Source organism: Desulforapulum autotrophicum HRM2 (assembly GCF_000020365.1).
Lineage (GTDB): Bacteria > Desulfobacterota > Desulfobacteria > Desulfobacterales > Desulfobacteraceae > Desulforapulum > Desulforapulum autotrophicum.
Genome location: NC_012108.1, coordinates 2,940,397 through 2,998,067, shown reverse-complemented (window position 1 = coordinate 2,998,067; position 57,671 = coordinate 2,940,397). Strand labels below are relative to the sequence as shown.

The 57,671-nt window shown below is 46.8% G+C and carries 44 protein-coding genes and 4 pseudogenes (1 of these 48 running past the window's edge); 21 read left to right on the top strand and 27 right to left on the bottom strand.

The annotated features are described in order from the left end of the window. Positions 1-490: 490 nt before the first annotated feature. The 5 genes and pseudogenes from HRM2_RS25285 to HRM2_RS13005 form a co-directional block, all read right to left on the bottom strand. Positions 491-1,063: a PEP-CTERM sorting domain-containing protein gene (locus tag HRM2_RS25285; RefSeq protein WP_015904485.1), complete on the bottom strand. Its 573-nt coding sequence runs from the start codon at positions 1,061-1,063 to the stop codon at positions 491-493. 1,332 nt (positions 1,064-2,395) lie between these two features. Continuing rightward, positions 2,396-4,391: pseudogene (gene uvrB, locus HRM2_RS28345) on the bottom strand (excinuclease ABC subunit UvrB). Positions 4,392-4,616: 225 nt separating this feature from the next. Further along, positions 4,617-5,108, bottom strand: coding sequence for a transposase (locus HRM2_RS25280; protein WP_187149248.1), 492 nt, complete (start codon positions 5,106-5,108; stop codon positions 4,617-4,619). Then, positions 5,105-5,410, bottom strand: a complete 306-nt coding sequence (locus HRM2_RS25275; RefSeq protein ID WP_015904479.1) for a hypothetical protein — start codon at positions 5,408-5,410, stop codon at positions 5,105-5,107. The genes HRM2_RS25280 and HRM2_RS25275 overlap by 4 nt, the downstream gene beginning before the upstream one ends. A gap of 614 nt (positions 5,411-6,024) precedes the next feature. Continuing rightward, the gene (locus HRM2_RS13005; protein ID WP_015904476.1) at positions 6,025-6,855 is read right to left on the bottom strand and encodes an MBL fold metallo-hydrolase; all 831 of its coding nucleotides are present in this window, start codon (positions 6,853-6,855) and stop codon (positions 6,025-6,027) included. Between the two features lie 208 nt (positions 6,856-7,063). Here HRM2_RS13005 and HRM2_RS28340 point away from each other — a divergent pair. Beyond that, positions 7,064-8,410, top strand: a pseudogene (locus HRM2_RS28340) (adenylate/guanylate cyclase domain-containing protein); the annotation flags it as partial. 117 nt (positions 8,411-8,527) lie between these two features. Here HRM2_RS28340 and HRM2_RS27680 read toward each other — a convergent pair. Further along, on the bottom strand, positions 8,528-8,875 hold the full coding sequence (locus tag HRM2_RS27680) for a hypothetical protein (protein ID WP_232364020.1): 348 nt from the start codon (positions 8,873-8,875) through the stop codon (positions 8,528-8,530). Between HRM2_RS27680 and HRM2_RS27675 the strand changes: the two genes are divergently transcribed. The 10 genes from HRM2_RS27675 to HRM2_RS12945 all read left to right on the top strand — a co-directional run bounded on the left by HRM2_RS27675 (position 8,849) and on the right by HRM2_RS12945 (position 21,239). After that, positions 8,849-10,615 (top strand): tetratricopeptide repeat protein, encoded by a 1,767-nt coding sequence (locus tag HRM2_RS27675; protein ID WP_232364019.1) that lies wholly within the window; start codon positions 8,849-8,851, stop codon positions 10,613-10,615. The genes HRM2_RS27680 and HRM2_RS27675 overlap by 27 nt on opposite strands. Positions 10,616-11,112: 497 nt before the next feature. After that, positions 11,113-11,511, top strand: a complete 399-nt coding sequence (locus HRM2_RS12985; protein ID WP_012663014.1) for a hypothetical protein — start codon at positions 11,113-11,115, stop codon at positions 11,509-11,511. 300 nt (positions 11,512-11,811) lie between these two features. Beyond that, positions 11,812-12,183, top strand: coding sequence for a CHC2 zinc finger domain-containing protein (locus HRM2_RS12980; RefSeq protein WP_015904473.1), 372 nt, complete (start codon positions 11,812-11,814; stop codon positions 12,181-12,183). Next, positions 12,183-12,764, top strand: a complete 582-nt coding sequence (locus HRM2_RS12975) for a hypothetical protein (RefSeq protein ID WP_015904472.1) — start codon at positions 12,183-12,185, stop codon at positions 12,762-12,764. Before HRM2_RS12980 ends, HRM2_RS12975 begins: the two co-directional genes overlap by 1 nt. Further along, positions 12,751-14,439: an integrase gene (locus HRM2_RS12970; RefSeq protein WP_015904471.1), complete on the top strand. Its 1,689-nt coding sequence runs from the start codon at positions 12,751-12,753 to the stop codon at positions 14,437-14,439. The genes HRM2_RS12975 and HRM2_RS12970 overlap by 14 nt, the downstream gene beginning before the upstream one ends. A gap of 1 nt (position 14,440) precedes the next feature. Continuing rightward, entirely contained in the window at positions 14,441-15,109 is a 669-nt protein-coding gene (locus HRM2_RS12965) for an ATP-binding protein (protein WP_041273257.1), read from the top strand. Positions 15,110-15,595: 486 nt separating this feature from the next. Then, positions 15,596-15,850, top strand: a complete 255-nt coding sequence (locus HRM2_RS12960; RefSeq protein WP_015904469.1) for an LbetaH domain-containing protein — start codon at positions 15,596-15,598, stop codon at positions 15,848-15,850. A gap of 345 nt (positions 15,851-16,195) precedes the next feature. After that, positions 16,196-17,632, top strand: a complete 1,437-nt coding sequence (locus HRM2_RS12955) for a protein kinase domain-containing protein (protein ID WP_232364018.1) — start codon at positions 16,196-16,198, stop codon at positions 17,630-17,632. A 215-nt stretch (positions 17,633-17,847) separates the two neighbouring features. Then, complete coding sequence (locus tag HRM2_RS12950) at positions 17,848-18,087, top strand: hypothetical protein (protein WP_015904467.1); 240 nt, start codon at positions 17,848-17,850, stop codon at positions 18,085-18,087. Between the two features lie 419 nt (positions 18,088-18,506). Then, complete coding sequence (locus tag HRM2_RS12945; RefSeq protein ID WP_015904466.1) at positions 18,507-21,239, top strand: penicillin acylase family protein; 2,733 nt, start codon at positions 18,507-18,509, stop codon at positions 21,237-21,239. Positions 21,240-21,405: 166 nt separating this feature from the next. Here HRM2_RS12945 and HRM2_RS12940 read toward each other — a convergent pair whose 3' ends face one another. Together HRM2_RS12940 and HRM2_RS26060 are read right to left on the bottom strand one after the other, a co-directional pair. After that, the gene (locus tag HRM2_RS12940) at positions 21,406-22,392 is read right to left on the bottom strand and encodes a ribonuclease T2 family protein (RefSeq protein WP_015904465.1); all 987 of its coding nucleotides are present in this window, start codon (positions 22,390-22,392) and stop codon (positions 21,406-21,408) included. A 152-nt stretch (positions 22,393-22,544) separates the two neighbouring features. Further along, positions 22,545-23,160, bottom strand: a pseudogene (locus HRM2_RS26060) (IS1380 family transposase); the annotation flags it as partial. Positions 23,161-23,272: 112 nt separating this feature from the next. Between HRM2_RS26060 and HRM2_RS26055 the strand changes: the two are divergent. Together HRM2_RS26055 and HRM2_RS26620 are read left to right on the top strand one after the other, a co-directional pair. Further along, positions 23,273-23,557 (top strand): annotated as a pseudogene (locus HRM2_RS26055) (IS66 family transposase); the annotation flags it as partial. A 334-nt stretch (positions 23,558-23,891) separates the two neighbouring features. Continuing rightward, positions 23,892-24,311: a hypothetical protein gene (locus HRM2_RS26620; RefSeq protein ID WP_015904460.1), complete on the top strand. Its 420-nt coding sequence runs from the start codon at positions 23,892-23,894 to the stop codon at positions 24,309-24,311. Between the two features lie 418 nt (positions 24,312-24,729). Here HRM2_RS26620 and HRM2_RS12920 read toward each other — a convergent pair whose 3' ends face one another. Both HRM2_RS12920 and HRM2_RS12915 read right to left on the bottom strand, forming a co-directional pair. After that, positions 24,730-24,921: a hypothetical protein gene (locus HRM2_RS12920; protein ID WP_041273254.1), complete on the bottom strand. Its 192-nt coding sequence runs from the start codon at positions 24,919-24,921 to the stop codon at positions 24,730-24,732. A 655-nt stretch (positions 24,922-25,576) separates the two neighbouring features. Continuing rightward, positions 25,577-25,888, bottom strand: coding sequence for a hypothetical protein (locus HRM2_RS12915; protein ID WP_015904458.1), 312 nt, complete (start codon positions 25,886-25,888; stop codon positions 25,577-25,579). Between the two features lie 144 nt (positions 25,889-26,032). Here HRM2_RS12915 and HRM2_RS12910 point away from each other — a divergent pair, with 144 nt between their 5' ends. Beyond that, positions 26,033-28,822 (top strand): DUF1638 domain-containing protein, encoded by a 2,790-nt coding sequence (locus tag HRM2_RS12910; protein WP_015904457.1) that lies wholly within the window; start codon positions 26,033-26,035, stop codon positions 28,820-28,822. A gap of 237 nt (positions 28,823-29,059) precedes the next feature. Here HRM2_RS12910 and HRM2_RS12905 read toward each other — a convergent pair whose 3' ends face one another. After that, on the bottom strand, positions 29,060-29,485 hold the full coding sequence (locus tag HRM2_RS12905; protein ID WP_015904456.1) for an acyl-CoA thioesterase: 426 nt from the start codon (positions 29,483-29,485) through the stop codon (positions 29,060-29,062). Positions 29,486-29,638: 153 nt separating this feature from the next. Here HRM2_RS12905 and HRM2_RS12900 point away from each other — a divergent pair, with 153 nt between their 5' ends. The 3 genes from HRM2_RS12900 (at position 29,639) to mtgA (ending at position 34,170) form a co-directional block, all read left to right on the top strand. Beyond that, a complete protein-coding gene (locus HRM2_RS12900; protein WP_232364017.1) occupies positions 29,639-31,996 on the top strand; it encodes a cysteine peptidase family C39 domain-containing protein in 2,358 nt (785 codons plus the stop codon). A gap of 413 nt (positions 31,997-32,409) precedes the next feature. Beyond that, positions 32,410-33,168 (top strand): DUF547 domain-containing protein, encoded by a 759-nt coding sequence (locus HRM2_RS12895; RefSeq protein ID WP_015904454.1) that lies wholly within the window; start codon positions 32,410-32,412, stop codon positions 33,166-33,168. A 306-nt stretch (positions 33,169-33,474) separates the two neighbouring features. Then, complete coding sequence (gene mtgA, locus HRM2_RS12890) at positions 33,475-34,170, top strand: monofunctional biosynthetic peptidoglycan transglycosylase (RefSeq protein ID WP_041273945.1); 696 nt, start codon at positions 33,475-33,477, stop codon at positions 34,168-34,170. Between the two features lie 320 nt (positions 34,171-34,490). Here mtgA and HRM2_RS12885 read toward each other — a convergent pair whose 3' ends face one another. Both HRM2_RS12885 and HRM2_RS28335 read right to left on the bottom strand, forming a co-directional pair. Beyond that, on the bottom strand, positions 34,491-35,282 hold the full coding sequence (locus tag HRM2_RS12885; protein ID WP_015904452.1) for an SDR family oxidoreductase: 792 nt from the start codon (positions 35,280-35,282) through the stop codon (positions 34,491-34,493). A gap of 12 nt (positions 35,283-35,294) precedes the next feature. Next, positions 35,295-35,507: a TrmO family methyltransferase domain-containing protein gene (locus tag HRM2_RS28335; RefSeq protein WP_015904451.1), complete on the bottom strand. Its 213-nt coding sequence runs from the start codon at positions 35,505-35,507 to the stop codon at positions 35,295-35,297. Between the two features lie 47 nt (positions 35,508-35,554). Here HRM2_RS28335 and HRM2_RS27670 point away from each other — a divergent pair, with 47 nt between their 5' ends. The 3 genes from HRM2_RS27670 (at position 35,555) to topB (ending at position 38,751) form a co-directional block, all read left to right on the top strand. Then, entirely contained in the window at positions 35,555-35,761 is a 207-nt protein-coding gene (locus tag HRM2_RS27670) for a hypothetical protein (protein WP_232364016.1), read from the top strand. Continuing rightward, positions 35,719-35,934 carry a hypothetical protein gene (locus HRM2_RS27095; RefSeq protein ID WP_015904449.1) on the top strand — a complete coding sequence of 72 codons (216 nt, stop codon included), beginning with the start codon at positions 35,719-35,721 and terminating at the stop codon, positions 35,932-35,934. Before HRM2_RS27670 ends, HRM2_RS27095 begins: the two co-directional genes overlap by 43 nt. 249 nt (positions 35,935-36,183) lie before the next feature. Next, positions 36,184-38,751 (top strand): type IA DNA topoisomerase, encoded by a 2,568-nt coding sequence (gene topB, locus HRM2_RS12880; RefSeq protein WP_015904448.1) that lies wholly within the window; start codon positions 36,184-36,186, stop codon positions 38,749-38,751. 46 nt (positions 38,752-38,797) lie between these two features. Here topB and HRM2_RS12875 read toward each other — a convergent pair whose 3' ends face one another. The 12 genes from HRM2_RS12875 to tmcD form a co-directional block, all read right to left on the bottom strand. Beyond that, complete coding sequence (locus HRM2_RS12875) at positions 38,798-39,823, bottom strand: ChaN family lipoprotein (RefSeq protein ID WP_015904447.1); 1,026 nt, start codon at positions 39,821-39,823, stop codon at positions 38,798-38,800. 232 nt (positions 39,824-40,055) lie between these two features. Then, positions 40,056-40,223 (bottom strand): hypothetical protein, encoded by a 168-nt coding sequence (locus HRM2_RS27090; protein WP_015904446.1) that lies wholly within the window; start codon positions 40,221-40,223, stop codon positions 40,056-40,058. A gap of 86 nt (positions 40,224-40,309) precedes the next feature. Next, positions 40,310-42,649: a POTRA domain-containing protein gene (locus HRM2_RS12870; protein WP_015904445.1), complete on the bottom strand. Its 2,340-nt coding sequence runs from the start codon at positions 42,647-42,649 to the stop codon at positions 40,310-40,312. Then, entirely contained in the window at positions 42,646-46,437 is a 3,792-nt protein-coding gene (locus HRM2_RS12865) for a translocation/assembly module TamB domain-containing protein (protein ID WP_015904444.1), read from the bottom strand. Before HRM2_RS12865 ends, HRM2_RS12870 begins: the two co-directional genes overlap by 4 nt. Further along, positions 46,421-46,915, bottom strand: coding sequence for a GNAT family N-acetyltransferase (locus tag HRM2_RS12860; RefSeq protein ID WP_015904443.1), 495 nt, complete (start codon positions 46,913-46,915; stop codon positions 46,421-46,423). Before HRM2_RS12860 ends, HRM2_RS12865 begins: the two co-directional genes overlap by 17 nt. Before the next feature lie 16 nt (positions 46,916-46,931). Continuing rightward, positions 46,932-48,506: a response regulator gene (locus tag HRM2_RS12855; protein WP_015904442.1), complete on the bottom strand. Its 1,575-nt coding sequence runs from the start codon at positions 48,504-48,506 to the stop codon at positions 46,932-46,934. Then, positions 48,490-50,808, bottom strand: coding sequence for a HAMP domain-containing sensor histidine kinase (locus HRM2_RS12850; RefSeq protein WP_015904441.1), 2,319 nt, complete (start codon positions 50,806-50,808; stop codon positions 48,490-48,492). The genes HRM2_RS12855 and HRM2_RS12850 overlap by 17 nt, the downstream gene beginning before the upstream one ends. A 47-nt stretch (positions 50,809-50,855) precedes the next feature. Continuing rightward, on the bottom strand, positions 50,856-51,209 hold the full coding sequence (gene divK / locus HRM2_RS12845; protein ID WP_015904440.1) for a DVU0259 family response regulator domain-containing protein: 354 nt from the start codon (positions 51,207-51,209) through the stop codon (positions 50,856-50,858). A 59-nt stretch (positions 51,210-51,268) separates the two neighbouring features. Further along, positions 51,269-51,754 (bottom strand): acidic tetraheme cytochrome c3 TmcA, encoded by a 486-nt coding sequence (tmcA, locus tag HRM2_RS28330; protein WP_015904439.1) that lies wholly within the window; start codon positions 51,752-51,754, stop codon positions 51,269-51,271. A gap of 5 nt (positions 51,755-51,759) precedes the next feature. Continuing rightward, positions 51,760-53,094 carry an electron transfer complex ferredoxin TmcB gene (gene tmcB, locus HRM2_RS12835; protein WP_015904438.1) on the bottom strand — a complete coding sequence of 445 codons (1,335 nt, stop codon included), beginning with the start codon at positions 53,092-53,094 and terminating at the stop codon, positions 51,760-51,762. 60 nt (positions 53,095-53,154) lie between these two features. Beyond that, on the bottom strand, positions 53,155-53,814 hold the full coding sequence (tmcC, locus tag HRM2_RS12830; protein WP_015904437.1) for a TmcC family electron transfer complex membrane anchor subunit: 660 nt from the start codon (positions 53,812-53,814) through the stop codon (positions 53,155-53,157). 18 nt (positions 53,815-53,832) lie between these two features. Beyond that, positions 53,833-55,098 carry an electron transfer complex subunit TmcD gene (gene tmcD, locus HRM2_RS12825; RefSeq protein ID WP_015904436.1) on the bottom strand — a complete coding sequence of 422 codons (1,266 nt, stop codon included), beginning with the start codon at positions 55,096-55,098 and terminating at the stop codon, positions 53,833-53,835. A gap of 277 nt (positions 55,099-55,375) precedes the next feature. Between tmcD and HRM2_RS12820 the strand changes: the two genes are divergently transcribed. Continuing rightward, a complete protein-coding gene (locus tag HRM2_RS12820; RefSeq protein ID WP_015904435.1) occupies positions 55,376-56,263 on the top strand; it encodes a phosphoribosylaminoimidazolesuccinocarboxamide synthase in 888 nt (295 codons plus the stop codon). Positions 56,264-56,276: 13 nt separating this feature from the next. On the opposite strand, the gene HRM2_RS12815 is transcribed toward HRM2_RS12820, so the two are convergent. Beyond that, positions 56,277-56,945, bottom strand: coding sequence for a response regulator (locus HRM2_RS12815; RefSeq protein WP_015904434.1), 669 nt, complete (start codon positions 56,943-56,945; stop codon positions 56,277-56,279). Between the two features lie 9 nt (positions 56,946-56,954). Continuing rightward, positions 56,955-57,671, bottom strand: the 3' portion of a protein-coding gene (locus tag HRM2_RS25255; RefSeq protein WP_015904433.1) for a sensor histidine kinase. 1,137 nt of this gene lie beyond the right edge of the window; only the last 717 of its 1,854 coding nucleotides appear in the window; its start codon lies beyond the right edge, outside the window; it ends in the stop codon at positions 56,955-56,957.

Sequence of the window (57,671 nt, the reverse complement as noted above, 5' to 3'; positions counted from 1 at the left end):
GGCGGTCATATCTGGCTCCATACACTTGAAATGGTTGACAGGCCACCCATATTAAACGTCTTTCCCACTGAGTTATATTTTGCTGAAGAGAGTAATGATACTTGGGTTTTACCTCAGAAACTTACGATCACCAATTCCAGTGAAAGAGCTTTTTACCGGGTTGCAAGCTCTGATGTGACTTGGCTATTAATAGTACCTGATTCAGGGGCCATTCCTGTCGATGTTGACGTGCATATGGACCTTTCAGCTTTCTCGTGGAACCCATACTACGGAGATCACTATTGTGACATCAGGTGCATATATCGGCCCTGTTATAATATCAATAACCCTTGAAATTGAGGGATGCAGTAATGAAAGAGACGGAATGACTCATTATAGGAGAGTCCCCACTATTTGTGGAGACTCTCCTAACACTCTGAGGTAAGTTAGATAACCCTCTTTTTTTTAGGCAACAACAAAAGTAAAATTTGTTATGAATTGTGCACTATTTTCAGGACATTCTTTTGCGAGAGACACCTGCCACTCCCAGAAGACCTAAACCAAAAAGCATCATCGTTGCGGGCTCAGGAACCGGATCTCCCCCGCCACCGCCGCCTCCACCGCCGCCTCCAGAGTCAAAGCGAGTCACATGGCTGACTTGAATTTCGTTGATATTCATATCAAGAGAAAGATCGGCAATATCAAAAACACCCCAATTCATTTCAGCAAGATTCGCAAACAGTGCCCAGTATTGTGCATTCTTAACAAGAAAATATTCTGACTCGGGAGGAGTCGGCATATTGACTGCGTACACTGTCCCCTTAGGATCATCCGTTAAAAAAATCGATGCTGGTTCATCTTTCGCATAATAAGTTACAGTTTCGGATGTGAGGATGTCATTAACCCAGTCAGTTTCAGTTTTCTCACCACTGTTTTTTAGAGCATCTGTTATATCTATGAAAGTGTCTATATAGCCAACATAAGCACCATCAAAAGAACCACCCACAATAGTTAGAGAAAAACCACTGGTGGTCATAAAGAGACATAAAAACGCACTTGCCAGTAATATTTTTAGACTTTTCATAATTCACTCCTTTTTAACTTAGGGAATTGTTCACTTTAAAACTATTCATGATTCGTACCACAATAAACAAAAAAACGACAATAGAATAAAAAACTTTACATATCGAGTTGTTACATAGGCATTTAAAAAAACTTATACTCAACGTATGTAACTATCAAAAAAAATATGTAATTTATTTCATGGTAATTGTGTAATCTATTCCACAGTGTCCAAAAAATTTCATATCCCACTGAATGACAAAGATAAGAAAGAATTTTATATCGAGGAAGTTCGGGGAGACTTTATTTTATTATAAATAATAGGGGATAGACCGAAAGCGCCGGGATAAACCGGCATAGAGTAGGGGATGAAAGAGCCCTACATTGAAGGAGAAGCTGCTCCATCATGGTCCCGAGTCATGTGCGGGTGGTCGCGAGGCTGCACGTGAAGCGTTGACAGAGGGAAACGCAGGCCAACTATTAAGTTCCGAAATCACCCATCCGGGGTGGCGACCCAGTGGTCTGAAGGGGAAGGCAACACGTTGTGGCAACGGTAAACAGCGAGTCATACAACGGCCACGCGGAGTATAATAACCTGTGCATGCGTAGACACTCTATGCTTGAGAACCGGGAGATCTCAGCGGTATCCAGCAGCCAAAACAAGGGAGCTGGATCGGTCAGGGAAGGCCTATGGCCGCAATTCTGACATGAACGCCGTTGAGAAGTCAGACATCGACATAGTACCGAAGAATGTACCGAACAAGATTGGGTAAGCAATGGCGGAGGCACAGAAGGAAAGGACGATGACCAAGGGAAATTCTGAAAAGCCGCCTGCGACCTGCACCCAGAGGCAGGAACAAGCATTGAGTGTCCTGGACAGAATCCGCAAAGCAGCAACGACTTCGCATCAGCTACCCAAGGTAGGAGCCGTATGAACTAATCCTTCACGTACGGATCTGTGCGGGGGGTGCCGGGTAACCGGCATTCCTACCGCCATACGTTTTTTATCAATTTTTTGTCTTCGGTTTGCCAGATTTACCCGGAAAAGAACGCCTGCCAATCATTATGCTGATTTCATCCTGAAATCGTTTGGCCTCCAATGCAAAATTTCAATTCGTGACTTTTCTGATTTAACCTATTTCATCAGGTTCCAATTCATACCGGAATAATTTCCTATAAATTGATTTCAAAGGGGTCTCAAAGAGGGCAAGTCTGCTCTTGACTCATCATCTCTTTGATTATAAATCAAGGCTCATGTCGCGTTTTGGGGTCTTGTTTTTGATTAAGCCGCTATTTATTTGAAATATAAAATATTATTAATTATTTTCAAAGCCATGACTATTTTGATCACGGATCATGGCTGGGCTGTTTTGATCTTTTTCAATTCCCAGATCTTATCCCGATATTGTGCGGCCTGCTCGAATTCCAGGGTTTCTGCCGCTTCATTCATTTTTGCCTCAAGGTCTCTGATCACATCGTCCAGATTTAACTCATCCGTATCGTAGGCTTTGAGTTCCTTGTTTACGGACGTTTCAACCGAATTGCATTCATGTCGGCCATGGTGTAATCAAAAGCGCTTATTTTTTTATTGATGGTGGCAGGAGTAATGCCGTGGGTCTGGTTATACACCTCCTGGATCTTGCGGCGGCGGGTTTCTGTCAGGGCATGCTTCATGTAGCCGGTCTCTTTTTCCGCATACATGATAACCCGACCATTGACATTACGGGCTGCCTGGCCAAAAATCTGAATAAACGAGCGAAAGGAACGCAAAAAACCTTCCTTGTCCGCATCGAGAATGGCCACCAGGGTAACTTCCGGGATATCCAGGCCTTCGCGCAATAGATTAATGCCAATGAGCACATCAAACAGGCCCCGTCGAAGATCCTGAATAATATCAATACGCTCCACCGTGCCGATGTCCGAATGCAGGTATTTTACCTTGATACCCAGGTCTGAATTGTAATCGGTCAAATCCTCTGACATGCTTTTGGTCAGGGTTTTCACCAGCACCCGCTCCTGGGCCTCCACCCGTTTGAGTATCTCCTGGTACAGGTCATCAACCTGCATTCTGGCATTCCGGATCTCTACCGGGGGATCAAGCAGCCCCGTGGGCCAGACAATCTGATCGGCCACCCGGACCCCTGCCTTTTTCAGTTCATAATCCCCGGGGGTGGCAGACACAAAAATGGTCCGGGGCACCAAGCCCTTGAATTCTTCGAATTTCAACGGCTGGTTGTCCACGGCGGACGCAAACGGAACCCGTGCTTGACCAGGGTCTCCTTTCTGGACCGGTCGGCCTTGTATATGGCCCCAAGCTGGCTGACCGAGATATGGTTTTCGTCAAAAAAAAGCAGGAAATCCTGATCAATATAATCCAGAAGCGTGGGTGGTGGCTGGCCCGGCGCACGACCTGTCAGGTGCCGGGAATAGTTTTCGATGCCATTGCAATACCCGATCTCCTCCAGTATCTCAAGATCGTACCGAGTGTGTTCTTCCAGGCGCTGGGCCTCCACCAGGAGGTTATGGTCATTCAGAAAGGCCAGGCGTTCCTTAAGTTCTATCACAATACGTTCCACTGCCTGCTTCTGGGTCTTTTTATTGGTCACGTAATGGGAGGCCGGATAGATGGCCATCTGGTCAAATTGTTTGATCACCGTACCTTGCAGGGCATCAATTTCACTGATTTCTTCAATGGTGTCCCCGAAAAAATCAATGCGGATAGTCTTGTTCTCCTCGTAGGCCGGGAATATCTCCAACCGGTCACCCCGGACCCGGAAAGTGCCCCGGTGGAAATCCACGTCATTGCGAGTGTACTGGATATCCACAAATTTACGGTTCACATCCTCCCGTGAGATTTCCATATCCCTGTCCAGGGTCACCCGCAGATCCAGGTACTCTTCTGGCGCCCCCAGGCCGTAAATGCAGGAGACCGATGCCACCACGATCACATCTTTTCGGGCCAGAACGCTCCGGGTCGCCGAGTGCCGCATTTTATCGATCAGTTCATTGATGGAAGAATCTTTCTGAATATAGGTATCTGAAGACGGGATATAGGCTTCGGGCTGATAATAAGCATAATAGGAGACAAAATACTCGACACAATTATCAGGGAACAGCATTTTGAGCTCATTGTAAAGCTGGGCTGCCAGGGTCTTGTTAGGCGCAATGATCAGGTTTGGCTTTTCCATCTGGCTGATGATGTTGGCCATGGTCAAGGTTTAGCCCGACCTTGTCACCCCCAAAAGCACCTGGTATTTTTCATCCGCCTTTACTCCCCGGACCAGATAGTCAATGGCCTTTGGATGGTCACCGGCCGGGCCATAGGGAGACACAGGATTGAACAGTCCCATATATTTTTTCTGTACTTTCCTTTGGTCTGGATAGATAATTATTAATTACCCATCTTTTCGATTAAGGGTTAAAAATATCCATGATTACAGTCTATTCCATTTTTGAGATGTCCGTTATGGCTCTACTTTTGTTTATAACTCTCTTGGTTGTTGTACCAGGGAGTGAACAGATCTCCAAAGCAGAATAAATTTCCTGTTGTCTTGGCTCCGGCCAAGTGCTTTTTCTTACATGCACCATGTCACCATTTTTGCTGTGCATTGAAATAATGATTCGATTTTCCCTTTCAATTGCTCCCTCAAACCTGACCAGCTGGTGACAATATCAGCTTTTTTTAACCGGTATCGAATACTATGAACCAAATGATAGGCCAGGACACTTAGAAAGAGATGGCCTGTTACCCGTTCTGTGGTCTGATGAAAAACGGACCGCATTCCCAGCTCAGTTTTTAATGAACGAAAAACGGCTTCCAGGTCTGTCAACATGGTATAGGTGCGCCAGAGTGTCTCTTCATTCAGATCCTTGTGGCTCGTTCTAAGACAATACACTCCGGGAAACCCATCTTTTGTATCCGGCTCGGCATTGCGAGTCCACTTGATTTTAAAGGCATTACCACTTTTTTCATCTTTGGAAATATCTATTTGATAAAGCTTGGACGCTTTGAAGTTCTTTTGTTTTAATCGCCCAATTTTTTCAATAACATTATCGTATTTTTTCAACCGCCCCTTGATATGCAACCCTCGTCAAGGTATTTGAGGGCTTCCTCAAGGCGTACTGTGAATCTATGATTGATGTCTCGTTCTTTTTTTTCACACTGTATTGAGTTGCTATACAACAATACCTCATCGGTTTTCGAGTCAATCACTTTTTGTGCTTTTACCGTACAATCTTCATCTTGCTCGACCACAACAGTTTCATCGTCATTGAACTGTCGGTGCCGTTTACGGCTGACAACAATATAAGGATACTTATTTTCCTTGAGCCACTCAATATTATCTTCGGATGCAATCCCGGCATCCATCACAACGGTTGCTTTTTGTGGTTCAAAGATGTTGGCTTCTGACCCTTTTTTTCCAACCCATTGATCATTTCCTTCAATGTTTTCGGCTCACTTATATTTCCAGCAAAAATCTGGCTTGATTTTGGAAAGCCGCTGCTGTCAAGCATTAGGGCCAGCGTCACCAGGAGGCAATCAGACCGTTTTTCAGACATATTTTGATTTTTTCAGCCTGTTTGTAAAACAGCTACATTTTTTTACTTCTCAAAAGCAATCTTTATTTTTACCCCAAAAACGCTATACTTAACCCATTAAGAACACAACATGTTGTGTTCTTAATGGGTTAAGTTCACATTTCAGATTTATAAATTTTTCTTATATCTTTCTTGACAAAAAGCGAGTTTTTATCCTCATCCTTTCCAGTTTGTCCAGAAAATAGTCCATGACAATATTCACCAGTATTATGAAGCGTATCTTCCCATGAACCACGAAAAAACCCTGTAAAACCTGACCGATTTTGAAAAAATCATTGAGGCCATGAAAATCAGGGACGCTGAGGCTGCGGCCCACATTATCCGGGATCATGTGGAGCGGTTCAGTAAAAAAATGCAGCAAAAAATCAAGGGCCAGGACAAGGCCTAATTCTGTTTTCGGCAGGCCTCGTAGTGCCGGACAGCCGATCTTACCCCATTGATCAAGCTCACATTGCCACAGCAGAAATACTTGATAAAATAATCTTCTTTTAAGCCAAGGGTTTTAAAAATTTCTTTTTCCGGCACCCCTTTTTTCCACAATTCAATGGTGCTGCCGTAGAGGGTTTCCAAAAAATTCAGTTTGGTTTGAAGATGCTCCCGGCCCCTGCTTTCCCTGGGATTATGGCTGCATAAAAGCATATGAAAATCCAATGCCAGGACCTTTTTCAAGGAATCAATCTGGGTGCCCATATCCTCATCTGCCCTGAAATAGCGGATCCTGTCCCCCAGATACAGATCCCCGGAAAACACCACTCCCTTTTCCGGCAGATAATAGACCAGGTGGTCCAGGGAATGACCCGGGGTGTGAATGGGTATCATCCTGCCCAGGCTGGTTTCCAAGAATTCAGGCAAAGGGCTCACCTCCACAGGCGTGGTTGTCCCCCAGACATAGTGCTGGTAGGGCAGGATTTTATAGGGTTTTTTCAATTTTTCTCTGGTCAACCCATGGCCGAAAATTTCGGCGCCCAAGGCGTTGTGAATCAAGGCCCCATTGCCGGAATGGTCTTCGTGATGGTGGGTTAAAAAGACCCGGTCCACCCGATGTCGCCGGGCAATGGCAAGAGATTCCCCTGCCATGCGGGACTGGCCCGTGTCAATCATGACCCGGTCAAACACATAGAAAAAAACCGCCATCAGGGGAGGTCCTGCCAGAGACCAGCCCAGGGTGAATCCTTTGATGCCGTGGTCAAATTCATAGCGTTTGCAGACTCTCATGGGGGAGGTATCGTTCCTTTTCGATAGAAAAAAATCACATTTTCTGTTAAGTATTTCAAAAGGGCAAGGTATTTTTTTCTTTCGCTTTTAATTTGTCTTGAACCAGTGCATGAAGTATGCTAGCCTCAATTGAATTTCAAAAAAAATATCCAGACAAGAAATAAATTACTTTCTATTCACATGACGATTTAAATGGGAGCACCATCTTATGCACTGCCCCCAGTGTGGGTTTGAAAATATCGAGGGAATACACTTTTGTGGCAAATGTGGAGAAAAGCTGGGAATTGTTTGCCCTGACTGCCGCTTTTACAATTCTTTTGAATTCAAGTTCTGTGGCAATTGCGGTCTCAAAATTACGGATGGCGATGAGCTGAAAAAAGATCCAAAATCTACCAAAAGCCAGAGAAAGCATGTGACGGTTTTTTTTACCGACCTGTCCGGCTATACCGCCATGACTGAGCGCTTAGACCCGGAAGAGGTCAGAACCATTTTAAACCAGATTTTTAAAAAAATTTCAGTCATTATTGAAAAATTTGATGGGTTTATTGAAAGATATATTGGCGATTCAGTGATGGCTGTTTTTGGAATCCCCAAAGCCCACGAGGATGACCCTGTCAGGGCAATCAGTGCTGCCATGGAAATTCATCATGCCATAAAATCGATGAACCCTTGGATTCATGATAAAACAGGTCATCGAATTTTAATGCACACCGGCATCAATACAGGTCTTGTGGTCACCGGAGAAGTGAATTTAAAAAATGGCTCCCACGGGTTGACCGGACTCAACATCAATATCGCATCCCGCCTTGAAAGTCTTTCCCAGGATGATGAAATTCTGGTTGGGCCGAAAACCTACAAATTGACCAATCAATTTTTTAATTTTCAATCCCTTAAGCCGGTTCCTGTCAAAGGGAAAAAAGGATCTCTACCTGTTTACAAAATCCTGTCCAAAAAAGAAAAAAACCTGGAATTTCATAAAAAAACAGAAACTTCATTTTTAGGTAGAGATAAAGAAATTTCCATCTTAAATGCTCTATGGGATCAAATTGTCCGCCAGGGTATCGGCAATATCGTATCCATCGTGGGTGATCCGGGTATTGGCAAGTCGCGATTGGTTGAAGAATACAAAAAACAATTGGTCCGTGCCGATATATTATGGATAGAAAGCCGATCCTCCTACTATCTTCAGAAAACAAGCTATGGGACTTTTCTGGAAATATTAAAAAATTACGCAGACATTAAAGCTTCTGATGATGACATCAAAGGATGGAATAAGCTTGAAGAGAAATTAACCCTTTTGTTTCCCGACGAAGTTTCTGACACCTTACCTTACCTGGCAACCCTGTTGTCCTTAAAAATAAATGGAAATCTATCCAGCAAAATTCGATTCATTGATGGAGATGCACTAAAAACTCAGATATACAGAGCCTTTTATCTTTTTTTAATGAGACTTGCCCATGAGCAGCCATTGGTGCTTGAATTTGAAGATTTTCATTGGGCCGATCAATCATCCGTTAATCTTTTGGAACACCTTATCCCCCTTGTCCGTCAATCTCCCTTGTTAATAATGCTCATCAGCAGAAACACAAAAAGCAGTCCTGCATCAAAATTAAAAACAGGGATTCAAAAAGAGCATCATGATTATTTCACTGAAATTCTGCTGAGCCCCCTCTCAAAAGAGGATATCCTTGATCTGGCCTGTAAAAACATGAATCTTGATCCCATGTCTTCGGAATTGCGGGGATTGATCCATCGCAAGTGTGAAGGCAACCCATTGTATCTGGAAGAACTTGTACGGACCCTTAATACCAATGATTTCATCATCAAAAATGAGGCAACCGGACAGTACACCATACGACCCCTGGCGGGCAAAGTATTCATCCCGGATACCTTGAGGGGGATCGTAGAATCCAGTATTGACCGGCTGGATGAAGAGATGAAAGATCTCCTTAAAATCGCCTCTGTCATTGGCAGAAATTTTCTTTATTGTATCTTGGAAGCCATTGAAGAGAGCCGCCATCAATTGGATACCAATCTGTCCATACTTGTCGCTGAAAACATGATAAAGGAAAAAAGTGAAAATCCTGTGCGGGAGTATTTTTTTTACCATGATTTAATACGGGATGCTGCCTATGAAACCATCCTGTTAAAACATCGAGGGAACCTGCATCGCAAGGTTGGAGAAGCCATTGAAAACATTTTTTATGACCAGATAGAAAGATTTTACGGCCTGCTTTCCTACCATTTTGCAAAAGGGTCTCAATGGAATAAAGCCCAGGAATACCTGATAAAAGCCGGAGACCAGGCCAACCGCATTGCCGGAGATTCAGAAGCTTTGTCCCATTATAAAAAAGCCATGTCCGCCCATGAAAAAATAGTCGGAAGCAAACTTGATGATTTTGAAAAGGCGGTTTATCACCGCAGATTAGGAGAAATCTATTTTCGGCGCGGGGAGCATGACAAGGCCCTGGTATCCCTTAAGCATGCGTTCAAATTATTAGGCGTATCCTACCCCTTTGGCAAATGGGAAACAAGGATCGCAATTTTAAATCAGTTTGCAAAACAGGCCATAAAAAGGTTTTTTTTTATTTTCAATAAAAAATTTACCTATGCCAAATTAAAACCCATTGACCAAGAAATTATTAAAATTTTTGAAACCATGGCCTGGATTGATGTTTATATTAATCAAGAACGTCTTGCTTTTGATGTCGTCTCAGCCTTAAATCATGCTGAACAAATAAGTTCTCTTTCCGCAGCAGTCCAAGGTTACTCAGGAGTGGGATTCTTGTTCGATACAATGGGGTTTCCATTCATTGCTCAAAAATATCATGACTTAGCAATGAGGCTGATTAAAACTGTAGAGGAAGATTTGATTACCGCTACAGCCTATCATTGCTTGGGATACCATTTGGTTTTTCAGGGAAAATGGGAAGACGCATTGGCTTCCTATAAAAAATCAGCAGACCAATTTCAAAATATCGGCCATCTGAAAAAATGGGGCAATGCTAAAATGATGATGAGCGTTATACTTGCCAATCAAGGTCGATTTGCCCAGAGCCTTGAAATTTGTACGAAAATTGCCCAATTAGGTTTAGAAAGCGGAGATCACCAATTGAGAGGGCATGCACTTCATGGAGCTGGCTTTAATCAAATTTCTAAAGGCCCTTTGGACGAGGCTGTCATTAATCTCCAAGAAGCCATCAAGTTATTAAAATCTATTCCGGATTATTATGCATTAGCAGCCTCTTACACAGATCTTGCCAGATGTTATCTTTACGATGAAGATTTTGCGACCGCCTATTCCATGTTAAAAAAAACTGAAGCCATGATCGCCCAAAAAGGGATCCGTGGTTTCATGATCAGCCTGTTCTATAATGCTTTGGCAGAAACCTACTTGACTATCTTTGAAAAATCCATTGAAATCAGGGGGAAAGTTACGATTGGAGTAGTAAAAAAATACATTCTTAAAACAATTAAACAGGCAAAACATTTTAAATGCGGTCAACCCAAAGCATTAAGACTCAATGGGGCGTTTTTCTGGTTAAAAGGAAATCCTAAAAAGGCCCATCAATTTTGGAAAAAAGGTCTTGATCTTTGCCAGGAGTTGGGAAGCCGGAATGAAGAAGGGCTCATATATTCTGATATGGGCAAGCGACTCAATGATGTCCAATATCTGCAAAAGGCCCAGGAGATATTCATTGAAACAGGAGCCAGATTGGATTTGGCCCATGTAGAGAAGGCCATTGAGAACTTAAAATAATTTTGCTTTTCAAAATTACTGTCCTTTTCAATGTGAACTATGGAAAGATTTATGCCCAACTGACCGAATCTATAACCCCTTTGAATTATGTAAAGAATCCTGACCCTGAGGACCAGGGTTTCTACGTCAGGCTAAATATAAGGGACTCAGAAACAAATAATTCCTCAATCTTGCTTGTCTTTCAGCTCGTCTTCTGCGTTGCATCAAAGGGCACATATTTCAATATGCTCCCTTTGATACGCCTTGAATACGAGCTGAAATCCTGCACCATATTTGTGGAATTATTTACATCTGAGCCCCTATGTTAAGATGCGAATACTCTAACGCCTACCCCCCAAATCGTTCGCAAAATACTATAACGCTATGATTAGGGCAGCCCGCCGCAAATACCCCGCCAAATAGAAAATAAATCATACCCCGCTTACCCCGCCGCTTTTACGACAAAATCAATTTTTAGGACTATATTTTCATCCAGATTTAAATTTGGAGAAAATATAATGGCAAAAAGTTCAAGTGGAAAACGCCCCTGCTGTATTTGCCGCAAATGGTTTAAGCCGGATGTCCGCCAAAAAGGACGACAGACGACATGCGGAAGGTCTGCCTGCAAAACTGAACAGCACCGAAGAAACTGTCAAAAATGGAACAAAAAAAACGGTGAATATTTTAAAAATAACTATCTGGGTAAAAAATTAGAAAAGATTGAGGAAGAATCTTCTAAGGAATTTAAATCCAGCATACCTCCCCATGAACACCCCCCGCCCAACTGCCTGGCAAAGCCCGTATTGCCATATGAAATTTTAGAAAACGAGTATGGAACAAGAAATATGATCGTCATCCAATATGTAGCTTGGCAAATACTGAATCAGTCATACGATTCAAAAACTGCGTTCAGATAGGGGGGGGTGTTTATGGATAAAAACCTCGACTAATAGAATCGGAGTTTCAAGACGCATCATAGGCTTAACCAACTGTAATTCATTGATATCCCAACAAAGTAATCGACTTAGGGTTTTAAGACACATCATTAACCTAAACCTCTGAAAACAAAGGAGATACGAACGGACTAATACCTAAAGGCGTTTAAGACACAACAGACAAGGATGGGGCTATTATAGTAGTTTAAAAATAGGATTTTTTACACCTTGCCTTGAGTTTAAGGCAAAGTTCCTTGATAACCCCGACAAATGTGAGGACCCATGCCAAAAAAATTTTCATCCCAAGAGTTGTTTGAATTAAGAAATTTTATCCCTGTGGAAATGTTGATAAGGGAGCAACTGGAAATGCCGTCAAAAATCAGTGAAGGCTTTTTCCGTTTTCTATGCCCGATCTGTAATGAATTCCAGACAGCCATAAACCCAGCCACCAACCTGGCCCGGTGCTTTCGATGTGAAAGAAACTTCAACACCATTGATCTTGTGATGACAGTTCAAAGAATCGGTTTTAAAGAGAGCGTTCTGTTCTTAAAACGCCTGATGGGCAAAGTTCCGGATCAGAACAAAGATGCCAGACAGGGGTTGCAAAATCTTGTCGGAGGCATCGGCCAGACCATGCCGGGAGGATTAGGATAATGGAACAGGATCGGTTGACCCGTCTGGAGAATCTTATTGCCCGTAATCAGGGTCGTTTCCATGAAATAGGCAAAGCTCTGAAAGAGATAAAAGATACCCGGCTGTATAAACTCAATCTTTTCAGTAGCTTTGAAACTTATGCCAGAGTACGCTGGGATATGGGCAGAGCCCAAGCCTATCGCCTGATAGAATCCTATAAGGTTATCAGCAATTTGTCTCCAATTGGAGACATTCTCCCCAGCAATGAATCCCAGGTGCGCCCCCTGGCCCCATTGGGTCCCATCGAACAGCGTAAAATATGGAAGGCGTTTTTAAAAACCGCCATGGAGATAACCGCACCAAACATCAAACAGTTCATTGATTCCGCAAAAAAAAACGACACCGGCAGTAAAGACGAACCTGTGGATTTAACCGATCAGGTCAGCAAAGCCTATATGGATGCTGTTCAGGTAATGCTTGACCAGGTTCAACTGGCCCAACAGGATCACTGGCAAAAGACATCACGCCAGGCTGGGCTGCTGTGGAACCGGGTCATTCGGGAAAGAATCTTGTCAAAGGAGAACGACAATGGACACGGATAACCTGAAGGTCATACCTAATCTGACGCTTGATGACCGTTTCAATCTTCTGCTCCATAAAAAGATCATGAACAAAAAAGGCTCAGCCAAACGAGCAAGTAAAAAATATTACAAAGATCAATATCAAAAAACCGGCATTATTCCGGGGCCACTCCTACTTGTGGAAAAGAAAGTCATGGAAGGCCGCAAATGCAGTGGACGTCCCCGCTCTTTCTCCGAACAGGTCCGCAGACGTTTTATAGAAATGGTAAAAGAGTCGTGTGATCCATCAAGCCAACAGTTCATCTTTATTACCCATAAGGCAAGAACCATTAAAAATTATCACCACTGGCTTGAAAAAGAGTTCAAAAAAAAAATCTCCATCCATGCCCTCAGGCACTGTGTCTACCGTGAAAACCTCAAATCATATTTAAACAAACCAGATTTCGAGGACGATGTCCCGGTCCAAAACAGTTTTAAACCAGAGCCGGTGTTTGACCTGATTCAGATGGATGGCTGTGTTTTTAGATATTTTAAGATCAGAAACGACAAGGGTCATTGGCAAAAGCCCCAAGTCATAGAATTTTATGATACGGGCTCTCGTTATATGTTTATCCTGGATGCGTATTTTTCCGAAAGCAGTTGGAACTCCGTGAACCTGTTCACCAAATTTTTACTGGCCAGGCCATTTCCCCAAAAGAAGATTCGTATCCGGCCCGATAATGCCAAGGGTTTTTTGAATCTTAAGCGCCCCATCAACGACTTGAATTTGAAACATTCCACCCCGAACGGGTTTTATATGGAACCTGATTTCTCAAGGATACATGCTCCCAAGGATAAGGCCCACCTGGAATCATCCCACCGCAGCCTTCATAATTTTGAAATCCGAATCATCAAAGCGTTTGAAAAAAGGATCGTAAAGACAGAGCCCGGGTATATCTTCAAAAAAGGAAAACAAGAAAAAATCACCGTTACCCTCCTTGACATAAATTTGGATGAGTTAAAAACAAGCTCACTTATGGAGGAATATCGCCATGAACACAACTGCACACGCCACTATTTCTCTGAAAAAGGAAAAGTCAATGCCTGGGTGCCGGATAAAAAGCTTACAGACTTTTTTGAAACATTTACCAGCACACTGACCTTTTGTCCTGATCAGGTTAAGGAGCACATGAAATATGGATTTAGGAAAACAAAAGCCACGGTATCAAAGCAGAAGACCATCAGATTTGAAAATCAGGATTACTATGTGACCATGGGTGCAGACAAGTTCAGCTCCCATAAAAGTACACCCGTTCAGATATCCAGATACAATGACAAGCTTTTCCTTTTTGAGCCCAGGGAGGATGGTATTTTTTGGGGAGAAGCCCTTGCCCGGAAGCCCTTTGAAAAGCCGTTAAAAGTATTGACCATATTGCCGGAAAAAAATGAACTGGACCAGATCATCGACTTTTTGGAGCACAACAGCATGGTCGTCGATCGACCCCTCCTGATCAAAAATTATGAAAAAGGTCTTTCCATGCCCATGGCAAAGCAAATCCTTCAGCATAACCAGAAAAGATACACCACCTATATAAAAAAGATGCAGCAACCCACGAATATAAAAGGGGCAGTGCTGTTCAATGCCTTTATTCTCGATTGTGAAAGCCATTATCGAAAAATCCATGTGGCACCGTATGCTTTCTCTGGAGAGGTCTAAGATGAAACGAAAAGAAGATTTTATAAATGACAAACGCCGCATTTCTTATCTGGGGGCCACATATAACCGAATCTATCGTAGGCAGAGCGTCTTGATCGAGGGTGATTACGGCGTGGGTAAAACCCGTTTCTTGAAATTGCTGCAACCGAAAAAACTTCATGCCGTCTGGGTGGAGTCACTGTTCAACATACATGAAACCCTGGCATCGATTTTAAAAGAGCTAAATTACGACACAACCGCCACCTACCGGCGAACCCCTCAATATTTAAAAATGATATGCAGTCTGTCCAACTGCTTTATTTTAATCGACGAGGCAAACGATCTCGATCCCCGGGTCTGGCCCTACCTCAAAAGGGTCATTGATGCCGGTGTTCCCATTGTATTTGCAGGATTACCAAAGGTGAGGACATTTTTAACCCGCGAGCATCCAGATATCCTCAGCCGCTTGAAAACGCTTATTTTATACCCGATTGTGGTAGAAGATTTCATTGTCGAGTACAAAGATATTGAACAGGAGGCCATTGAACAGATTTATATGACGACCAAAGGCGATATGAGAAAATTCAGAGAAATTTGTACAGACTGCAGGGACAGAGCAAAGGAGTTGAAATACACCTTTGTCGACCTCAATCTGGCCTTGGAATTTCTCTCTGACCTTCCTCCTCAATAACGAACATAAGGCACATGGAAAAATTTCACCAAGAAATAATGTGAGGCCAGAAAGGACTGATTTTGCTGTTCTAAAACTTTAGATCGTCCAGATTAGATACCTCGGACAAGATAATTAAATCAGGATAGACCATTACGCTTTTTTAGCGAATGGTCTATTTTTGTTTACAACTTCTCAAACTTCATTGACTGATTTTTGAAATACACATTCCGTGCAACACTGCTATAAAATAGCATTAACCTACTGTAAAAAATGATATTTATTTGAAGCGTTAGAGTATTTTGCGAAAACACGATTAGGGCCAATGCTATGCAAGTAGCTGATTATAAATGTTATTGAGGCCTTTTTTATAAAAACAGGGCAGATAAAAAGCGTTAGAGTATTTGCATCTTATCACCCCTAACGACCGGTCAAAAAAAAGAGATTTAAAATAATGCCTGTTATCGTAGTTGCCTTTGCTTTGTTCTTGATAATTGTTTGATTGGGATGGGCACCATTGTGATAAATCGCGCAGTTGTTGGGACAGGATTTGTGATCGCAGCCAGTGCTGTTGTGTTCGAACAAACTATTATACCGCCATATTCCCTTGTTACTGGTTCGCCAGGCAAGGTAAAAAAGAGATATGAAAACAGAGATGAAATTGAGCAATTTTTGAAAAAAATGTCTGATCACTATGTGAAAAGTGCCCAGAATTTCAGTACTGGGGATCTGTTTTATCAAATTGAATCCGTGCCCCAATAGACTGGGAAAGGGGAAATCATGGAAAAAAGTGAAGAGAAGAGAAGACGGGGGCGAAAAATTACTATCCCCATGGGAATAGGGATCGCATATTTACAGAAGGATGGCGATACCCCCGGTTGTTTGGTAGGTCAGAGAAACCCTGTCCACTTTATCGATCTGCTTAACAAAAGTGATGAAGGGATCTGTTTGCGTATTACACACAGTATAACCCTTGAAGAAGCTTTTATAATGCAATTCTATGACCGCAATGAACAAAAATGGCACCTATGCCGGTGTGTAGGAAAATGGATAAATCAGGACAAGGCAGATCCGGATTTTTTTTTAATGGGGTGTGCGTATCAAAGGTTGGGTGATAAAAATATCGAAAGCTCAGGGGACACCTTCAACGAGAACGCTTCCCCCATAGATTACGAGTTTCTCAAAGTGACCCGGTTTTTTAAGACCATTGATCGAGGCGGATTGTGTCCGCTTCTTAATGCCATGACGTTTCAGCGGGTCCCAGCTGGAAAGAAAATAATAAAACAGGGTGAACAGGGCGATGCCTGTTTTATTATCCAAAAGGGAATCTGTACAGTTTACATTGAACGTGGATGTGAAAAATATCAGATAGCCCGCATAAAGAAAGGAAATATCGTCGGAGAGATGGCCATCCTTACTGGAGAAGTAAGAAGTGCCAGTGTTGAAGCGGAAACAGACATGGAATTCTGGCGAATCTCCCGGGATCAGTTCGACGATATAAGTGGAAAATATCCAGATGTAAGAAATTTTTTGACTGAACTGGTTACGGAGCGTTTCAGTTCAAGAAAAAGAACGGCAAAACGAGAAATAGGCAAGTATGTGATTACGGATATTATTGGGAAAGGGGGGTATGCAATGGTGTATGGCGGCCTGCACCAAGATCTGAATATGGCCGTGGCTGTTAAAATGATGAACCACAATATGGCCATGAATGAAAATTTTCTAAAAAAATTTAGAAATGAAGCACGGCTTATTGCACAATTTAACCACCGGAACATAGTCAGGGTCTATGATATTGAAGAACGCTTTCGAACTATTTTTATCATCATGGAGTTTCTTCAGGGAATGTCCCTTTATGAAGAATTATCAGACGTGTCAAAACTGCCTTACCCCAAAATAGTTGATTATCTTATTCAAATCAGTTCAGGATTAGCCTATGCCCATGAAAGAGGTGTGGTGCATCAGGATATCAAACCGGCCAACATCTTTATCCAACACGGTGATCAGGTTAAAATTCTCGATTTTGGCGTGGCTTGCCCCATTGCAACGGAAAACACTGATTTCCTGGGGACCCCCTATTATATGTCTCCGGAACAGATCGAGATGGAATCCGTTGATGAACGATCCGACATCTATTCCCTTGGTCTATTGGCCTATGAAATGGTCACGGGTCAACGGCCTTACCCTGACGATGACCTTGTCAGGCTGGAAGAGCTGCATGTTACAGAGGATATTCCTGATCCAAGGAATTCTGACCCTGATATCCCGGAAGAATTGAGGCAGTTTATCCTCAAGGCCTGTTCCCGGGACAGGGAAAAAAGATACCGGAACATCCAAGAAGTCCTGGCGCAGATTCAGCCGTTAAAGGAGAAGTACGGCCCTGGCAAAAAAGACATTTCCAGGGGAAAAAGAAAAATGACATCTCTTATTCTTTTTTCTAATGAAGCGGATCAGCTGGCGTTGAATCGGTTGCTGGAGGAGTTCAGCTTAAAAGCCCAGGCACTTGGCATCACCCTGAAAGCCGCGGATTTTTCGGATATCTGAAGTGTTTTTTTGTTGAGCCATTTCATGACAGACGACCCCGGTCAGGCCGATTTGTTTCAGCAGAGAGACCCGCTTGTGTTTTAAACCTGAATCATCCGGCGATTTTTCAATCAAAGAACAAAGCCATTTAGCGTCTCCTGGGATTCCCCGAAAATGGAGGGGGTGTCCAGATTGATCCTTGGCCTGTCCGAGGCAAAAAGGAAATCGGCCTTAACTTGTGTTCGACAGTTGTAGGTAAAAAAAATATTCGAAATAGAACTCTGGAACGAATTGAAAAAGAACTAACCGCCTTTGAAAAACAGTCAGGGAAAGCACAGCTCAAAACAAAATATGCCCTTATGCCCCATAGATCCATGGGCAGGTATCTCAAGGAGTTTAAGTCAGGCAAGCTGAAAGTGGACAGGAGTAAGGTAAAGCGTGAAGCAAAGCTGAGAACCAACTGTTTCTCAGCGTAAAATACTTAAAGAATTGAAAATAGCTCCTCCTCAAAAGATAAAATCCATCTGATATAACCCCTAATTTTGTAGGCACTACGTCAATATGAATGGATAGCTGTATCCCTTGACTGGCGCGGGTTTTGAGATTCTGTGTGTCTACCGCTGTCGAACACAAGTTTAATAGTTCTAAATATTTTCTGCTGAGGTCATATTTCAGGGCTTTAATAATTTTCCATACCTTTCTTGACAAAAAACGTCTTTGTATCCTACTCTTCTGAAAACCACAAATTTTGTTGTAACTCTGGACACTATTTGCAGACTCCAGAACCAGCTCCTCCCATAGATTTTAACCAACATATAGTCCCCATAGCAACTCGGCTAATTTGGAATTATAGCCGTAATACCACTAATAATTTTAATTTAGATAAGGAGGCGATATGATTAAACGATTTTTAGTAGGTCTGCTGGTCATTACCGGTATGGTCTTTTTCGGACAAGGACAGTCCATAGCTTTAAACCTGGCCGATATCGAAACGCCCTCAGAGAAAGCAATACAGGATTTTGAGCCGGTAGAGGTTCTTGTCAGCTTTCAGGAGGGTGCGAATCCAGATACGTTCGAAGCCTGGCTGAATGGTCAAAATATCACCGACAGGTTTACAGCCACGGAAAACGGAATGAAAGCTCAACTTACGCGTGCCGATGGCCTGCGAACATTAGATGAAGGCGAGAATGGATCTATTAAAGGAAAAGGCAGGAATTTTCTTAATACATACGTGGGTGGGGCAGGCCATAAGAAAGATCGTGACCGGGTAAAGTTTTATGTTAAAACCGGCATGGTTGAAACGGTTCAGGATGACAAAGGTGTTTGGTTTATTACTGGGTCGGACCAGGTCAGCCTGTACTATATTTTTGAGGCTATGGGATATGCTGTGGCTGCTGACCGCCTCTGGCAGATGGAGACCTATCGCCGACAAGGTCGGGGCACCTTAGCCGAAATTTTCGGGCCGGACCAGCTGCCGACAGATGTTTTTATACGTACGATCGGATATTCCGATGAAGAGCTGACCCAGGGATTTCTAAATCTTGAACCGGATGTTCAGAAAGTTGTAAAGGGCTATATCGCCGGGATCAATCGGCGAATAAATGAAATTCGGAATGATCCGTCACTGCTGCCTTTTGAATTTGCTGCATTAGGTGCCAAACTGGGGACGACCTTTATTCCTGCCGACTGGACCCATGGGGATGTACTGTCCTGGATTGCCATGCTGTTGCGCAATTTTGACCCTGAAGCGCTGGATACCGGCCAGATGGACAACGCGGCCCTGTACCAAAACATGGTCGCACAATTTGGAGCCTCGGGATCGGCCATGTTTCAGGATTTACGCTGGACCAATGATCCAGAGGCACAGACCTATATTGTCGGTGGATTAACAGCAGCCGGTGCTGTCGTCCCGGAGGATGTCGACAACGATGATGATTTCAGCGAAGTGGCTGAACAAATGAAAGCGCGATGCCGGGATTTTAAAGAAAAACTAAAAAAAATTAAGGCCCATGTGAAAATGGGAAGCTATGCATGGGTTGTTTCCGGGGATAAAACCGAATCCGGGAATCCGATTCTATATTCCGGACCTCAAATGGGATTTTCTGTTCCGTCAATTGTGATGGAAGGGTCGCTTCAAGCGGGGGGTATCGATGTTTCCGGTATGTCCGTGCCCGGTATCCCCGTTATTATCATCGGTCGTACACCCCATCATGCCTGGTCAATGCAGGTAGGACATTCCCACACGACAGACTATTACCTGGAAAGTCCTGATTCAGTCTTTCTTCATCGGTATGAAACCATCAAGGTGGCAGGACAGAACGATGTGATCCTGCCGGTATTTCGAACATCCCATGGCCCGGTTGTAAATCCGATGCCGTTTGATCCGACAACCTATGAATCTGATCCTGCGAATCCCATTGTTGCCTGGAAGTACGTTCATTGGGGGTATGAATTCGATACCATTGGGGGCTTTTTGAAACTTGGCAAAGCAACCAGCATGGATGAATTCGGGGCGGCGATCGAAAACGTTGGGGTCAGCCAGCATTTCTGTTATGCTGACCGGGACGGCAACATCGCCTATTGGATGTCTGGCCGTGATCCGTTGCGTCCGGCAGGGGAATGGCGTCTGCCGCAAGGGGCAGCGGGCATCCCCCTGGAATGGGATGCCGATGTGTTGATTCAGCGATCCACGGATCGAAATGCCGCCCGTGGGTTCTATGGTGGATGGAACAACAAAACCAATCCCGACTACGCCAGCGGCTTTAACGATCCCGGGACTGCTTACGGCCCTTTCCACAGAAGTCATGTCATATATGACTATTTTGAAGAAACCATTTCTTCACCGGACGGTAGACTCAGTTTTGAAAATTTGCGTGATCTGGCCTTGAATATCGCAACGACAGATTCATTTGGCAGCGGCGGGAACCCCTGGAAATTCGTGGCCAATGATTTTATTGCTGCCGTGTCCGACTCGGAAAGTGATGAAGACCGGCAGGCTGCCCTGGATTTGATGTCTGACTGGGACGGCCATTTTGTTTCCGGTGGACCAGACTTTTGGGCCTGGGGGATGGACCGGGCCGATGCCTGGGTCCTCATGGATGTTTGGATTCGAAAGGTGATCAATATGACCTTTGCGGACGAACTTGCGGTTGATGATGGTTCCGGCAATATGGTGCTGAAGGAAAGCAAGCAAATTCTGTTTAATGTGCTGCTCCATGGTCTGGCAGGGTCTGAATCCGGAATCGTTAACAATTATTACTGGTTTCAAAATGTTGATTCCGGCGCGCCGCAAGCCGCTGATGCCATCATTGTGGCCGCACTGGATTTCGCGCTGGCAGAACTGGGGTCCCGTCCATGGGGTGTCGGTGCTCGAGGTCTCATCGAATACAATCATTTGATGCTTGAAACAGTGCACACGATGCCGTTTTCATCCAGGTCTACCTACGCCCAATGTGTGGAATACGGGGCAGACGGACCTGTTCGTATCGAGAGCATGTTTCCGCTTGGAGAATCAGGAGATATCCGGGTGGGGGCAGGCGGAGCGCCGGTGTATGATCCGAATTTTTTCAGCATGACACCGGTATTTGACGGATTTACCCATCGTCCGTTTCCTCTTTTCGACAAGTAAATAAATTCAAGAGTAATCTTTATAAAGGCCGCCCCGGCTATTTTCGGCTGGGGCGGCCTTTTTAATGAACTCCGACAGCATTCATTAAAATTGATGTTCGTGAATCGAACACTTGACTTGCCTTCTCATGGGGGGATCGTTCCGCCCATGACAAGCCACCTTCCCGTCACTGATACCCGACCGGATCAATCAGACCGGCCTGGCAATTGGAAGAGACGGAGTCCGCTTGCAAAAGCAGGGTGGAAAGATTTGACCGGGACGTAATGTCACCCTGAAGGTTGATCCAGAGCTCAGTGATCATACCCTTACTGCATTTGACGTTGACTTTGTCTCCGGCTCCAGGGCCAAAAGCTTCATTAAATTTGGCCTTGATGTCAGATACACGGATGGTTTTACCGATATTTTCAGCAAAAAAATCCCTGACAACCGAAGAATTGATCTGTTCGGTCAGCATTATGGACTCCACAAAATATTCTTCCGGCGTGGGTGAGTAGCAGGTGCCATGTTTTATCCATTCATGGAGGTGAAGGTAAGAAGCCACCCCGGGCATTACCTCAATCAGGTCTTCAAAAGTGGCAGGTGAAATATCCGGTTGGGGAAGCTGCGCCCATATATTCCGGCTGTCGAGATTTTTATTCACATTGCTGACATTACAATAAATGTTAGATTCCGGCTGAGGCCATAATCCGTGAAGCGTAAAGTGGCTTGCATCATAGCGGTTTGTATCCTGGGTTTCACATTCGGCTTTTAACGGGTGATTTTGGCAGAATGCCGGCTGCCAGCTGATGGCCAACAGATATTCGGGTAAAGAAGAATCAGGATTGGATGAAGACCCTGTGTTAATCCCTGATTTTTTACAATCCGTTATAATAAAACCACAGGATGCAGACACCCAGCGCTCTTTTGGATCGGCATTCTTTACCCGAATCCGGTAATGGGAGGCTTCCACTTTGTTTTTGCCGATCAATTCATATGCCATGTCCGGTGTTAGTCCGATATTCCCGGGATTTGTGCCTTTTTTGAACGACTGCAGGGCCGGGCAATTTTCAGTGGCAATAAAATAACCGGTCAGCGAAATCTGAGGCCAGCTGTTTACCGTCACAACGAGTGACAGCCAAAGCGATACCGCTATCAATTTTGTCCAGTATTTCATGAGGGTTCTCCTTTAATAGGGTAAATCAGTCAAGCCGTTGTTTTATCGCCGTCTAAAAAATAAGCGATTTGAATTCACGACCCAGGGCATCCCGTTTTTGTCGACAGATATTTGTACCGCACCACCATCAATTTTCTTCCATTTCATTCCGTTCCATACCGTTTATTATCACCTTTTTCACAGTACCGTAAAAGATCGTGCTGGTAAGCAGCAGTATCTGAACGGATCCTCACCTTTTCCACATTGCTCGGAAGACAGTCCAAGGCTTCCTTAAAAACCCTTAACTGTTCATAACCAGCGGGCACGTTACCGTCCCGGAATTTTGTGTGAAGAACAATTCCTTGCTCAAACCACCATGTGGTGAAAGGCTGGAAAGCCTTAAACCCTTTATAACAATGGGAAGCTGTCTCTTTCATGGTTTGAGCCAGGGTGGCATCCATGTCCAAGGTGGCCGTGGCCTCGATGTTTACTGTATTCAAGCCAGCGATCATATCTTTATTACTCTTTCCAAAACCCTTCATCCGCCTCCAGTATCTTTAAATCATCAACACAGTATCCTCCGGCGAGATTGAGCAGCACCAAAGACAAAACTATCTGGGAATCAGTCCAGCCTTGCGAGTTTTTTCTTACTTTCAAATGTTTTTGGATTGATTTGGACAACCCGATTACTTTGGCCAAGTCGAGATAGACGGGCAGGCCAGCCAATGCGGTCATGCCGGTCTGAGTTTTTTCTTCTTCATACTTGAATAGAAGCACGCCTTGTGTCATAACTTGTCTCACCTCGTTGATGATAGTTTTTTGTTGGCACAAAGACTCTATCTGCTTGAACCATCAAGCGCAACGGGGTTTTTCTTTTTTTTTAGGTGTGGATTAGGGGTTCCAGTCGCATTTATGTCATACCGATGAGACCGGCATCAATTTAAACAGTGTCAGGCGCTGGCTGCATTGCACATCCAATGCGCTCTGGACCCATTTTTTCCCCCATGAAAAAAGAGGTAGCGAGGCCATGGATGAAATAGGGATTCTTACCCAGTTTAAAGGCATTCTCTGCCACGATCACTGGAAACCATATTTGAATTATGATTGTCTGCAGGCCCTTTGCAATGCACATCACTTAAGAGAGTTGGAGCGGGCATGGGAACAGGATAATCAGACATGGGCCAGGGGGGCTCTTTTGACAGGCCTTCCAAAGATCTGATCGAAACCCTTGACCGGTTTTTCCAGGGGGGAGGTGAACAGGACCCATACCCATGATGGTTTGACGCCCCTGGTGTTGAATGGTCTTTCAGAATTTCCCAACGTTCTCCAACTTGTGAAAACTTGGACAACCCTGGGTTGGTTAAAACCCCTATTTTTGCTAACCTAAAATTGACCCCCCTGGAGGGGAATTTCTAACCGAAAAGTGACCCCCCACAAAATCGCTTTCCAGTGCTATAAGGGTCTGATTATTGATCTATCAGACTGGAGAGGTAACAGGAGGATGTTAAAGGTGTCACAATATGACTATATCCGGACAGCACACAGGATTTATGGCAAATCAATTAAGTAGATATCGAGAGAGACTGGCCACTCACGGAACACCATCAGGAGAGCGTTTAAAAAAAGAGCATGGGTATGCAGGAGGATTTTCAACTGTTTGCCGTTATGTCCGTGAAGCGAAGCTGCGAATAGGCATCGGTAAACAACGGGCTTTCATTCCCCTTGAAATTGATAATACGGGGGAAGCGGAGGTGGATTGGGGTACAACCCATATCATTCTTGACGGGATCCAGACCAAGATAAAATTATCTATTTATCGATTTTACGCCTCCTGTGACTTACCCGTTTTGACTATTTCACGTACCCCTCATCCATTAATCTCTCATCACCCAATGAACTCTGAGCCGCACCATTGGCAAGCTCATCGGCCCTTTCATTAAGGGCGTTTGCTGGTCGGTTTCCAGGTCTCTGAGTTCAGCCTGATAGGCCAGCGCCAAAATGGTCACGTTTTCCTTTTGGAGAAGCTGCTTAATATGCTGACAAACATGAAAATGCCACCGCAAAAGATAAGCAGGAGTGTCAAACCTGTAGCGTTCATCAAAGGTTTAAACAAGAATATTATATCTCCAAAAATCTCAGGATTAAACCTAATGTGTAAAAATCCTTTAAACTGAAATTTCTATGATCTTCAAGTGTCAAGGAAGGTCTGACAATTAAGGGTTGTCACGAAAAGATGCTTCGCTTTAATTGTGTGATCTGAGGTACCAATTTTCCTTGATATGCAGCGAAATAAGCAGTGGTCCAAGGGGATCACAGACCCAATCCTGTGCCCCCCTTTTCCCACTGCTTTACATTTTGTTATTTACCTGAGAATAATTCACACCAACACAACAGGCCCAGAACTAACGCCATAATGGCAGCCATCTTCAAGCCATACAGAATTTGTTCAGATAAAGTGTAAGTTTTTGGAGAATAATCAATTCCCGGTTTCAAGAGAGGGTTTTTGCTTTCTTCTTTAGGGTCTGATGACTTATAATTTTTCTTAACCATAGAATCTCCTAAGCACGAAGCCCGAAGATCTGCCAATTCATACAATAGAAATGGATTGGGAACCGATCACGAGATTCCTGCGACAATAATTTTTCACCAGTACATCCGAATCCAGCATAGAAACAATGCAGAGAAATTTCGGGCTGAATTATATTTGTTGGTCAGATTACTAAGGAATGAAGGGAAGGAGGCGCCCGAATGGGAATTATCGAACAGTCTGTCAAATTGATGACATCAGAACTGTCGTTGGGAGGAGAGGAAAAATAATTATCACTAAAAACAATGTAAGCCGGTCTGTAAAATACGGCGAATAAGTCATAAAAACTATTCAACCGGGTTCGTTCTCTGACCTCGATTGGAACAGAAGATGCCGCTGTTAAACAGGCAAAAAACCTCTGTTCTGAGTCAGTAACAGAGTTGTCCAAGCCACCCGTCCATTGTGATCCGTTAGGAGTCAACGACATATTAAGTATCAGCAGGCAAGCCAGTATAGCCCAGGAACAGTATTTAGAGAAATTGGTCAACATAATTTATGCTGCTACAATCTTTCAGCCCTTTCTAAATAAAATTGGATTTAGATTTTTTTGTTTTTTGAACCCTGAACCGTTTTTTCAAGGGTATTAAATATTCTATCATGAGGTTCTGTTATTATCAATTATCTTTTTGGGGGGATGATCTTTCTCTGGAAAAGCAGACACATTTTCCACTCGTATGTGGATAAAATATAAAAGCCCACAAGCTTGTGGAAACCTGGACAACCCAGGGGTGGTACCCTGGACGGCCCGTGCTCGTCATCCGTAACGATTGATATATCCACATTGTGTTTAAGGGTGGATAGGTGTTCGGCAGAGATCCCGGAGATATTATTATTGTTGATGTCGGTCCAGGAGTTTATTGCGTTTTTCCACAGTCCGAATTCTGTTTCTGCACCACAGTCAGGTATGGAATGAAAGGTATTGTTAAGCATCTTGTTTCTTATTTTATCGATTTTTTATTAAAAATATGGCATCTTTTGCACCGCCTTGAAAAGAACTGAAACTTTTTTGAGAATATTTCCAGAGATTAAGGAAGTATTTTGAAAAAGTCTCAACCAGTCAATAAGGAAAATCACATGGAAGATAAAAAAACAATTCATATCATTGGGTGCGGCGTCCTGGCACCGGATATAAAGCATATTGCCCAAAAAGAGGGCCTTAACGTAAAAATGAATTTTCTCCCTGGTGGATTGCACAATTCACCAGATGAGCTTCGCCGACGACTCCAGGAAGCCATTGAACAATCTGCCTCAGATCCCCTGTGCAGTCGCATTGTGGTGGGATATGGGGTATGCGGTATGGGATCCGTCGGCATTCGTGCCCCCCGTGTGCCCCTGGTCTTTGCCCGGGTACACGATTGTATTGCCCTTTTCATGGGCAGTGATCGGGCTTATAAACGTGAATTTGAAAAATATCCGGGTACCTTCTACATCTCTGCTGGATGGTATAAGGAAAAAGAAGTCCCCAAAGAAAAAAAGTCTGAAAAAATATGGGTGGGAACGGAGTCCATGGGGTGTCAGGATTTAAAAGACCAGTACGGAGAAGAGGGTGGTGGTAAAATTATTGATTTTTTTAGTTCCTGGCACCACAATTATAAACGGGCCGCTTTTATTGACACGGGGGTTGGTACCTCAGAAAAATCTGCCGAATATGCCTGGGAAATGGCGGAAAAATATAATTGGAAATATGAACGTATTCAAGGGGATCTCTCTTTGATGACCCGGTTGCTCACCCAGGAGACCTCCGACGGGGAGATTGTCATTGTTCCTCCGGGCCATGTCACTATTTTTTCAGCCCAGGCAAATGGTCTTGATTTTGCGCCAGACAGTGACAGCACTCTTTCCGGGGGAGGGGAACCCCGTCACCTGGTGTATGATGAGGAGAACAATCATGGCCTCTCCATCCACTATGGTCTGGGTATTGATGCCGGGGGAACTTACACCGATGTCTCTGTATATGATTTTAATGATAAAAAGATAGTTGATAAAAACAAGGCCTTGACCACCAAATGGGATTTTTCCATTGGCATTGACGAGGTCTTGTCCGGCATTGATCCAGATGTGCTTTCCAAGGTGGAGTTGGTGTCTGTTTCCACCACCCTTGCCACCAACGCCATTGTGGAGGGGGAGGGGCAGAAGACGGGCCTGATTCTCATGGTCAGTGGCGGTCATGTGTCAGATGAGCTTATTTCCCATACCCCACGATGTAATGTAAAGGGGCAGATCAACATCAGCGGCAATGAAGTTGAACCCGTGGATGAGGATGAAATTCGCAATGCGGTGCGTCATATGCTGGAGAAAGAGGGTGTTACCGCCTTTGCCGTATCCGGATTTGCCGGGGCCATAAATCCTGACCATGAACTGGCGGTGAAACGGATTATCAATGAGGAAACAGGGCTGGTGGCCTGTTGTGGTCATGAGCTTTCCGATCTGCTCAATTTTGTGGTCCGGGCCCAGACAGCGGTGCTCAATGCCCGTATTATTCCCCGGATGATTAAATTTTTCCGAGAACTGGGTGATGTTTTAAAAAAACGGGGTATTCACGCACCGATGATGGTGGTCAAGGGGGATGGTACCCTTATGTCGGCTGCCATGGCCAAAGAGCGTCCCGTGGAAACCATATTATCCGGTCCGGCGGCCAGTGTGGCCGGTGCCAGGCTTCTCACCGGTTTAGAAGAGGCCATGGTCGTGGACATGGGCGGCACCACAACGGATACGGCAGATATCTGTGAAGGGCTTGTGGATGTTTGCGAAAGTGGTGCCAATGTGGGGGGCTTTGTCACCCATGTCAAGGCCCTGGATATGCGTACGGTGGGACTGGGAGGGGACAGCCTTATTCGGTGGAACCAGAATGAATTTGTCATTGGACCCCGCCGGGTGGGCCCCATTGTATGGGCCCATGCCGCACATCCCCAGGGGGTTAAACCTGCCTTGCAGTACATGGAAAGCCATAGACTTTCCATGCTTTCCCAAACCCTTCTGGTGGCCATGGAAGGAAAAATTTCCTTTGTGCCCACCCCGCAAGAGCAAAAGGTATATGATCTGCTTAGAAAACGGCCCCATACACCGGAAGAGCTGTTACCCCATCTTAAAATACTGGCAGTACAATTTCTTCCCCTGGAACGGCTGGAGGAGAGTGGGCTGGTACAGCGATGCGGTTTAACCCCCACGGATCTTCTGCACGTAAAAGGCGAATTCACCAAATGGGATGCGGAACCCGCCCATTTCATGGTAAATATCATGTCATTTTTTTCAAAAAAACCAAAAAAAGAGTTGATTGACACCCTTCTAAATCAAATGGAAATAGATCTTGCCCTGGAGCTTTTGAAAAAACAGATGGCCCGGGATTTTGCCATGGATGAGATGGAAAATACGCCGGTATTTAAACAATTAATGGAACAGATTGTGAACCCGGGAAACAGTCGTTATGCCATCTCTGCCAGGTTTAATCATCCGATCATCGGCATTGGTGCGCCAGTGCATTATTTTCTACCCCAGGCCGGTAAACGGGTCAACGCCCAGGTGATTATTCCCGAAGATGCCGATGTTGCCAATGCTGTGGGTGCAATCACCAGTCATATCATGATCAAGCGCAAACTCTCCATAAAGACGAATAGTTTTGGACGCTTTGTTGTGGAGGGCGTGGCCGGAAATAAACAGTTCATCAGTATTGGCCAGGCTGAAACCTGGGCCGTTGAATATCTTAAAGATCATGTCCAGGAGCTGGGGCGATGCGCCGGCACCAGCTGTAAAACCGTTGCCATGGACATTGAGGACCAGGTGGTAAATACCAGTGGCGGTATTCCACTTTTTCTGGGTCGAACCATTGTGGCGACCCTTTCGGGTCGTCCGGATATGGTGTTGTGAGCGCTTTAATATAAACCGGCATGGCCGGAGCATGATATCTGCTCTGGCCACAACGAACAATGAAACGCCTCAGTGTGCAATGCTTTGGTGGGCGTTTCATATAACCGGCACGGCCGGAACGAGGTATGGCTCCGGCCTCAACGAATTTTGAAACACCTTCATTGACAATGCTTTGACGAGTGTTTCATATAAAAAAAAGCTTGATCATTGAGTAATGACAAACAGCGATCTATAAGTCTATGATTGATGGGCTATACGGGTCGCAATTTTGAATGCTTCCGGAATTTCAACGGGTGCTTCCGTCGCCTTGTCCACCACAACGGCAACTATATGTCCGGTGGCGGCAAGGCGACCACTTGTTGCGTGTTTGCCTTCAAAGGCAATGGTAAAGCTGGTTCTGCCAAATTTTGAAATTGTTACAGAGACAAGGATTTCATCACCATAGGTCAGGGCAGATTTGTACTGTGAGCACGCTTCCACATAGTAGAAATTCATGTTGTTTTGGATAAACCAGTCAAAACTGCAGCTGATGTGATCCAGATATTTAAGAAAGGCCGTGTCAAAATAGGTTAGGTAATTGGCAAAAAAAACATGGCCGTTGGCATCGGTATCGGCAAAGCGAATGTCTATGGACTGGGTGAAGGGGGTATTTTCCAGGGGCATGTTTTTTCCTTGGGTTCAATTGTTTTCGTCAGTCATAAGTTCTCAAACTGCAACTACATCCTCAAAAAAGTTTTAAATACTTTGAGAATAGACCAAGTTAACCTGCTCCTCTTTATCATAACTTCAGGCGACTCTGCATCATTTTTTCTAACCATGCAGATGTCCAGGGGTGAACTTGAACCCAAGGTTCCCATTATTTTCATACTTTCCTTGACTAAAAGCATCTTCCTCTCTAAAGTTGAGTTCAAATTTAATATTGGAGAGAAACAACAGGTTCAACTTTGCCAGGAGTACGAAGGCGTTTTTGAGATTGGTTCTAATGTGGATGTGATGTTGAAGATCGATTCTTTCAGACAAAAGCCTGGCTATTGCGGCCCGGCATCGTTAAAAATAGTGCTGGGCTATCTGGGTGTTAAAATCACTGAAAAAAAACTGGCACTGATATCCGGTTGCAACCCGGCCTGCGGGATCGGGGCAGAGGGCCTTGTGGGTGCCGCCCAGAAGCTTGGTTTCCGCGGTCAAGTTAAAGATTTTTCAGACCTGGATGATATCCGTGAGTGGGTTAATTGTAAAAAGATACCGGTCATTGTCGATTGGTTCGCCTTTGAAGGGGGACATTATTCTGTCGTAAGCGGCATCGACACGGAAAATATCTACCTGGAAGACCCGAGCCTGGGTCATCGGCGGGCACTGAAGCTTTCAACTTTTATGCGGTTGTGGTTTGACTTTCCCAGCAATTACCTTAAATCCAAAGACGAGTTGATCATCCGGCGAATGATCATCATCGACAGGCGCACCTATGATGAGCGGCTTCGGAAAACCACCGGCTACTATGCGGAATTGAAGAAACTGGTGGCCGGGCGAAGCGATATCCGAATCGAAGGGCACCTCCTCAAACAGCGCAACTCCGAAACCGATTTTTACCGGATCGTCTCGCGCGACGTCAAGCCAAACGATCGATTCATGATCATCCGCGCCGGGATCCACGGGGATGAAGTGGCCGGTCCGCTGACCATTATCCGTTATTTTAACCGCATCTTCGATTATGCCCATAAACGCGGGATTAAGCTCATTATCTATCCCCTTGGCAATCCGACAGGCTACGATGCCCGGCAGCGCTATAACACCGATGAGGGCGAGGGGTCTGACTTTAACAACGATTTTGTACGCTACGAGCTTGAAAATGGGAAACTGGTGGATGACATCCGCCGGGGCGCTAAATTTAAACGGTGGTACTTGTCGTCCGACAGTCGGCTGAATCTGAACCTGCCGGCCGAAACGCTCCTCATGCACCATCTTCTGCGACGTGACCCTCTGGAAAACATCGTCGCAGCCCTCGACCTGCATCAGGACAACATTTCCAAAATTGATTATCCCGCCGCCTATCATTACGCTTTCGGAGATCTCTCGGTTTATGGCAGGATCGTTGAGGCGATCCATAAAACCGTGCCGATTCTGGCCCACAAGGTGATCAACGCCGGCCAGAACAGTGGCATGAGAACTGACAGAGAGGGCTTCATCGTCCGACATGACGGAACCTTTGGTGACCTGATGTACCGTCTTGGGGTGTCATATCCGGTAACGGCCGAAACCACCGGCAAAACGCCGATCGAAACGGCCTGTCGGGTCAATTGGCTATGGATCAAAGGTCTTGTCGACCTGGTGGCCAAAAAGCGCGCCATCGTTAAACGGTCTTTTAGTCGCGAGGTCGTTCAGCCGTTTAAAAAATTTGCATCCAGGCATCGCCTCATCAATGCTGGACGGGTCACGACCGATGCCGGGGTTTATCCCATATACGCGGTCCTCACCCTTAATCACTCCAGAGATCTTCCCCGCATCATCCTTTCGGCCGGCATTCACGGCGAAGAGCCGGCCGGGGTTTATGCCCTCCTGGAATTTATGCACCGGGACCTCGCCAGGTATCTGGGGCATTTTTCTTTTATGATTCTGCCCTGCCTCAATCCCTATGGCTTTACCCGTTGTGTACGTTACGGCAGCCAAGCAACCGACCTGAATCGATCTTTCGACAATGATACCGGGGTGCCGGAAATCGCCGCTGTCAAGGATTTGCTGCACCAGTTTTCTGGCCCCTACCGTCTGGCGGTTGACCTGCATGAAACCGACACCTATATGCCCCGGGGCAAGGCTTTTTTGGTCGAGGATATTCCGGCCGGATTCTATATGTACGAAACCACCCCCAGCGGGCGGCCGGTTCTCGGCCCGGCGATCCTGAAAGCCCTCCACACCGCAGGCTATCCCATCACAAAGCGCCAGTTGGTATACGACGCCGAATGCCGCAACGGACTGATCACATCCATTTCTCCCAACGCCCCTGATTACCCGGCGCAGTCCGAATTCAACGGCACTCTGGATTGGTATATGCTCAAAAAAAATTATACTCAACATTCGATTACAACCGAGACGCCCACCGCCTGGCCTTTAAGACGACGGATTGCCGCCCACAGAAAAGCACTGATCCATGCGTTGAACAACCTTAAAAAAAATTTGTAGAGATGATAACATCGACAATCTGCCGATCTGAATATCACCGGTAATCCTAACGAGATTCTTGACATCTGCAATGGCCCTAACCTGTCAGTGCAGCCATCCTTGCAAGTCCATTGGCTTTCACTGCATTCAGATCCGTACCAGAACCAACTAACTGCAAAGGATACACAAGGGATTCACGCAACGTAAAATCGGCCTGAACATCGGCCACTAAAAAATTCTCATGTCCCTTTGCCGTGCTTTAAGCGATCAATTGATGAACAAATTTACTACTGCCAGTAAAATTCAGAGACTGACTGATCAGATGTAAGATTTTCATGAGTGATAAAACTTTTAGGCATCATAGGATTGAATTAAAAGAAATTATGCACATCCTTTAACGTAGAAAAATAACCGTACAAACGAAAGGGGCATTTATGCTGAAAAAAACAAATCTGGTTGTGATTTTTCTAATGGCTTTTATTCTGGTCTTCTCTGCCTTGAAAACGCCTGTGATGGCAACTGGAAGTGTCGACAATCAAATATATGCCACACTATTAAAAAAGCATGTGATTGCCGGCCGGGTCAATTATGATGGTTTAAAAACAGACGAACTTCTGTTGGATCAGTATCTCGAGATACTCAGCAATACCGACATTGCTTCTCTTTCTAAAACCGCTCAATTTGCCTTTTACATCAATGCCTACAATGCTTTTACCATAAAGCTGATCCTTACCAGATACCCGGACCTTGGTTCCATTAAGGATCTTGGCGGATTTCTTTCAAGCCCATGGGATATCCAATTCATCCGGTTGCAGGATAAAAAAATTTCTCTGGATATGATCGAACACGATATTTTACGTCCCGATTTCAAAGATCCAAGGGTACATTTTGCCATCAATTGTGCATCTAAAAGCTGCCCACCTCTTCACAATGAGCCCTACGAACCCGATCGCCTGGAAGCGCAGCTTGACCAGCAGGCAAGAGCATTTATTAACGCTGAGAACAATTTTATCATCAAGGGATCCCAGATCTCCATCAGTAAGATTTTTAAATGGTTTAAAGGGGATTTTGATGATAACCCACTGAAATTTATACGTGCCTATGCCTCTGGTAATTTAAAGGATGCCCTGGAATCCAATTCTGTTATAACCAAGATCAATTACCTTGATTATGACTGGTCCCTGAACAATTAAACCGGGATTGTACTGTCCGTATCAACCAAAAAGTTTATCAGACTTATACTTTAATCCACTGGATATTTGAGTGCCCAAATCAGTCCAGTGGTTATGGGTTTTCCTTTGATCGGATAGCTATGTCTAAAATTTACCCCGACCAGAGGGACGGCGACAAAAAAGATAAGCCTCCTTCAAAATAAGCTCCCGCCACGAAAAAAAATCCTCTGAATAGCTATTGGAGGGGTTTTAAAAAAATAAACGTTGGATTTGGGTCCTGTTTTGGAATTGACAATCATCCGGTTTAAACGTAGAACCCCAGGTGAAATGAAGAGAATTAACCGCATACGCACCTGGATCTGGAAAACTATCGTTAAGATGATCTTATGCCTGTTTTGCTTTACCATCGTGCAGGTTCTGGCACTTAAATACATCAACCCGCCATTTACCCCTGATGTGGCATGGGAATGGGCAGAAGCCATCATTAAAAACACCCCGGACAAACGTCCCCGTTATGTCTGGAAAGACATCAAAGCTGTTTCGCCGCACCTGAGAAGAGCAGTCATTGCCGCTGAAGATCAGCGGTTTTTATCCCACAACGGATTTGATGTCACGGAAATAAAAAATGCTGTATCAAATTTAATCCGCCATGGGAAACTCAGGGGAGCCAGTACCATCAGCATGCAGACTGCCAGAAGCGTGTTTTTGTTATCCAGTAGAAGCGTGTTTAGAAAATTGGCTGAGGCCTATTACACGGTCTTGATTGAACTGTTCTGGGACAAACGGCGAATTTTTGAAATGTATTTAAATACTGTGGATTGGGGAACCAACGTCACTGGCGCTGAAGCAGCCGCTCAAAAATACTATTCAAAAAGCGCCAGACACCTCACATCGAATCAGGCGGCGCTGATGACGGCTATTTTGCCGAACCCGCACAAATGGTCTGTCAAGCACCCCACCCAGTATTTGAAAATGCGACAGCGACAGATCATGAAAAACATGCCTCAGATGCCGCTGTTGTAAGCCATCCTGACTGTTTATCTGCTGGTTTTAATTTTACCTGAAAGTTCTACCTAAAACTTGCAAGCGGTAGTTGGTTGGATATGCAATTTTTAGGTTCTATGTATCATAAGGTTGTCAATTATGGTGGTACCAAGGCAGCAGAAAACCTGGTTGATGGGGCCTTAGGGTTCACTCAAAAATAAATTACCAATTTTGGGGGTCAAGTCGCCTGCCCTGCAAGGCGTGAAAATGCAGGCATATCAGGAATACGCCGAATTTTTACAACGCGTCAGGGCTGGATGAATTGGCCTCCAAAATGTAAAGTTATTTTTGAGTGGGCCTTAGATCAGTCCACGATAATTTCCACCGTCTATTAGCAGGTTTTGTCCTGTAATATAGCGCGCCTGAACACTTGCCAGAAAAACAGCGGCAGCACCAAAATCCAATGGATCTCCAATGGTTTTGCAGGGGTTTGCGTCCTTCATCTCCTGGATTATTTCTGCCACAGGCCTGTTTTCCTGATCCGCCCGGTGCTGTGCCAGCTGATCGATGCGGGATGTTCTGTGGGTGCCTGGAAGAAGGGCATTGACCGTGATGCCTGAGGGTGCAAGTTCAGTTGCAATGGTTTTCAGAAAACCGGTCAGCCCGGTGCGGGCCATATTGGAGAGCAGCAGGTTGCCGATGGGCTGTTTCACTGAGATGGAAGTAATGGCAATGATTCTTCCCCATCCTTTTGATACCATGGCCGGGGTCAGGCCGTGGATCAGATGCACCGCGCTCATTAAATTCAGCCCAAGTGCTTTTTCATAGGCATCCAAAGGTGTGGTTGCAAAGGTTCCGGGTGGTGGTCCGCCTGCATTTGTCACCAGGATATCAGGATCTCCCAGGGAGGCTTGAACCTCTTGAATCAGGCGGTTAATCTCCTCGGCATTGCCCATATCAGCCCCGAAACCGACGACCTGGGTCCCGGTTTTTTGTGAAAGTTCACGGGCAACCTGGGTTGCCTCGGTCGGATTGCGGGAGCAGATGGCTAATTTGCAGTGTTCGCTGGCCAGCTGTTCTGCACAGCCGCGGCCCAATCCACGGGTTGATGCCGTCACCAGGGCAACTTTTCCTTGAATTCCAAAATCCATTTATTTTCCTCCTTAATATTCCATTGTGCCATGGAGCACAGGCTTTATGGAGACCACAGGTGTTCCATCAATGGCTTCCATGGGGCCAACTTTTAATCGATGCCCAAAGATTTCCAAAACGGTAACCCGGTGCAGGCCAAGTGGGCTGGGTGGTCTGTCTGGAGACCGTGTAGAAAAGACACCCGTTATAGGTTTTCTTTTACCACCCCGTGGGGGGGGAATCAAATGGTCTCGTCTTTTTATTTTGCGGCGTATGGTTTTTTAAACAAAATATGTTCTGCGACAAGGGCTTTTATCTGAACCAAGGGAATCATCTGAGAAGTATACTTTCACGATTTAAGGGGGACATGCTCGAACAGGTGGCTGGTGTGACAGCCCTTGATACCCTGGGGCCTGAAGACTGGATTCTTTTCAGGGAGCCTGTTCCCATCATCCCGTGGAGGATGAAATTGGAAGAATCAAGATCCCTGCATGGATAAAAGATTACCTGGAGCTATCTCCTCAAATTGACGTCTACATCAAAAGGGACTATCCTGATAATATAGGCTACTCCAGCTTGGTTATTCATTGCGGGGCATGCATGATTACACGGCGGGAGATGCTCATGGGAATTGAGCTTGCCCGGGGAAAAAATGTGCCCACCACAAATTAGGGATCTGTATCTCCTGCCTCCACGGAGTGTTAAAACGAATCCTCTCATCATTTCCTGAGGCATTGGCTATATGAAGTCGGAGCCCACCGGTATCTGCTTCGCATCGAATCCACGAACCCTTTGTTGTTTGGGCAGATACACCCGGATTCACAGCGACTGGAGACAAGAGTCGCCTGCCTTAAGGCATTGACTCGATTTATCCCCGGTTAATCTGTAGCAAAAATCATGAAAATGGCGTAAGAATAGACCATGACAGAATTGATATTGACAGAAAAATTCTCCGTGGCCTCGGATTTTGCCAAGGCCCTGGGAGTGAAGAATAAAAAGGACGGCTATTTTGAGGGGGATGCCCATGTGATCACCTGGGCCGTGGGTCACCTGGTGGAGCTGTTTGAGCCGGATGATTATGATGCAGGCCTCAAAAAATGGCGGGTGGAGACCTTGCCCCTTATTCCCGAACGATTTCGATACAAGCCCATCACAAGAACCCTGCAGCAGTTTCGGACCATCAAGGCCCTTTTAACCCAGCGGCAATTTGACCGGATTATCATTGCAACGGATGCGGGACGGGAGGGGGAGGTTATTGCCCGGACCATCCTGCTTGAGTCGGGCTTTAGGGACAAGGAACGGATCATGCGTTTCTGGACCAGCCAGGCCCTGGTGCCCAAGGTGGTCAGGGACACCATGAATCAGCTCAAGCCCATAACGGACTACGATCGCCTGTGGCGTGCCGGGTATTACCGCCAGGTATCGGACTGGCTGGTGGGCATGAACCTGACCCGCTTAATGACCGTGAGGCTTGGCGATCTTTTTTCAGTGGGCCGTGTGCAGACGGCGGTGCTGGCCATGCTTGTGGACCGGCGGAACGAGCGGGAGCACTTTATTCCCGAGACCTATTGGAATTTCAAGGTGCTGTTTTCCGGTGACAAGGGGCGCTGGACCGGGCGCTGGTTCAAGGAGAAAGAGACCCGGATTACGGACAAGCCCCAGGCGGACGCACTTTTGGAGCGGTTCCAGGCTGAGAAGGCCCCCGGTGTTGTGGTCTCCATGAAAAAAGAGACAAAGCAAGAGCCACCTCCGCTGCTTTTTTCTTTGACCGACCTTCAGCAGGAGGCCAACAATCGGTTTGGATTTCCGGCCAAAAAGACCCTGGCCATTGCCCAGGCCCTGTACCAGGACAGAAAGTGCCTCTCCTATCCCCGAACTGATTCAAAGGTCCTTGGCACCGCCAGCCTTGGTCTTGTTAACACTGTGTTGGGAAAACTTGAGCAGGCCTGTCCTGACCTGTTCGCCTTTGTGGACCCCAAGCGGGTGAGCCTTTCCAACCGGCGGGTGTTCAACGATGCAAAGCTCACTGACCACCATGCACTGATACCGTTCAAGCCCATTTCTGAGGCGGCCAGCCGGGATGAGAAGCTTTTATTTGACCTGGTGGTGCGGCGGTTTGCTGCGGCATTTCATCCGGATTGCCGGTTTGAAAGCACCCGGGTGGTGACCTTGTTTGCAAAGGAGACCTTTCAGACCCGGGGTAAAGTGATCCTGGATCCCGGATGGCAGCGGGTCTATGGTACAGGTATCCGTGACAAGGCTGAAGCTGAAATCATTCCGCCCCTGGTGGAGGGGGACGAGGGCGCTGTCGAAAAGATCGAACGGGAAGAGAAACAGACCAGCCCGCCCCCCGATTATTCAGATTCCCTGCTCCTCAAGGACATGACAAATCCGGGTCGGTATGTGGCTGAAGAAGAGATCAAGCGCCTCTATCGGGGAGATATCGGAATCGGCACCCAGTCCACAAGGGCGCAGATCATTGAAACCCTTATATCCAGGGGATATGTTCAGCGGGCAGGCAAACGACTTCTTGCCACGGACAAGGGGGGGTATCTGGTCACCCAGCTGAGAAAATGCCCGATCTCTTCGGTCTTGACCTCTCCCGAGGAGACGGCCCGGTGGGAGATGCAACTCAATACCATTGCCCTTGGAGAAGGGTCGGATATTCGGTTTCTGGATCATATCAAGGCCTTTGTTACCAATGCCGTGGCAGAACTGAAATCAGCAGGGCTCAACGTGAAGCTGTTCAAGGCCGAACAACCCCAGGCAGCGGTGATCGGTATCTGTCCCGCCTGCGGCAAGGCGGTCCGGGAAAACCCCAAGGCTTTTTCCTGTGAGGACAGGGGATGTGAGTTTGTGATCTTCAAGAGAATCGCCGGCAAAAGCATTTCCGCCAAAATGGCAACAAACCTGTTGCAATACCGTAAGTCCGGTCCGTTCAAGGGATTTATCTCCAAGAAGAAAAAACGATTCTCCGCCTCCCTTAAAATTGTCAACGAGAACGGACACTGGAAGGTTACCTTTGATTTCAACAATCAGGGAAAAGCATCCTCAAACAATGGGCAAGCCAGCCCCGACCCAAGGAGAAGCATCTCGACTGTTGAACGGGTCAGGTCGGAGCCCAGGGGCCCAGAGTCACTGTCAGCACCCGGAAGTGAACCCACCCAGGGCGCAGAAACCATGCGCTGTCCCCTTTGCAACGGAACCATTATCGAAGGCAACCGGGGATTTGGATGTTCCAACTGGCGGCCGGAACATGGGGATTGCCGATTTGTGATCTGGAAGGAAATCGCAGGTAAAACGCTGACCCTTCAAAACTTGGAGACCCTTATTGCGGGCAAAAAGACCCGGCCCTATGTGTTGAAAAACAGCAACGGCGACAAGTTCAAGGCAAGCATGAAGATGGTCAAGGCCCCAGGCCAGGGGGTTGCCATCGAGGTTGAACCCCAGGGTGAAGGCCAGGGATTCAAGGTTCTTTGCCTGCGATAACATAGCACCTTTAAGCCTCTCCCCGGCATTCTGATGGTTCCTTTTTCTACTCTCGTTTGTGGAGCCGGCTTTTCTCAAGCATTCGTTTGTAGCGTTCGCAGGGGTCCTGGTAACTTACCCGCTGGGTAAACCAGATATAATCATGGGCAGGGGAGGGCGCATACCCTTCAAGTTCCAGGGGGGCAAGGTAATCATGAACCGGTGAAGGGGTGCGGGTTATCTCGACAAACCCTACATTAACCTGGGATATGCCGGGTTTGAGGTGGCGCACCCGGTCAACCACCCCGAGGTTATGTTCGGTGTGGCCACCGCCGATGATAACCACCACGGGCCTGTCTGGCTGGGTGTCATGGAGCTCGGTAATGGTGTGTGCCATGGTATCGTTCCGGGCGACCCAGGTGTCAAAGAGGCGTGACTGCATCCTGGGATTTTTCATGCCGCAGTGAACTTTGGCAAAGAGATCGTACATGTAATCCTGGTAGTTCTTGTCATCAAGGTGGGTGGAAAAGATTGATTGCTTTTCAATCTTTGTGAGCTTGTCCCATCCTTTTCGTGTGATACGCCGCTTTTGGGCGTCTGACAGATCCAGTCCCGCAGCCACAAGGGCCTCTTTTTTTGCAAGGCATACCAGCTCAAGGTAATAGGACCAGAGGGCGTCTGATTTGGTGTCCCACCCCAGCTGTTTCCTGAGCATGGTTCCCACCTTTTTTTCAACAACATCCGAGTGTTTTGCCCGATGGGAATCTACAAAATCCAGTAAAAGGGGGGTGTCACCTGTTGAAAAAAATTCAAACCCCAGCTGGGGATGCTTGCCCTTTGCTATCAGGGCCTGGATAATTCGGCGCTGGAGCCTGTGATGCTCTGGATTATCATGTTTCTCCCCAAGATAGATCACGTCTGCCTGGAGCAAGTCGTCCACCAGGGTATCCATCTCCAGGATTTCCCCTGTGGCTGTATTGATCAGTTGTCCGATCAGGGGATCATTTCTGAACGGTTCCACCGGGGTTATACCGCAGGCCTGGGTCAATACCCCCATTGCCAGCACCAGGACTAATTTTAGCATGGGTCGCATTTTTCAGCTCCTTTTCCGTGAAGCCATCCTTGCCGCAGCTTTTGAACTGTGGACCAGCGGGGCTCGGGCCTTGGAAAGTTGATCGTTTTAATTAATGGAAAGTTAAACGGCGCACTCTGTGTTTGAGGTGCACCCATGGTACGGTCTTCATTGTTGAAATTTATTGCTGCAGGAGCCAGAGATCGTGGATGGCGAATGTGAATGGTTGGAACAGTGAATCGATACGCTGCTATCAAAACATGAAGGAATCGTTTTTTCTTCGGGCTCGTTCTCTACGGCAGATCCAGCCCACAGTGGTGATGTAGGTGTAGCCTTTAGCTGCCTCTTGCCTGCGTTCGGTCTCTCTTTTTTCGGCTGGAGTTGACCCTTTTTTAAGGGTGGATACTTTTTTTGTTTTCATCCCCCACTCCTTTTATCTTGTTCCCCGGATGGATAATTTTATATAATCAGTATCATTTCGGGTTTGGTTTGTAAAGGTCTGGTGGCCTAAAATGTGTAACCAAACGAGAAGTGGATCTGGCCCGGACTCTCGTATTCGTCCTGATTGAGTTTGTAGCCGTAAAGAAGGCTGATGGGGCCGATCACCGTGCCATAGCTGAAACCGCCGCCCAACGATGTTCGAAATCCCTGTTCAACGGCAGTACCGGTTGTTTCACCAAGCCTGCCGCCGTCCAGGAACATGATCCATTCCAGTTTTTCAGTCAGGGAAATTCGGGATTCCAGGCTTGCTGAAACCACGGACATTCCCCCCACAGGCTCCATGTCAAGGTCATGGGCAAGGAGGTTCTCCTTGAAACCCCTTACGTCCGAGGTACCGCCGAGAAAGAAAAGCCGATCCTCTGCAATGGCCTCAGGGGCTGAAATGGGCTGGATGTAACCAAGGCGGGTGCGAAGGGCAAAGGTGACCCGTTTCATGGGGGTCAGGTATTGCCTCACATCAAGGGCGTATTTAATAAAATCGTCAAGGTCACTGTTAAACCCCGTGTAAATATCCGTTGTCAGCGAGGTAAACATTCCAGTCCTTGGCCGGACCACGGAATCCCGGGTGTCATATGCCAGGGCCAGGGAGGTTTTAAGAATATTACGGGTATCGTACTCATCCCCTGGATCCGTTGCCAGATTGTAATCTTCTTCATCGCCAAACCTGGTGCGGTTTTCATAGGTCAGTGACAGGCCTGCGTTGAGGTGGGGAAGAATCGGTTTTGTGAGATTGCTTGAAATGCCCCATGCTTTGACACCAAAATCGTAGTTCAATTCTTCTTTTTTCTGGACAAACAGGGTTAGGGATGCTGTCATATCAGATTTCAGGAAAAAAGGATCTTTGATTCCTGTTTCACCTTCAAATCCGATGCCGCTGACTTCGGCCTTTATCCAGGAGTCAATGTCCCTGCCAAAACTGTTGTTGTCACCGGTCTGGGCGTTGAAATAAAACAGCCGTTCCGTGTCATGGCCAAGGGCTGTCTCAACATAGTAGGGCTTTCTTTCTTTGACGATCACCTCAAGGTCAGCCGTTGATTTTTTCTCTTTTAGGTCACCGGCCTGGATCCGGACCGTCTGGATGGCCCCTATTTTCCTTAATCGTTTTTCTGCATCAACGATGTCTTGAAGTGAAAAAGGGTCATTGGTTTTGATTTTCAGAAGATCCTGCATCGTCCGTTCTTTGAGCCGGGTATTGCCGGTATACCGGATCTCTCCCACGCGAACAAGGGGTCCCGGGTCAACGGTGAACAAAAGGTTAACAGCCGTGTCGCTCGTTGTTGTTATCTCTGTCTTGACACGTACGTGGGGGTACCCCTTGTGTGAAACAAGGGTGGCAATACTGTTTTCATCACTCTTTACCATGTATTCCCTGAAGGGTACACCCGGTTTAAGCGTCAGGGTGCGGACTGTATCGCCTTCATCCAGAAGCGTACCAAGACCCCTGATGGAGACCTCTTTTACCAGAATTGGATCGTGTTCATTGACAATGATTTTGATATGTACATCAATCCCCGGCTGCCCTTTAATGGATTCATTGTCTTCAAAGGTGAGGTCGCTTTTGACCGAGGCATTTTTAAATCCATTGGCCAGGTAGAGACGTTTGATGGCCTTGAGATCATCGTCAAGTTGATGTTGACTGAAACCGTCATTTTTTAAAAAGCCCTTTTCAGACAGGCCCATTTCTTTGTGGATGGCATCGGTTGAAATGCTGCGGTTACCGTCAATGGTGATGGATGCCACCCGCATTCGTGTTTTTTCGTTGATGGTGAAAATGACATCCCAGTAGGTTCTGCCTTTTATGGTTGTTTTTTCCTTGGTAAAGGTGACGGTGACATCCTTGAATCCTTTTTCATGGTAGCGTTTTCGAATGTTGATGACCCCTTTTCTAAGGCCGGCATCCTGGAGGTTGCCCCGTTCAAAGACGGGTATCTCCCCTTTGAGCTGCCGGGGGTGAAAAAAAACAGCCCCCTTTATCTCTATCCGGTATTCAAGGCCTTCATCAATGATCAGGCAAAGGGCCTGGCCATTGTTCCGGGTGACGATTTCATGGGTGATTGAGGCATCGGCAAATCCCTTTTTACGATAGAATGAAACAAGATCCTGTTTGTCTTTTCTCAGCCAGTCAAGGTTAAGGCAGGTCTTTGCAAAGGGCACAAGGGTGGTTGACCACAGTTTGGTTCTCAGCTTGAGGCGCAGGGTTGAGAACTGTTTGTTGCCTGAAATATCCAGCTGTTTCAGTTCAATGCAGGGCGCTGGATCCCTGGGGTTGTCTGCTGGGAAACAGGGGGTGATACCTGAAAATACGAACAGACAAAGGCAAATTAGACCTGGAAGGCACAGTTTCATTGAAACTCCAGACGATACCTGATCTCAGCCCCATAGTGACCTTCGGTGTTTTGAAATCCGGATAGGGTGAATCTGTCCGATAGTTTATAGTCCGTGGATGTCTTCTGGATCATTTCTCCCTCCTTTGCCTCCATGCCGTAGGTGACGGTGATTTTGTCGGTGATCTCCTTGCCGACGGTGAGGTTAATATCACTGAGGGACGAACTTGTACTGCTCTGTCCAACGCCAACCTCAAGGGTATCTATGCCCACGTTTTTTTTGAGTCTCTCGGCAAGGGAAGAGGCCGCTAATCCAGCAACAAGGGAGGCGGGTGATGTGGATGTTCCCCCTTCTGAGTTGATCAACTCGGTTGTGGTCTTTCCGGTTAAAAGAAGGGATAGAATATCCCCGTATTGTTCCTGGGGTACAGATGAAAGTGTCAGGATCAGGTTGTCCGGTGGGCCGGTTAATTTCAGAATAATTTGCCGGTCTTGAATTTGGTGCTCTGCCTGGATGTCAAGCACGGGCGCGATCCCATAGGGATCAATAAAATCCACAATTCCCTTGGTGAGTTCAAATTCCTTGGCATTATAGGTGATGGTTCCGGGAGTAAGGGTCGCCCGGCCCGTGACCGCAGGACCTCCAATGGTCCCGCCGATCTTGAGGTGGGGAGTCACCCAGAGATCGGCAAGGTTGTTGCTGATGGAAAAGGGGGCGTCTGCCCGGACAAGGATGTTCAGTTTAATGGCATTGACAAGATTGTCTGATTTGTCTTCCTGGGTGGTTGAACGATTCTGGACGGATCCCAGGATTTTTTCAAGGGCTGTTTTCTCCAGGTTGAAATCAGCGTTCCATTCTCCCGAGGAAAGGGTGATGGCTCCTTCCAGGGAGGCTTTTTTTAAATTGCCGTTGAGGACAAGGTCTGTCTGGAACAGGGTGTTCATCCTGTCCGGCAACACAACGGGCAGGTCCTTGCCCTTGAGTTGGAAGTTAAACCTGTCCGGTACAAAATCCATAAGCCCCATGTCACCCGACAGGGTAAAATGCCCGGTATCAATCATCCCCGTTATGTTTTGTATCTGGATCTTTTCCCGGTCGGCAAGGATTAGTCCGCTGATATCGTGAAGTTTCTGCCCGGTTTCATCAACAACCATGGCGATGTTGACAAGTTCAACCCGTCCTGTGACAGCGCTCTTCTGGATCTCTTTGTCCACGAGGGCATCAATCTGAATGGCAACCTCTCCCTCAACATTGTTAATTTCCCGGGTAAAGAGTTGTATGGTTCGGGCAGGTATGGTTCCCGTGGCATTGATTTTGATCTTTTGTTCGAGGCTCCCCTTTGCCTGGACCGTTGCCTTCATGCTGCCCTTGACATCCCCTGTCCCGGCAGGATCCAAATAGGGACGAAGATCCGATTGCGTGACGGTCATATCCGACTCAAAGGCCATTTTTTCAAGGGCAAGTAAACTGCCGTCTTCCATGAGCCGGATACGGCCCGCAAGGGTGAGGTCGGAATCTGGATTGGCAAGGGAAAAATTTTTGATGTCAAGGTAATCATCTGAAAAGACAAGGTCCATGGCTGCATCTGCCCTGGGATAATCTTTGTATCCGGCATCTGTTGCCACCAGGTGAACGGTTGCCCCGGGGTGGTCCAGGCTGCCCGTGAGCATTGCGTCAAAGGCATATTTGCCATGGATATCCGGGATATTAAATTGTTTCAGGAAGGGGTGCAGATTAAAGCGGTCTGCCTTTACCTTCAGGTCTCCTGATATTTTTTCAAGGGCAAGCAAACTGCCGTTGTCCATGAGCCGGACCCGGCCCTCTGTAAAGAGGTTGGTGTCTGGATTGTTCAGGGATAATTTTTTGATGTCAAGGTAATCATTTGAAAAGACAAGGTCCATGGCTGCATCTGCCCTGGGATAATCTTTGTACCCGGCACCGTCGGCCGTCAGGTGTAAGGTGGCCCTGGGATGGTCCAGGCTGCCCGTGAACATAGCGTCAAAGGAAAACTTACCGTGAACATCCGCTATATCAAATTGCGAAAGAAGGGGTTGCGGTTCAAAATGGTCTGCTGAAAGTTTCAGGTCTGCGGATATTTTATCAACAGCGAGGTTTCCAAAAAATCCCTGGGGAAGGGCCTGGGTGAGATCAATCTTTCCTTGTCCTGATACCTGACCGCCCTCCAGGGTTACCAGGACATTCTCAAGTGTCAGCAACCGCTCTTTAATCTGTAATTGAACCTGAGCCTGAACCGGTTGAACCTGAGCCTGGACCTGGAGGTGTTCTTTGCCTTCCTGGTTCTCCCCTGGGGGTTGTGGCGGTCCCAGGGGCTGGATATCTCGTCCGTCAAGGTTTAAAACCATTGCTGGATTGCCAAGGGCGCCCTTGATTGAACCCTTTACGGTAAATTTACCCCTGGCGATGCCTCTTTCAATGATCTTTTCCGGAAGAAAACGTTCAAGGAAATTTTCAAGGATGATCCGGGTTGAAGCAAACGAAATATCGGTTTCTATCTGTTCTGGGGGGAGAAGACGCCCTTTTCCCAGGGGCTTGACGTATCCCTTAAGGGTCAGATTGGAGTCAAGAACGTTAAGGTCAAACCGCTTGATTTCAAGGCGATCATCTGAAAAAGCAAGAACCATCCGTGTATCCCCCCTTGGAAAATCCTGATACCCTGCATTGGTTGCGGTAAGGTCAAGGCTTGCTCGGATTTTTTCAAACAGGGGGACGCCTGTAAATCCGTCGGGAAAGGCCCGGTTCAGATCTGAAGTGGCGGATGCTGATACCTTGCTGCCGTCAATGGTGGAGGTGAATTGTTCCAGGGATAGCACACGGTTTTTAAGGTGACATTTGAGGTCTGTCCGTTTAAATGGGACAGACATTACCTTGCCGCCGTCTGAGGTGACTGAAAGGCTTATCCCTGGGTCGTTAAGTGTGCCGGTGAGGGTTGCGGTTGTCTTTAGTGTCCCCTCCATGGCAATGGGGGGGACAATGGCCGTTGATATTTTTCCAAGGTCTGCCACCAGATTCACGGCAAGATCGGCCCTGGGGGTTTGAAAAAGATCAACCACGGATCCCATAATCTCAAGGGTCCCAGGGTCTGAAACAACAGACAGATCGATATCTGACAGGGCACCGTTTTCAAGTGCAAGTTTAAGGGCGATTCTGTCTGCCCTGAACCTTTCCTTATGGTTCAAGGACAGAGAGCAGTCATGGGCTAGAAATGAGATCCGGGCCCTGCCGGCTGCAAGGTCTCCAGATCCAGACAGAAAGATATCTTCTGTTTTGGCCAGGAGGTTTTCTGATTCAAGGGCAAAGTCCAGACTGCCCTTTTCAACGAGGAATTGTTCAACAATGATGTTTACGGGCAATGGACCCGGCGACGCTGGCGGGGGGGAAGATTCTGCGTGGTCGTCTGGATCGATGAAACAGGTAATGAGGTTTAATTCAGCGTTGTTGTTTTGATTGAGGTAAAAACGGGGGGCTGAAATTTGAACCTGCTTGAGAATGATTGTATGGTCAAACAGCTGCGACAGGTCAAGACGGATCAGCATCTTTTCAAGGGTTGCGACCTTTTCCATGGCAGGACTATTTAGTTCAATCCCCTGGATCTCAACGGTTTTTTCTGTGAAAGAAAAGTTCACTGCCCCAAGGCTGATTGATCCGGGAATCCGGTCATTGACCCACCCGAGTAAATAATTCTGCCCACTGGGGGTTGCAACCAGGATGCCCGTTAACAAGGCTGCCAGGGCAAGGAAGATTAAAAAGGCGATAACGGCACCGGATAAAAGTTTAAGTCGCTTTTTCAACAAAACACCTGTTAACAGTCCTGGCCTGAGCCCTGAGGATCATATCGACATGTTCTATGCCCTCATCGTCATAGGATAAACCCATTGTTGTAAAACCAAAGCCTTGATAAAAATCCATGAGGTAGGTTTGGGCAGATATGAAAATATCCATGCCCGGATACTCACAGATACATTTTTCGATGCAGGTTTGCACCAGCCGACGTCCCAGACCCATTGATCGGAAGGCCTTCGGGGTGAGTATCCGTCCAAGAGCCGGTATTCGGTAACGTGTTCCCGGTTGGACAATCCGGGCATAGGCTGCAAGACAGCCGTTGCTGAAACGGCCCGAAAGGTGCCAGGCGTTCATGTCCAGCTCATCGGCATCCAGGTATGCACATGCCTGTTCCACAACAAAGACCCGTTGCCGTTCAGCCAGGATCTCATGCAGTTCAAGGCCTGAAATTTCGTTGAATTGTCGCCACTGCCAGGTGATGTTCATGTTTGTTTTCTACCCATCAATTTATTTCAAGGGGCAGGCTGATGGTGAATGTGGTGCCTTGATTGGGGGTTGATTCCACCTGAATGGTTCCCCCGTGCTGGGAGACGACTTTGTCGGCAATAAACAGGCCCAGTCCGGTTCCCTTTTTCTCTTTGCCCGAGTGAAACAGGGTAAATGCTTTTTTGATTTCCATATCTGTCATGCCGATGCCCGTGTCTGTAATGGTGAATTCAATCCTGTCATTGTTCCGGGTGATCGCAAGACTGATCCGCTGGTGAAGGGGCGGATTCATCTTGTCGGCTGCCTGTTTTGCCAGGCAGGCGTCAATGGCGTTGTCCAAAATGTTGACCAGGGCCGCCTGGAGGGGGGTGGAGTCGGCCATGAACTCAATTTCCGGGACAGGCAGGGTCTGCTCAAATTCGATGCCGGCATTGTCCATCCGCTGTTTGACTGTCTGGATGATCTCCCCTCCAAACCTGCCTGCGGTAAGCAGCTCTTTTGTAAGCTCTCTTTTTTTTGTGTAAAAGAGAATGTCAAGGATCAGTTTTCTGATCTTTGACGTCATGAGCTTCATGGTTTCCAGACCCTCCTGGGCCAGGTGCTGGTTTTCTTTTTTGAGGGCCGAATCCAAAAGGTAGAGCCCGCCGTCAAGTCCGGTGAGAAGCCCTTTTATGCCGTGGGAGACAGAGCCGATCATGAGGCCTAGCGATTTTAAATGATCTTCAATGTCCACCACCCGGCTGATATCCGTTGCCATGATCATAACTTCGTTGATGGGCAGATCCGTGGTGTCGGGCAGGGGGGCCTTCCCGGGAGGGGGATTTTGCTCAACAGGGGATGCCCAGGCCAGAAACGAAACCTCAGCCTGTTTGTTGGTCTTGTAGGTGACTTCCGCCTGGGCGGGTTTTCCTGATATAAAACTTTCAAGGGCCGGGCAGCCCTCACAGGGAACGGAAGAACCCGTGCATATCTTGTGACAGAAATCATGGGCGTTGTCGTTGAAAGGCCCTTTACCGAAAAGCTCCTTGAACGAGGCATTGGATGAAGTGATTTTAAGTTCCCGGTCCACACAGAAGACCACCATGGGCAGTGTTTCCATAATGGTGGCAAGATCTCCGGTTGATTCCCTGTGAACCGCCTTGAGAGCCTCACTTTTTTGCTGAACCATGCGCTCAAGGTTGTGGGTGTAGTCAAAGAGCTGTTTTTTTAAGACGATCTTTTGTTTTGCCCTGTCAATGGCAACCTCCAGGCTTTTCACATCAACGGGTTTAGTGATGAACTCCACGGCCTGGTTTCTGAAGCTCTCAATGGCAAGGTCCATATCCCCATGACCGGTAATCATGATAATTTCGGTTTCAGGTGCAATGGCCTTGATTTTTTTCAGCAGCTGTATTCCGTCCATGACCGGCATTTTGATGTCTGTGAGCACAATGGGAAATCCATGGTTCTTAAAAAGTTCCATGGCCTTTTGGCCGTTTTCCGCAAGGGTTACCCGATAACCCAGATCCTGGAGGGTAATGGCCAGCACCTCCCGAATGTCCTCCTCATCGTCCACAAGGAGAATCTCTTTAATTTCAGGATCGTTCTTCATGGTTGTCCTGCTCCTTTGACCGGTATGCCGGAAGAATGACCTGGAATACAGCTCCCTTTTCCGAGGTTTCTTTGATGGATATCAGACCTGAACTCTCCTTGATGATGCCATAGCTGATGGAAAGGCCAAGGCCCGTTCCCTTTCCCACCTCCTTGGTGGTGAAAAAAGGCTGAAATATTTTTTCTGCAACATCCGCCGGTACACCGGTGCCTGTGTCCTCGACCTCCACATGGACCTTTTCATCCAGGAGATAGCCCCGGATGGTGATTTTTTTCTTAAGTCCAGCGTCATTATGACAGATTTCCGCCTTGGCTTCAATGGCATCCCTTGCATTGATCAGCAGATTGATGAACACCTGCTCAAGTCGGCCGGGATCTGTCATCACAGGGGCAAGGGGAGGGGTTATATCCCAGTCGACCGTGATCCCCCTGACCTTGAGCTGCTGGCTGAAGATTTCATAGGCCCGCTCCAGGATGTCGACAATATCCACAGGGATGAGTTTAATGTCAGATTTTCGAGCAAAGTCGCGCATGTGATTGATGATTTTGGATGCACGATTCACGTTGGCATCAATTTTTTGAAGCAGGGTGGTGAGGATCTCCGGATTTATCTCCTGGTTTTTTCTGATTTTTTCAATGCAGAAGCTTGAGGCGGTTTTAATCACCGAAAGTGGCTGGTTGAGTTCATGGGCCACCCCGGTTGCCATCTCCCCCAGGGTGGCAAGTTTTGCCGCCTGGAGAAACTGGGTCTCTGTTTCAAGTCTTTGTGTGATGTCCGAGGTGGTGACCAGCAGAACCTTCTGACCCGGATATTCCGACGGTGAAATCCAGATGTCCACAAACATGGGCCGGTTGTTGGACCTGCGATGTTTCACCGAATTGATGATCGACGTGTTGCGCACAATATCATCAATTTCCTGGGTGGGCTGGGACGGATCAAACAGGTAGCTGAAAGGCTTTCCCACGATATCGGCCATCCCATATCCATACACCTCAGCGACGCTCTCGTTACAGTCAAGGATGGTAAGGGAGTCATTGTCAAGGACGAACACCGGGTTGGGAATGTTGTTGAAAATGGCATGGTATTTTTTTTCTGAAAGTTCAGCCCGTTGTTCAAGTTCCTTTCGGTGGGTGATATCAAGGTTAATCTCCATGGCCGCAACGATTTCACCCGCCGCATTCTTGACCGGGCTTGTTCTCACGATCCAATGCTCCATGGTACCGTTTTTACCGATTCCCTCCTCTTCAGAGTAATGGGATTTTCCGTCCTTGAAGGTCTTTTCCACGGGGCAGTTGCTGCACCGGGTGGTTCTGCCCTTGTAGGTGGCATAGCAGAAGTCACCGATTTTGGGGTTGTATTTGTTGTAGAACTCTTTGTTAAAGTTGATGAGTTTAAAATTTTTGTCCTGGACCGTGATCAGACAGGGTACCCTTTCAAACAGGTTCTGGTACTCGTTTTTTTGTTTGGTCAGCTCCTTCTGGTGGTGGTTTATCCGTTGACGCATGGTGTTGAACGCAGTTGCAAGCTGACCGATTTCCGATTCCCGATGGGAATCGATGCGGGTGATTTTAGTGGCGCAGGTGATGTGTTTTGTCTCTTCGGTGAGCTGACGGATGGGGCCGATAACAAACTTGTAAACAAAGAGAAAGATGAAAAAAGAGGGGGCAACAAAGATGGCAAGGGCCAAAAAGACAATGCTTTGTTCATACTTGACGATTTCCGCATCGGTCTCCTGGAGGGAGATCACAAGCTCCATGGAGCCCAGAACTTTGGCCTTTGCATCGTGGAAATGGCATTGTTCACTACATCCAGGTTCGTTGTAGATGGGTGTGATGATCCCCAGGACCCGGTGGCCTGAATCGGCTGAAAAGATTCGTTTTCTTTCGTTGAGGGTCAGTTTGACAAGGGGCGGGTCCCCACGGTGGCAGATGATACATGCCTCTGATTCGGGAAGGGATTTTGTATCAACCTCGGACTCAATGTTGGAAAACTTGATAACCCCCCGTTTGTTGTAGATCCTGACATTTTCGATTTCCCGCTGGGTTGCGGTGTTCTGGATGATCTGGTGAATATCATCCCGGGCGTTGAGCATCATGGAGTAGTGGGTGCCGAGGCGAATGGTTTTACTGATTCGATCGGCAACACCCAAGGTGTCACCGACCGCCTTGTTGCGCTGGTAGTTGATGCTGAAGTAGGCCCATACCGAGATTGCCACAAAACAGATGAAAGCCATGATCATGATGAGCTTGAACACGAGGCTATGGCGGATCTTGTTCAAAAGCATATCAGGCGTCCGTTTCATTTTCTCTTGTGGCTAAAGGCAGAACTGATCTTTTGACCGGGCCGAATTTATCCGATGGTATTCTTGACGATGCCAATGAGTTTTTCCGGGTCAAAGGGCTTGGCAAGCCAGGTGATGGCCTTGTCAATGCTTAGATGGCGGCTTGCAAGACCTGAAATCACAATAACGGGAATATCCTTGTATGCTTCATGTTTGGACAGTCTCCTGAAAAATTTGGGCCCCCACTCCTTGGGCATTTCAAGGTCCAGTGTGATCAGATCGGGGTTCTCCTGCTGAAGCACCTCAAAAGCCTCTGCACCGTCATTGGCCGAACAGGTCTCATAGCCGTTGTCGTTGAAAATATTTATAAGGTATTTGACGATGACGGGATCATCATCCACGACAAGTATTTTTTTTGTCATTTTATTTTCCTATCTTTTTTTGTGTCTATAAAGGAATCAGGCGTTCCTTGTCGGCCGTTTTACTTGGATTGTTCGTGGCATCCACCACAGGTGATTGGGCCCTCTTTTCTCTCAAGATGGCAGCTACGGCACCTGTTGTGATAAGTTGCGATGAGTTTGAATTGCCTGGGGTCATCCTTTGCCCCGTGGCATTCTGAGCAGGCCATGTCTTCACTGGTTTCACCCGGCATCAGCTTTCCATCCTCATACACATGGTGACAGACATCACACTCATCAATGCCTGCGTTTTCATTGTGTTCGTCATGGACAAAGCAGACAAAGGGTCTGGTGTGTTTGGCAAAGACCGCCTCATCAATGTTCATACAGTCATCCCCTGTAACTGTTAGCGGTGCAAGAATCAAGGCATATGCCAGTAGTCTAAAAATATATTTTTTTAACGTATCAGTCAACAGAACATCCCCCTTTTTATGCGAAACATACCCCGGGTATCGTGGGTGCAGTTTCAGATTTTGTTGCGGCCAGAGCAGTTCGCATGCTCCGGCCATGCCGGTTATTCGGGTATTTCCATGATTTCATAGATAATGTCGCCGAGAAATTTGAGTTCCATGTCAATCCCATAGTGGTGGATGATGTCTTCAAGACCGCCATGGCAGTTGTGACAGGGGGCAATGACCACTTCGGCACCCTTTGCTTTGGCGGCAAAGAGCTGTTCTGCTTTTGCCTTGCTGCTTTCTACCCTTTCGTTTTTAAATGGAGGGCCACAGTTGATTACCCCGCCACCGGCGCCGCAGCAGTAGTTGTGCTCACAGTTGGGTGTCATTTCAATAAAGGTCTTGCAGGTGGCGTTGACCACTTCCCTTGCCATGTGGTGAAGCCCCCGACCCCTGACAATATTGCACGGGTCGTGGAGGGTGACGGGTCGGTCAAATTTTTTCTTGATCTTGATTTTTTCTTTGGAAAAAATTTCATGGTAATATTCAATGGCGTGGATGATGGGAATGGGGGGCATTTTCCAGCCAAGGGCCCGGTTGCCCATGTCGTAGACCGATCGAAAGGCATGGCCACATTCTCCCATGACGATTCGTTTGGCCTTGAGGCGTATGGCTGCCTCAAAATGGACCTTTTTAAGCCGTTCCATCATTTCATAGTCCCCGGTGTACATGCACATGTCCGAGTTGTCCCAGCCAGGAGAGGACGGCATGGTCCAACTTTCTCCTGCGGCCTCCATGATCATGGCGGCCTGGTATATGAGTTGGGCCCTGTACTTGGGCTCAGGTCCAATGACTGAGTAAAAAGTGTCGCTGCCTTCAACGTCCAGGGGAATTCTCAGGTTGGACACCTCGTCCCTTGCCTCTTCCTCCTGCCACATGAGGGTATCGATCCACTCGTCATCCTTTACCCACATCTGGTTGGCCGTGACTGAATGGCTGTGGGCCGTGTCCTGGATATACAGGGGAACCACGCCCAGTTTGTGGCAGATCCGCCGCATGACCGACATGACATAGGCAATGTCAATGCCAAATGGGCAGTACATGGCGCAGCGCTTGCACAGGTTGCACTGGGTGTAGGCTACCACGGCCGCATTTTTTATGAATTCGGGGGAAACCCGTCCTCGTTTGCGCATGATTTCCCACAGGGTCTGTTTAACCTTGCCAGCAGGAGAAAATTTGGGGTCCCGGTCCCTTGAGATAAAATAGTGACAGCCTTCGCTGCAAAGTCCGCAGTGGACACAGGTATCCACGTAGACCTTGAGTTTAGCGCCGGTTTCAGCGGTAATCACCTCGTTTATGACCCGTTCTATTTTTTCAGGTGAGAGCTTTTCCACTCCCGCCATGATACCCTTGTCGTCGATCTCGTTCTCTGTGATTGGTTTTGAATCACTCATGGAAAACCCTTATGTAAATAATGTTATTAACTGTTATTACAAGCTGTTGTTGGGGCGCATTTACCAGTCCTTAGCCATTCTGACGTTGCCGAACTCTGAGCCGATATATCCCCGTATAAAGGGGAACAGGAACATATGAAACAGCTTGGTAAAGGGAATGATGGCAATCATGAGTTCTCCTGAGAAGATATGGACCAGGGTCATGGTTTGAAAGCCTGCCCATTGGTGATAGACCCAGAAGCCTGTGAAAAAAGGTGCTGCAACCGCCACAAGGATGGCAATGTCCACCCAGGTAGTAAGGTATTTGACTTCAGGCAGGAACATCCGTCTTCCGGCAAAGAAAAGACAGGAGAGAACGACTATAATTGATAAAATGTCGGCTACAGCATTGGGCAGGGTTGGAAAATGAAAGCCAAAACTCTCCTGGATGAGAATGACATGGGCAAACAGAAAAAGGGGTGCGATAAAGAGACAGATGTGAAAGGCAAAGGTGACAACGGTCATGGCCGGATTAAGACGCATGTTCCGGGTGGCAAAGGGGGTGAGCCAATGGGCAATGGATCGCAGGGCATACCTGAGACTCATGTACTCAAAAACAGCACTGTCCTTTTTTTGGGCAAGCCGGTATAGGCTCGTGAATCTGAAAATACTGCCGCCCAGAAACAGGGCAAAGGAGAGCCATGCCAGGGGGCCTGTAACTAGGGAGTAAATGTCATGCATATCAACGTCTCCTTAAGATTAACCCAGGTCAACAATTTCCCGGTAAAAGATATTATTTTCAACGCCCTTGACAAGGATGCGCTGGCCGTCCTGGCTGAAAACAGGCATTTCAAGCCTTGTAAAATGTCTGTCAAGGGGTTTCCCATCAATGACAAGGATATATTTGCCCTGGGTTTCAACCTTTGCAGCCACATGGGCTGCATCGGGGCTGAAGACCGGTTTCCAGGCCATGTCAAACCGTCCCTGCCATGGTTTTCCGTCCACGGCAATGCCCCATCTGCCGTCATGCTTAAAGACACATCCAGCCCGTTGTCCGTTCAGGGAGGTTGCAAGATCGGTGACAAGCTCGTTAAACGTTGCGTCCCAGGCTGTGCCGTCCAAGGCCACGGTCCAGAGGCCATACTCGGGTGAAACAATGGCTGCCAGGCGGTTTTCTCCACCTGCATAGGCCGGGTGCCAGAGCTGATAAAACGAGGTATCCCAGACCAGGCCGTCCTGGCTTGCAAGCGACCATCGTCCCGCCTCTTTTACCGGAGCCACAACCTCATTTGTGTCGGGAGAGAAGATAGGTGCCCACACAGAGCTGTACTTTTTATCCCATGGCTTTCCGTCAACGACAATGGTGTAGTCCTGGTAGGTTGTCCGGATCGATGCAGCAACATGGTTACCGTCGTTTGAAAAACAAGGCTCCCATACGTTCATGTACGACTGTTTCCACGCGTTACCGTCAACCGCTACCGAGTAGCATCCTTTTCTGAACTTGAAAATTTCAGTTTCAAGCAGCAGTTCGGTTTCAACAACCGCAGCCGAGTGCAGCCCGTCGGGGCTCAGGGTCATGGCCGTGAGCCGTGAGAATTCCTTCGCCCAGGGCGTGTCATTGACGGAAACGGCGTATTGAAGGTCCTTCTGGGTGGAAACGGCAACATGGCTTCCGCTTGGGGTGAAGGCCATGTCCCAGGCAAAGTCATAGGTGTTTTCCCAGGGAGTGTCGTCGGTTGCGACCGTCCATTCAGCTGTGTCCGAGACAAGGGCAGAAAGCCTTCCATCCGGTCCAAATCTGAGATGCCACACCTTTTCGTAGGCATTTTCCCAGGTGGTTATCTCACCGGCTGAAGTTTGAGTCGCAGCGGTAAACTCTTCGTCATCATTTCTAATGATGGCGGCAACAATTTCCCCGTCTGGACTTGCACAGGGTTCTTCCTGATAGGAGAAACGCTCCTGCCACGGGGCAAGGTTTGCAATTTCGCGTTTCCCTATCTCCCAGTCCCAGTTTTCTCTATCCATAATTTTTCCAGTACCTGTTTAAAAAATTAAAATTTATATTATATTCTATTTAATTATCAACCATATCTTGCAACCATATCTATTTCAATCATTGAATGTCAATTATCATATGAAATTTTTATTGCAAGATTATTTTTATTGGGTTTCGGGTCAGGGTTGCGTCGTATCCTCACATTGACTATGGAAAATTCGGTCCGGTTATGATAATTACGGAAAAAATCGCCCCACTTTAATGGCGTTGTATTGGGGTACCTTTTAAACAATCAGGAGGTCTTTCATGGATAAAGCGGTTCTTGAGACACAATTTCCAGATATGAACCTTGTCAGAAAGGGCAAGGTCAGGGATATTTATGACACGGGTGAGGCATTTTTGATGGTAACAACGGACAGGCTTTCAGCCTTTGACGTTGTCCTTCCCAACGGCATTCCAGGCAAGGGAAAGGTGTTGACAAAAATTTCCGAATTCTGGTTCAAACAGATGGCGCCGCTTGTGGGCAACCATCTTATTTCAACGGATGTGGCTGATTTTCCAGACGTGTGCCAGCCCTATGCAAAGGTGCTGTCTGGCCGGACCATGCTTGTTAAAAAGGCAGAACCCCTGCCGGTGGAGTGCATTGTCCGGGGATATATCTCTGGATCTGGGTGGAAATCCTATCAAAATAACGGTACCCTTTGCGGCATTACCCTTCCCAAGGGTCTTGTCGAATCCGACCGTCTGCCTGAACCCCTTTATACCCCTTCAACCAAGGCCGAGGTCGGGGATCATGACATTAACATTGATTTTGCAAAAACCGTTGATCTCATTGGCCGGGAACGGGCTGAAAAACTCAGGGACCTGAGCATTCAAATCTATTTAAAGGGTGCTCAAACGGCCCTTAAAAAAGGGATTATTATTGCCGACACCAAGTTTGAATTTGGCCTTGTTGACGATGAGGTCATCCTCATTGACGAGGTGATGACCCCGGATTCTTCCCGGTTCTGGCCCATGGATACCTATGCACCGGGTGGCGCGCAAAAGAGCTATGACAAGCAGTTTGTCAGGGACTGGCTGGTTTCGTCGGGCTGGGATATGAAAGCACCTGGACCAGAGATTCCCCAGGATGTCATAGCCGGAACCGTAGCCAAATACCAGGAGGTCCTGGAGTTGATCACGGGACAGAAATAGGGCAGGGGGCTTTTTAACCCATTTTTTCTTTGTACCATCGCTGGTCACCGTAAAGGGCCTTCATGCAGTCTGGACAAATTCCATGGGAGAAAACAGCCTCCGTGTGGGCCTGAATATAGCTTTCGATTTGTTCCCAATATCCTTCGTCACTTCTGATCTTTTTGCAGTTGGCACAGATGGGTAAAAGCCCGCTTAAAACCTTTACATTATCGATCATGGCCTGGAGTTCAAGGATCAGGGCATCTTTTTCCTGGGTCTCCGCTTTAAGCCGTTCATTTTTAACCCTAAGGTCCTGCTGAAGGCGGCCCATGTGAATCTGGGTTTTGACCCTTGCCAGGATCTCCTCTTCTTGAAAGGGCTTGGAAATATAATCAGTGCAACCCATGGCAAAGGCTTTGATCTTGTCTTTGACATCATCCAGGGCAGTAATGAAAATCACAGGGATATTCCGGGTCCCTTCATTCTTTTTGAGGCATTCACACACCTCATAACCGTTCATGGCCGGCATCATAATATCCAGAAGGATGAGTTCCGGCGGCTTAGCATCAATGGCGGCAAGGGCTGTCTGACCCCCCGTGGCCGGACGAATTTCATACCCCTCTTTTTTCAGAATGGTGGACAATACCCGCAGATTATGGGGATTATCATCAACAATTATGATGTCGGGTCGGGTGTTTTTCATGGTAATGTCTCAACTCCCCATGTGGCGGTACTTTAAAAGAGCACCAATCTGGTTGTAACCAAAGATATCGGCAAGTTTTTCAAATCGATGGGCCAGTGGTTTGTTATATCTTCCTACCTGTCCAATAATCAAGCTGATTTTATCCATTTCTGCCTTGACCACAGCCTGTTCAAGGCCGTCAAGGAGATGTGGGGGGATTTTTTCAAACAGTTCCGGGCTTATATTTTCCTGGGTTTGTCCTTCTTGAACCGACCCTGGAGGCAAGTCATCCACCACGGGGATAAATTGTTTTTCTCCAGAAAAAAGCCCCCCTTCTGCAAGTGTTTTTAGTGGAATAGAAAAGAAAAAGGTGCTGCCCTTGCCCCTGACACTATCAACCTTGACTTCTCCGCCCATGAGGTGAATATAACTTCGACAGATTGCCAATCCAAGACCTGTTCCCTCATTGATTCCCTGGTCCGTTGCCAGTTGCACAAAGGGATCAAAGATCATTGCCTGTTCATCCTTGGCCATTCCGGGACCGGTATCTCTGATTTTAAACAAGATCTCTGGTGTGTCATTCTTTTCTACGATCACCTTTACCCCGCCTCTGGCGGTGAATTTAATGGCATTGTTGATAAGGTTGATAAGAATCTGCCAGAGTTTTACATCATCCACCTGCACGATGGCAGGAAGGTCCGGATGACAGATCAGGTCAAAGGAAAGGGCTTTTTCCGCAGCTTTCAG

Coding starts and splice junctions, on each gene's coding strand:
- divK (WP_015904440.1), bottom strand. CDS start 51,209: ATGACAAAAAAAATACTTGTCGTGGATGATGATCCCGTCATCGTCAAA.
- HRM2_RS12885 (WP_015904452.1), bottom strand. CDS start 35,282: ATGGATTTTGGAATTCAAGGAAAAGTTGCCCTGGTGACGGCATCAACC.
- HRM2_RS12905 (WP_015904456.1), bottom strand. CDS start 29,485: ATGCCCCTGGAAAATACCCCCTTCACCCAGTCCATAGACATTCGCTTT.
- HRM2_RS12820 (WP_015904435.1), top strand. CDS start 55,376: ATGGATAAAGCGGTTCTTGAGACACAATTTCCAGATATGAACCTTGTC.
- HRM2_RS12960 (WP_015904469.1), top strand. CDS start 15,596: ATGGGCACCATTGTGATAAATCGCGCAGTTGTTGGGACAGGATTTGTG.
- tmcB (WP_015904438.1), bottom strand. CDS start 53,094: ATGAGTGATTCAAAACCAATCACAGAGAACGAGATCGACGACAAGGGT.
- HRM2_RS13005 (WP_015904476.1), bottom strand. CDS start 6,855: ATGAGAGTCTGCAAACGCTATGAATTTGACCACGGCATCAAAGGATTC.
- tmcA (WP_015904439.1), bottom strand. CDS start 51,754: ATGGCCGGAGCATGCGAACTGCTCTGGCCGCAACAAAATCTGAAACTG.
- HRM2_RS25285 (WP_015904485.1), bottom strand. CDS start 1,063: ATGAAAAGTCTAAAAATATTACTGGCAAGTGCGTTTTTATGTCTCTTT.
- HRM2_RS12920 (WP_041273254.1), bottom strand. CDS start 24,921: ATGGTTAAGAAAAATTATAAGTCATCAGACCCTAAAGAAGAAAGCAAA.
- HRM2_RS12915 (WP_015904458.1), bottom strand. CDS start 25,888: ATGCTTAACAATACCTTTCATTCCATACCTGACTGTGGTGCAGAAACA.
- HRM2_RS12965 (WP_041273257.1), top strand. CDS start 14,441: ATGAAACGAAAAGAAGATTTTATAAATGACAAACGCCGCATTTCTTAT.
- HRM2_RS12895 (WP_015904454.1), top strand. CDS start 32,410: ATGCTGAAAAAAACAAATCTGGTTGTGATTTTTCTAATGGCTTTTATT.
- tmcD (WP_015904436.1), bottom strand. CDS start 55,098: ATGGATAGAGAAAACTGGGACTGGGAGATAGGGAAACGCGAAATTGCA.
- HRM2_RS12980 (WP_015904473.1), top strand. CDS start 11,812: ATGCCAAAAAAATTTTCATCCCAAGAGTTGTTTGAATTAAGAAATTTT.
- topB (WP_015904448.1), top strand. CDS start 36,184: ATGACAGAATTGATATTGACAGAAAAATTCTCCGTGGCCTCGGATTTT.
- HRM2_RS12860 (WP_015904443.1), bottom strand. CDS start 46,915: ATGAACATCACCTGGCAGTGGCGACAATTCAACGAAATTTCAGGCCTT.
- HRM2_RS27670 (WP_232364016.1), top strand. CDS start 35,555: ATGTTCTGCGACAAGGGCTTTTATCTGAACCAAGGGAATCATCTGAGA.
- HRM2_RS12875 (WP_015904447.1), bottom strand. CDS start 39,823: ATGCGACCCATGCTAAAATTAGTCCTGGTGCTGGCAATGGGGGTATTG.
- HRM2_RS12850 (WP_015904441.1), bottom strand. CDS start 50,808: ATGAAACGGACGCCTGATATGCTTTTGAACAAGATCCGCCATAGCCTC.
- HRM2_RS12940 (WP_015904465.1), bottom strand. CDS start 22,392: ATGAAATACTGGACAAAATTGATAGCGGTATCGCTTTGGCTGTCACTC.
- HRM2_RS27680 (WP_232364020.1), bottom strand. CDS start 8,875: ATGGCGGCTCTCTTCAATGGCTTCCAAGATACAATAAAGAAAATTTCT.
- HRM2_RS12815 (WP_015904434.1), bottom strand. CDS start 56,945: ATGAAAAACACCCGACCCGACATCATAATTGTTGATGATAATCCCCAT.
- HRM2_RS12945 (WP_015904466.1), top strand. CDS start 18,507: ATGATTAAACGATTTTTAGTAGGTCTGCTGGTCATTACCGGTATGGTC.
- HRM2_RS12970 (WP_015904471.1), top strand. CDS start 12,751: ATGGACACGGATAACCTGAAGGTCATACCTAATCTGACGCTTGATGAC.
- tmcC (WP_015904437.1), bottom strand. CDS start 53,814: ATGCATGACATTTACTCCCTAGTTACAGGCCCCCTGGCATGGCTCTCC.
- HRM2_RS12985 (WP_012663014.1), top strand. CDS start 11,113: ATGGCAAAAAGTTCAAGTGGAAAACGCCCCTGCTGTATTTGCCGCAAA.
- HRM2_RS27090 (WP_015904446.1), bottom strand. CDS start 40,223: ATGAAAACAAAAAAAGTATCCACCCTTAAAAAAGGGTCAACTCCAGCC.
- HRM2_RS12910 (WP_015904457.1), top strand. CDS start 26,033: ATGGAAGATAAAAAAACAATTCATATCATTGGGTGCGGCGTCCTGGCA.
- mtgA (WP_041273945.1), top strand. CDS start 33,475: ATGAAGAGAATTAACCGCATACGCACCTGGATCTGGAAAACTATCGTT.
- HRM2_RS26620 (WP_015904460.1), top strand. CDS start 23,892: ATGACTATATCCGGACAGCACACAGGATTTATGGCAAATCAATTAAGT.
- HRM2_RS12900 (WP_232364017.1), top strand. CDS start 29,639: ATGCAGATGTCCAGGGGTGAACTTGAACCCAAGGTTCCCATTATTTTC.
- HRM2_RS25275 (WP_015904479.1), bottom strand. CDS start 5,410: ATGGATGCCGGGATTGCATCCGAAGATAATATTGAGTGGCTCAAGGAA.
- HRM2_RS12870 (WP_015904445.1), bottom strand. CDS start 42,649: ATGAAACTGTGCCTTCCAGGTCTAATTTGCCTTTGTCTGTTCGTATTT.
- HRM2_RS12855 (WP_015904442.1), bottom strand. CDS start 48,506: ATGAAGAACGATCCTGAAATTAAAGAGATTCTCCTTGTGGACGATGAG.
- HRM2_RS12975 (WP_015904472.1), top strand. CDS start 12,183: ATGGAACAGGATCGGTTGACCCGTCTGGAGAATCTTATTGCCCGTAAT.